The 55,194-nt window shown below is 70.9% G+C and carries 51 protein-coding genes (1 of these 51 running past the window's edge); 30 read left to right on the forward strand and 21 right to left on the reverse strand.

All coding sequences use genetic code 11. From position 1 onward, the window contains the following. The 5 genes from ABT294_RS43360 to ABT294_RS43380 all read left to right on the forward strand — a co-directional run. A protein-coding gene (locus ABT294_RS43360; protein WP_350812314.1) for an ABC transporter substrate-binding protein crosses the window boundary here: on the forward strand, positions 1-628 show its 3' portion. The gene continues 263 nt to the left of window position 1, outside the view; the window shows 628 of its 891 coding nt (coding positions 264-891); its start codon lies beyond the left edge, outside the window; the stop codon is at positions 626-628. Further along, entirely contained in the window at positions 625-1,503 is an 879-nt protein-coding gene (locus tag ABT294_RS43365) for an amino acid ABC transporter permease (protein WP_350812315.1), read from the forward strand. The genes ABT294_RS43360 and ABT294_RS43365 overlap by 4 nt, the downstream gene beginning before the upstream one ends. Further along, positions 1,500-2,261 carry an amino acid ABC transporter ATP-binding protein gene (locus tag ABT294_RS43370; protein WP_350812316.1) on the forward strand — a complete coding sequence of 254 codons (762 nt, stop codon included), beginning with the start codon at positions 1,500-1,502 and terminating at the stop codon, positions 2,259-2,261. The genes ABT294_RS43365 and ABT294_RS43370 overlap by 4 nt, the downstream gene beginning before the upstream one ends. A gap of 19 nt (positions 2,262-2,280) precedes the next feature. After that, positions 2,281-3,429, forward strand: a complete 1,149-nt coding sequence (locus ABT294_RS43375) for an NAD(P)/FAD-dependent oxidoreductase (RefSeq protein ID WP_350812317.1) — start codon at positions 2,281-2,283, stop codon at positions 3,427-3,429. A gap of 180 nt (positions 3,430-3,609) precedes the next feature. Beyond that, positions 3,610-3,936, forward strand: coding sequence for a rhodanese-like domain-containing protein (locus tag ABT294_RS43380; RefSeq protein ID WP_350812318.1), 327 nt, complete (start codon positions 3,610-3,612; stop codon positions 3,934-3,936). A 92-nt stretch (positions 3,937-4,028) separates the two neighbouring features. Here the strand turns inward: ABT294_RS43380 and ABT294_RS43385 are convergent, their stop codons facing one another. Together ABT294_RS43385 and ABT294_RS43390 are read right to left on the reverse strand one after the other, a co-directional pair. Then, a complete protein-coding gene (locus tag ABT294_RS43385) occupies positions 4,029-5,510 on the reverse strand; it encodes a sugar ABC transporter ATP-binding protein (protein WP_350812319.1) in 1,482 nt (493 codons plus the stop codon). Between the two features lie 74 nt (positions 5,511-5,584). Further along, the gene (locus tag ABT294_RS43390) at positions 5,585-6,385 is read right to left on the reverse strand and encodes a DeoR/GlpR family DNA-binding transcription regulator (RefSeq protein ID WP_350812320.1); all 801 of its coding nucleotides are present in this window, start codon (positions 6,383-6,385) and stop codon (positions 5,585-5,587) included. A gap of 151 nt (positions 6,386-6,536) precedes the next feature. Between ABT294_RS43390 and ABT294_RS43395 the strand changes: the two genes are divergently transcribed. The 6 genes from ABT294_RS43395 to ABT294_RS43420 are packed head-to-tail and all read left to right on the forward strand — an operon-like array spanning position 6,537 to position 16,410. After that, positions 6,537-9,359 (forward strand): MGH1-like glycoside hydrolase domain-containing protein, encoded by a 2,823-nt coding sequence (locus ABT294_RS43395; protein ID WP_350812321.1) that lies wholly within the window; start codon positions 6,537-6,539, stop codon positions 9,357-9,359. An 11-nt stretch (positions 9,360-9,370) separates the two neighbouring features. Beyond that, positions 9,371-11,902 (forward strand): PA14 domain-containing protein, encoded by a 2,532-nt coding sequence (locus ABT294_RS43400; RefSeq protein WP_350812322.1) that lies wholly within the window; start codon positions 9,371-9,373, stop codon positions 11,900-11,902. Between the two features lie 16 nt (positions 11,903-11,918). Next, on the forward strand, positions 11,919-12,986 hold the full coding sequence (locus ABT294_RS43405) for an ABC transporter substrate-binding protein (protein WP_350812323.1): 1,068 nt from the start codon (positions 11,919-11,921) through the stop codon (positions 12,984-12,986). Further along, on the forward strand, positions 12,973-14,532 hold the full coding sequence (locus ABT294_RS43410) for a sugar ABC transporter ATP-binding protein (protein ID WP_350812324.1): 1,560 nt from the start codon (positions 12,973-12,975) through the stop codon (positions 14,530-14,532). The genes ABT294_RS43405 and ABT294_RS43410 overlap by 14 nt, the downstream gene beginning before the upstream one ends. Next, positions 14,525-15,454: an ABC transporter permease gene (locus tag ABT294_RS43415; protein ID WP_350812325.1), complete on the forward strand. Its 930-nt coding sequence runs from the start codon at positions 14,525-14,527 to the stop codon at positions 15,452-15,454. Before ABT294_RS43410 ends, ABT294_RS43415 begins: the two co-directional genes overlap by 8 nt. Then, positions 15,451-16,410, forward strand: coding sequence for an ABC transporter permease (locus tag ABT294_RS43420; RefSeq protein ID WP_350812326.1), 960 nt, complete (start codon positions 15,451-15,453; stop codon positions 16,408-16,410). The genes ABT294_RS43415 and ABT294_RS43420 overlap by 4 nt, the downstream gene beginning before the upstream one ends. 113 nt (positions 16,411-16,523) lie before the next feature. On the opposite strand, the gene ABT294_RS43425 is transcribed toward ABT294_RS43420, so the two are convergent. Further along, positions 16,524-17,240: a hypothetical protein gene (locus ABT294_RS43425; protein ID WP_350812327.1), complete on the reverse strand. Its 717-nt coding sequence runs from the start codon at positions 17,238-17,240 to the stop codon at positions 16,524-16,526. Between the two features lie 290 nt (positions 17,241-17,530). Here ABT294_RS43425 and ABT294_RS43430 point away from each other — a divergent pair, with 290 nt between their 5' ends. After that, positions 17,531-19,273, forward strand: a complete 1,743-nt coding sequence (locus tag ABT294_RS43430; RefSeq protein ID WP_350812328.1) for a pyruvate dehydrogenase — start codon at positions 17,531-17,533, stop codon at positions 19,271-19,273. A gap of 75 nt (positions 19,274-19,348) precedes the next feature. On the opposite strand, the gene ABT294_RS43435 is transcribed toward ABT294_RS43430, so the two are convergent. The 7 genes from ABT294_RS43435 to ABT294_RS43465 all read right to left on the reverse strand — a co-directional run bounded on the left by ABT294_RS43435 (position 19,349) and on the right by ABT294_RS43465 (position 28,371). Further along, positions 19,349-20,179: an alpha/beta hydrolase gene (locus tag ABT294_RS43435; RefSeq protein ID WP_350812329.1), complete on the reverse strand. Its 831-nt coding sequence runs from the start codon at positions 20,177-20,179 to the stop codon at positions 19,349-19,351. A 77-nt stretch (positions 20,180-20,256) separates the two neighbouring features. Then, a complete protein-coding gene (locus ABT294_RS43440; RefSeq protein ID WP_350812330.1) occupies positions 20,257-20,703 on the reverse strand; it encodes a MarR family transcriptional regulator in 447 nt (148 codons plus the stop codon). 26 nt (positions 20,704-20,729) lie between these two features. Continuing rightward, a complete protein-coding gene (locus ABT294_RS43445; RefSeq protein ID WP_350812331.1) occupies positions 20,730-22,037 on the reverse strand; it encodes a PP2C family protein-serine/threonine phosphatase in 1,308 nt (435 codons plus the stop codon). Positions 22,038-22,276: 239 nt separating this feature from the next. Continuing rightward, positions 22,277-25,291, reverse strand: coding sequence for an alpha-mannosidase (locus ABT294_RS43450; RefSeq protein ID WP_350812332.1), 3,015 nt, complete (start codon positions 25,289-25,291; stop codon positions 22,277-22,279). A gap of 33 nt (positions 25,292-25,324) precedes the next feature. Beyond that, the gene (locus ABT294_RS43455; protein WP_350812333.1) at positions 25,325-26,191 is read right to left on the reverse strand and encodes a carbohydrate ABC transporter permease; all 867 of its coding nucleotides are present in this window, start codon (positions 26,189-26,191) and stop codon (positions 25,325-25,327) included. A gap of 1 nt (position 26,192) precedes the next feature. Next, positions 26,193-27,089, reverse strand: a complete 897-nt coding sequence (locus ABT294_RS43460) for a carbohydrate ABC transporter permease (RefSeq protein ID WP_350812334.1) — start codon at positions 27,087-27,089, stop codon at positions 26,193-26,195. 4 nt (positions 27,090-27,093) lie between these two features. Beyond that, the gene (locus ABT294_RS43465) at positions 27,094-28,371 is read right to left on the reverse strand and encodes an ABC transporter substrate-binding protein (RefSeq protein ID WP_350812335.1); all 1,278 of its coding nucleotides are present in this window, start codon (positions 28,369-28,371) and stop codon (positions 27,094-27,096) included. Between the two features lie 100 nt (positions 28,372-28,471). Between ABT294_RS43465 and ABT294_RS43470 the strand changes: the two genes are divergently transcribed. Together ABT294_RS43470 and ABT294_RS43475 are read left to right on the forward strand one after the other, a co-directional pair. Further along, on the forward strand, positions 28,472-29,503 hold the full coding sequence (locus tag ABT294_RS43470) for a LacI family DNA-binding transcriptional regulator (RefSeq protein ID WP_350812336.1): 1,032 nt from the start codon (positions 28,472-28,474) through the stop codon (positions 29,501-29,503). Between the two features lie 45 nt (positions 29,504-29,548). After that, positions 29,549-30,775, forward strand: coding sequence for a glycoside hydrolase 5 family protein (locus ABT294_RS43475; RefSeq protein WP_350812337.1), 1,227 nt, complete (start codon positions 29,549-29,551; stop codon positions 30,773-30,775). On the opposite strand, the gene ABT294_RS43480 is transcribed toward ABT294_RS43475, so the two are convergent. Further along, positions 30,762-32,174 (reverse strand): amino acid permease, encoded by a 1,413-nt coding sequence (locus ABT294_RS43480; protein WP_350812338.1) that lies wholly within the window; start codon positions 32,172-32,174, stop codon positions 30,762-30,764. The genes ABT294_RS43475 and ABT294_RS43480 overlap by 14 nt on opposite strands. A gap of 175 nt (positions 32,175-32,349) precedes the next feature. Here ABT294_RS43480 and ABT294_RS43485 point away from each other — a divergent pair, with 175 nt between their 5' ends. Continuing rightward, positions 32,350-33,627 carry a ferric iron reductase gene (locus ABT294_RS43485; RefSeq protein WP_350812339.1) on the forward strand — a complete coding sequence of 426 codons (1,278 nt, stop codon included), beginning with the start codon at positions 32,350-32,352 and terminating at the stop codon, positions 33,625-33,627. Between the two features lie 59 nt (positions 33,628-33,686). Here ABT294_RS43485 and ABT294_RS43490 read toward each other — a convergent pair whose 3' ends face one another. Beyond that, positions 33,687-33,971 (reverse strand): hypothetical protein, encoded by a 285-nt coding sequence (locus ABT294_RS43490; RefSeq protein ID WP_350812340.1) that lies wholly within the window; start codon positions 33,969-33,971, stop codon positions 33,687-33,689. Positions 33,972-34,669: 698 nt separating this feature from the next. On the opposite strand from ABT294_RS43490, the gene ABT294_RS43495 reads away from it, so the two are divergent. Next, on the forward strand, positions 34,670-35,473 hold the full coding sequence (locus ABT294_RS43495) for an SAM-dependent methyltransferase (protein WP_350812341.1): 804 nt from the start codon (positions 34,670-34,672) through the stop codon (positions 35,471-35,473). A 22-nt stretch (positions 35,474-35,495) separates the two neighbouring features. Here ABT294_RS43495 and ABT294_RS43500 read toward each other — a convergent pair whose 3' ends face one another. Both ABT294_RS43500 and ABT294_RS43505 read right to left on the reverse strand, forming a co-directional pair. Further along, entirely contained in the window at positions 35,496-35,867 is a 372-nt protein-coding gene (locus tag ABT294_RS43500) for a VOC family protein (protein ID WP_350812342.1), read from the reverse strand. Positions 35,868-35,890: 23 nt separating this feature from the next. Further along, positions 35,891-36,268, reverse strand: coding sequence for a VOC family protein (locus ABT294_RS43505; protein ID WP_350812343.1), 378 nt, complete (start codon positions 36,266-36,268; stop codon positions 35,891-35,893). Positions 36,269-36,413: 145 nt separating this feature from the next. Between ABT294_RS43505 and ABT294_RS43510 the strand changes: the two genes are divergently transcribed. Next, positions 36,414-37,706 carry an MFS transporter gene (locus ABT294_RS43510; protein WP_350812344.1) on the forward strand — a complete coding sequence of 431 codons (1,293 nt, stop codon included), beginning with the start codon at positions 36,414-36,416 and terminating at the stop codon, positions 37,704-37,706. Positions 37,707-37,805: 99 nt separating this feature from the next. On the opposite strand, the gene ABT294_RS43515 is transcribed toward ABT294_RS43510, so the two are convergent. Continuing rightward, positions 37,806-38,423 (reverse strand): ATP-dependent Clp protease proteolytic subunit, encoded by a 618-nt coding sequence (locus ABT294_RS43515; protein ID WP_350812345.1) that lies wholly within the window; start codon positions 38,421-38,423, stop codon positions 37,806-37,808. 1 nt (position 38,424) lies between these two features. Further along, positions 38,425-38,988: a ClpP family protease gene (locus ABT294_RS43520; protein ID WP_350812346.1), complete on the reverse strand. Its 564-nt coding sequence runs from the start codon at positions 38,986-38,988 to the stop codon at positions 38,425-38,427. 139 nt (positions 38,989-39,127) lie between these two features. On the opposite strand from ABT294_RS43520, the gene ABT294_RS43525 reads away from it, so the two are divergent. Together ABT294_RS43525 and ABT294_RS43530 are read left to right on the forward strand one after the other, a co-directional pair. Continuing rightward, positions 39,128-40,324 (forward strand): sensor histidine kinase, encoded by a 1,197-nt coding sequence (locus ABT294_RS43525; protein WP_350812347.1) that lies wholly within the window; start codon positions 39,128-39,130, stop codon positions 40,322-40,324. Next, positions 40,321-40,959: a response regulator gene (locus tag ABT294_RS43530; RefSeq protein ID WP_350812348.1), complete on the forward strand. Its 639-nt coding sequence runs from the start codon at positions 40,321-40,323 to the stop codon at positions 40,957-40,959. The genes ABT294_RS43525 and ABT294_RS43530 overlap by 4 nt, the downstream gene beginning before the upstream one ends. A gap of 29 nt (positions 40,960-40,988) precedes the next feature. On the opposite strand, the gene ABT294_RS43535 is transcribed toward ABT294_RS43530, so the two are convergent. Continuing rightward, positions 40,989-41,756 carry a hypothetical protein gene (locus ABT294_RS43535; protein WP_350812349.1) on the reverse strand — a complete coding sequence of 256 codons (768 nt, stop codon included), beginning with the start codon at positions 41,754-41,756 and terminating at the stop codon, positions 40,989-40,991. Between the two features lie 55 nt (positions 41,757-41,811). Here ABT294_RS43535 and ABT294_RS43540 point away from each other — a divergent pair, with 55 nt between their 5' ends. Genes ABT294_RS43540 through ABT294_RS43570 form a run of 7 tightly spaced genes read left to right on the forward strand, consistent with a single transcriptional unit; the run spans position 41,812 to position 48,111 of the window. After that, positions 41,812-42,813 (forward strand): AAA family ATPase, encoded by a 1,002-nt coding sequence (locus ABT294_RS43540; protein ID WP_350812350.1) that lies wholly within the window; start codon positions 41,812-41,814, stop codon positions 42,811-42,813. Continuing rightward, complete coding sequence (locus tag ABT294_RS43545; protein WP_350812351.1) at positions 42,810-43,745, forward strand: DUF58 domain-containing protein; 936 nt, start codon at positions 42,810-42,812, stop codon at positions 43,743-43,745. The genes ABT294_RS43540 and ABT294_RS43545 overlap by 4 nt, the downstream gene beginning before the upstream one ends. Then, entirely contained in the window at positions 43,742-44,689 is a 948-nt protein-coding gene (locus ABT294_RS43550; RefSeq protein ID WP_350812352.1) for a VWA domain-containing protein, read from the forward strand. The genes ABT294_RS43545 and ABT294_RS43550 overlap by 4 nt, the downstream gene beginning before the upstream one ends. A gap of 11 nt (positions 44,690-44,700) precedes the next feature. Beyond that, positions 44,701-45,291: a class I SAM-dependent methyltransferase gene (locus ABT294_RS43555; protein ID WP_350812353.1), complete on the forward strand. Its 591-nt coding sequence runs from the start codon at positions 44,701-44,703 to the stop codon at positions 45,289-45,291. Next, positions 45,288-45,827 (forward strand): TrmH family RNA methyltransferase, encoded by a 540-nt coding sequence (locus ABT294_RS43560; RefSeq protein ID WP_350812354.1) that lies wholly within the window; start codon positions 45,288-45,290, stop codon positions 45,825-45,827. The genes ABT294_RS43555 and ABT294_RS43560 overlap by 4 nt, the downstream gene beginning before the upstream one ends. 38 nt (positions 45,828-45,865) lie before the next feature. Then, the gene (locus tag ABT294_RS43565; RefSeq protein WP_350812367.1) at positions 45,866-46,663 is read left to right on the forward strand and encodes a glycerophosphodiester phosphodiesterase family protein; all 798 of its coding nucleotides are present in this window, start codon (positions 45,866-45,868) and stop codon (positions 46,661-46,663) included. A gap of 14 nt (positions 46,664-46,677) precedes the next feature. After that, positions 46,678-48,111, forward strand: coding sequence for an MFS transporter (locus ABT294_RS43570; RefSeq protein ID WP_350812355.1), 1,434 nt, complete (start codon positions 46,678-46,680; stop codon positions 48,109-48,111). Here ABT294_RS43570 and ABT294_RS43575 read toward each other — a convergent pair. The 4 genes from ABT294_RS43575 to gad are packed head-to-tail and all read right to left on the reverse strand — an operon-like array spanning position 48,010 to position 51,652. Beyond that, positions 48,010-48,597 (reverse strand): winged helix-turn-helix transcriptional regulator, encoded by a 588-nt coding sequence (locus ABT294_RS43575; RefSeq protein WP_350812356.1) that lies wholly within the window; start codon positions 48,595-48,597, stop codon positions 48,010-48,012. The genes ABT294_RS43570 and ABT294_RS43575 overlap by 102 nt on opposite strands. Before the next feature lie 47 nt (positions 48,598-48,644). After that, positions 48,645-49,037, reverse strand: a complete 393-nt coding sequence (locus ABT294_RS43580) for a carboxymuconolactone decarboxylase family protein (RefSeq protein WP_350812357.1) — start codon at positions 49,035-49,037, stop codon at positions 48,645-48,647. 5 nt (positions 49,038-49,042) lie between these two features. Beyond that, entirely contained in the window at positions 49,043-50,218 is a 1,176-nt protein-coding gene (locus ABT294_RS43585; protein ID WP_350812358.1) for a cytochrome P450, read from the reverse strand. A gap of 30 nt (positions 50,219-50,248) precedes the next feature. Further along, positions 50,249-51,652: a glutamate decarboxylase gene (gene gad, locus ABT294_RS43590; RefSeq protein ID WP_350812359.1), complete on the reverse strand. Its 1,404-nt coding sequence runs from the start codon at positions 51,650-51,652 to the stop codon at positions 50,249-50,251. Positions 51,653-52,420: 768 nt separating this feature from the next. On the opposite strand from gad, the gene ABT294_RS43595 reads away from it, so the two are divergent. From ABT294_RS43595 to ABT294_RS43610, 4 genes are all read left to right on the forward strand, one after another. Next, positions 52,421-53,254, forward strand: coding sequence for an alpha/beta fold hydrolase (locus ABT294_RS43595; RefSeq protein WP_350812360.1), 834 nt, complete (start codon positions 52,421-52,423; stop codon positions 53,252-53,254). Continuing rightward, positions 53,247-53,801, forward strand: coding sequence for a TetR/AcrR family transcriptional regulator (locus ABT294_RS43600; protein ID WP_350812362.1), 555 nt, complete (start codon positions 53,247-53,249; stop codon positions 53,799-53,801). Before ABT294_RS43595 ends, ABT294_RS43600 begins: the two co-directional genes overlap by 8 nt. Positions 53,802-54,001: 200 nt before the next feature. Then, on the forward strand, positions 54,002-54,598 hold the full coding sequence (locus ABT294_RS43605) for a hypothetical protein (RefSeq protein WP_350812363.1): 597 nt from the start codon (positions 54,002-54,004) through the stop codon (positions 54,596-54,598). A 121-nt stretch (positions 54,599-54,719) separates the two neighbouring features. Then, positions 54,720-55,064 carry an RNA polymerase-binding protein RbpA gene (locus ABT294_RS43610; protein ID WP_350812364.1) on the forward strand — a complete coding sequence of 115 codons (345 nt, stop codon included), beginning with the start codon at positions 54,720-54,722 and terminating at the stop codon, positions 55,062-55,064. Positions 55,065-55,194: the final 130 nt, after the last annotated feature.

Raw genomic sequence — 55,194 nt, forward strand, 5'->3', positions numbered from 1 at the left:
CCAGATGCTGGGCGTCGAGGTGAAGTTCAGCCAGGCCAGCTTCGACAGCCTCATCGCCGGTGTCCAGGCGCGCCGCTACGACCTGGCCGTCCAGGCGATGCTGGACAAGCCGGAGCGCCGCCAGAACGTCACCTTCGTCGACTACTTCAAGACGAGCAGTTCGCTGCTCGTCCAGGAGAAGGACGCCGGCGGGATCGCCTCGCTGGACGACCTGTGCGGCAAGGTGACCGCCGTCGAGCAGGGCACCGCCCAGGCCGACGACGCCGAGCAGCAGGCCAAGAAGTGCACGGCGGCCGGCAAGCCGGCGGTCCAGGTGCTGGTCTTCCCCGACACCGTCGGCTGCCTCCAGGCGGTCTCCACCGGACGCGCCAACGTCTTCATCGGCGGCACGCCCACCATCACCTACCAGGCCGGGCAGTCCGGCGGGCGGATGAAGCAGGTCGGGCAGCCCTACCGCTTCCTGCCCTACGGAATCCTGGTCAACAAGGAGGACCAGACCCTGGTGCAGGCCGTCCAGGGGGCGCTGCAGAAGCTGATGGACAACGGCTCGTACGCGAAGATCCTGGCGAAGTGGAAGATGTCCTCCGGCGCCCTCGACAAGGCCATGGTCAACGGCGGCTCGTCGTGACCACGTCGCCCAAGGCGTTCTCCAAGGTCTTCCCCAAGACGGCGCAGCGGGGGGACGGGGCGGTCGCGATCGAGGCCGTCCCGCTCCGGCACCCGGGCCGCTGGGTGGGGTCGGCGGTGCTCGCCTTCCTGGTGATCTTCCTCCTGCAAGGGTGGGCGGCCAACCCGCGCATGCAGTGGGACGTCGTCGGTGAGTACCTCTTCTCCCCCGCCGTGCTGCAGGGGCTCGGCACCACGCTGCTGCTGACCGTGCTCGCCATGGCCGTCGGCATCGCGGGCGGAGCCGTGCTCGCCATCCTGCGGATGTCGAGCAACCCGCTGCTGTCAGGGCTGAGCGGGTTCTACATCTGGGTCTTCCGCGGCACGCCGCTGCTGGTGCAGCTGCTGTTCTGGTACTTCCTGTCGGCCGTCGTCCCGAAGATCGGGCTGGGGGTGCCGTGGGGGCCGACGTTCTTCGAGTTCGACACCAACCAGATCATCACCCAGATGACGGCCGCGGTGCTCGGGCTCGGGCTGCACGAGGCCGCCTACATGGGGGAGATCGTCCGCGCGGGCATCACCTCCGTCGACGTCGGGCAGACCGAGGCGGCGCACGCCCTGGGCATGACCCGCTTCCAGACCCTGCGGAAGATCGTCCTGCCGCAGGCCATGCGCCTCATCATCCCGCCGACGGGCAACCAGGCGGTCTCGATGCTCAAGACCACCTCGCTCGTGTTCGCGATCGCGGTGCCAGAGCTGCTCACCTCGATCCAGGGCATCTACTCCCGCAACTTCCAGCAGGTGCCGCTGCTGACGGTGGCCTGCATCTGGTACCTCGTGGCGACGACCGTACTCAACGCGGGCCAGTACTACATCGAACGCAGGTTCAACAGATGATGACAGTCGTCAGGGCCGAAGGCGTGTGCAAGCGGTACGGCACGCTCGACGTGCTCAAAGGCATCGATCTCGAGGTGCGGCAGGGAGAGGTGCTGGCCATGATCGGCCCCTCCGGGTCGGGCAAGTCCACCTTCCTGCGCTGCGTCAACCACCTGGAACGCGTCGACGCGGGCCGTCTCTACGTCCATGACCGGCTGGTCGGCTACGAGGAGCGCGGCGGGAAGATCTACGAGCTGGCCGACCACGCGGTCGCCCGGCAGCGCCGCGGCATCGGCATGGTCTTCCAGCGCTTCAACCTCTTCCCGCACATGACCGCGCTGGAGAACGTCATGGCGGCGCCGGTCCTGGTCAAGAAGGAGCCGAAGGCCGCGGTTCGCGAGCGCGCCCAGGACCTGCTCGCCCGGGTGGGGCTCGCCGACAAGGCCGGCAGCTACCCCGCGCAGCTGTCCGGCGGGCAGCAGCAACGGGTGGCCATCGCCCGCGCGCTGGCGATGCGGCCCGACCTCATGCTCTTCGACGAGCCCACCTCGGCCCTCGACCCCGAGCTCGTGGGCGAGGTGCTCGACGTCATGCGCGCGCTCGTCGAGGACGGCATGACCATGATCATTGTTACCCACGAGATGGGGTTCGCCCGCGAGGTGTGCGACACGCTGGTCTTCATGGACGGCGGCGTCGTCATCGAGTCCGGGCCGCCCGGCGACCTGCTCAACGCGCCCCAGCACGAGCGCACCCAGGCGTTCCTGAGCAAGGTCCTCTGACTCCCTAAGGAAGATCCACGTGTCCCGCGTAATCGTTCTCGGCGCCGGAGTCCTCGGCGCCTCCGTCGCCTACCACCTGGTCGAAGCCGGGGTCCAGGTCGTCGTCGTCGAAGCGGGCGGACCCGCCGCCGGCACGTCCAGCGCCACGTTCGCCATGGACGTCACCCACCTGAAGACCCCCCGCTCCTACTTCGAGCTGAACCGTCGCAGCGCCGCGCTGCACGCCACCCTGGCCGAACGGCTGGGAGGCCCGTCCTGGCGGCATCCGATGCCGGCGATCCAGTGGGGCGACGGGGAGCAGGGCCAGCGGGCGATCAGGGAGCGGGCGATCCGCCTGCAGTCCTGGGGGCACCCGTGCCGCATCGCCGACCCGTCCGAGCTGCGCGAGCTCGCGCCGGCCGTCGATCCGCGTTCCTGCACCGCCGGCGAGCTGGTCGTCCACGATCACAGCGCCTGGTACGACGCCCCGCTGTTCGTGCGGCGGCTGCTCGACAGGGCGGCCCTGCTCGGCGCCGACGTCCTGTACGGCCAGCGGGTCACCGCCCTGCTGCGCGACGGTGACCGCGTGGTGGGCGCCGAGACCGCGACCCGCCGGTGGACGGCCGACTGGGTGGTGAACTGCACCGGCCCGGACGCCGACCGCATCGCCGCCCTCGCCGGCACCGGGCTGCCCATGACCCGCATCCCGGGCCTGGTCGGAGAGAGCACCCCCGTGCCCGACGCGCGGCTGGGCGCCATCCTCGCCACTCCTGAGGTGGACCTGCGGCCCTCGCCCGGCGACCGGATCTGCTCGATCTCCTGGCCCGTGGACGCGCTGCTGCCCGCCGAAGGCGCGGCCGAAGCGGACAGCGGCCTGGAGGAGCGTCTGCACGCCAGCGGGCAGCGGGTCATCCCCGCGCTGCGCGAGGCCCGGATGGCGGGGGTCCGCCTCGGCATCCGGCCGGTGCCGGTCGACGGGCTGCCGCTGGTCGGCGTCGACCCGCGGGCGCCGGGTCTCTACAGCGTCGTGACCCATAGCGGAGTGAACCTCGCGCCCGAGCTCGGCCGCCTGGCCGCCGAGGAGATCACCACGGGTGGCGAGAGCGCCGACCTCGGCGGGTACCGCGTGACGCGGGACACGGCGGCGGCGGTGCAGGACGAGAGCCTGTCGGTGATGACGTCCCGCTGACCCGCCTGTAGGCCCCGCACCCTCTCGGCGCGGCCTTCCGCCCCTCGCGCATCCGGCGCGGCATGCCGGGCGACCCACGGAACCGGGTCGCCCGGCATCGGCATTTGAGTTTCGGCGCCTCGCACCGCTAGTGTTCCCAGCCACAACCGGACTATAGTCCGATTAGCGAGAGGCTGCCACATGACCATGCTCATTTCCAGGGACGAGTTGAAGCAGGCGATCGACGCCAGGACCGTGACCGTCGTCGACGCCCTCGGCGGCACGTACCACGCCGAGCAGCACCTGCCGGGCGCGGTCGCGCTCACCCCGTCCGACGTCGACGCCCTGGCCTCGACCGTGCTGCCGGACCGGGACGCCGCCATCGTCACCTACTGCTCCAACCCCGCCTGCCCCAACAGCGGGCAGGTCGCCGACCGGCTCACCGCGCTCGGGTACTCGAACGTCCGCAAGTACCGGGAGGGCATCGAGGACTGGACGCAGGCCGGGCTGCCGGTCGAGTCCGCCTGAGCCGGCGGGCGCGGGGAGGGCGCACCGTCGCCCTCCCCCTCGCCTCACGAAAAGTTCATCCAGCACAAAGGACGCACCAAGGGGCGAGGACCTCAGTCCTTCGCCAGCGCTGCGAGGATGCGGTCCTCGGTCACCTCGGGGCCGGTGAGCTGGTCACTGATCGCGCCGTCACGCAGCACGACCACGCTGTCGCAGTTCTCCACCAGCTCGCCCACATCGGACGAGATCAGCAGGATCGCCAGCCCGTCGACGGCCAGCTCGTCCAGCAGCGACTGCATCTCGATCTTGGTGGCCACGTCGACGCCCCGGGTCGGCTCGTCGAGGAGCAGCACCTTGGGGTGCATGGCCAGCCAGCGGGCCAGCAGCACCTTCTGCTGGTTGCCTCCCGACAGTTCACCGGCGGGCTGCCGGGGGGAGACGGCCTTGATGCCGAGCCGCTTCATGAAGGTGGCGACGATGCCGTCCACCTGCGCGTCGGACACGATGCCCGCCCGCGACAGACGCGGGAGCGCGGCCAGCGCGATGTTGTCGCGTACCGAAAGCGTCGGCACGATCCCCTCGGTCTTCCTGTTCTCCGGCACCAGCCCGACCCCGGCGCGGATCGCGCTCCTGATCGACCACTTGCGTGCCGCCGCGCCCGACACCATCACCTGGCCCGCGTCGACCGGCAGGACGCCCGCGATCGCCCGCGCCGTCTCGCTACGGCCCGCGCCGAGCAGCCCGCCGAGACCGACCACCTCACCCGCGCGCATCGCCAGCGACACCCCGTCGAGCACGTGGTGGCGGGTCAGCCCCTTCGCCTCCAGCACCGGCAGGTCCGCGGGCTCGTCGGGCTCCCCGGCCTCGACCGGCGCCTCGACGGGGTGGAAGGTCCTGCCCAGCATCAGCGAGACCAGCCTGAGCCGGTCGAGCCCCGCCAGCGGTCCCGTGTGGACGACGCGGCCGTCACGCAGCACCGTGACCCGGTCGCAGACCTCGTAGAGCTCCTCCAGCCGGTGGGTGACGTAGACGACCGCCCGGCCCTCGTCGCGAAGCCGAGCCACGGCCCCGAACAGCGTCTCCAGCTCGGCGTGCTCCAGCGCCGACGTGGGCTCGTCCATGATCACGAGTTTGGCGTCGGCGGAGGCGGCCCTGGCGAGCGCCACGAGCTGCCGCGCGCCCTCACCCAGCGAGCCCAACGGCCGGCGGACGTCGGCGCGCAGGCCGTACGCCGAGAGCGTCTGCTCGGCGCGGGCGTTGACGGCCCCGAAGTCGATCAGCCCGAGCCTGCCGCGCGGCTCCCTGCCGAGCAGCAGGTTGCGGGCGATGCTCATGGTCGGGACGAGGTTCGTCTCCTGGTGGATCGTGGCGACACCCGTGCGCCTGGCGTCGGCGGGCGTGCCGAACCTGACGGGCTCGCCCAGGAAGCGCAGCTCACCCGCGTCCGGCTGGTAGACGCCGGAGAGCACCTTCACCAGCGTCGACTTGCCCGCGCCGTTGCCGCCGACCAGGGCGTGCACCTCGCCCGGACGCACGGACAGGGTGACGTGGTCGAGCGCGGTCACGCCCTGGAAGGTCTTGAGAACTCCTGCCACCTGTAGCACCGTTGCCTCCGCCTCGATCGTGGTCGCGACAGGAAACAATTCAGTAACAGAAATGTCACATTCGATCAGATCTGAGCGACGTGCAGCCGGACGCCCCGGGCGCCGAGATCGTCGAGCACGTCGCGGGGCGCGGCGTCGTCGGTGACGAGGTGGGCGATCTGCTCGGCCGCGACCGTCTGCACCATCGTGTCGATGCCGATCTTGGTGTGGTCGGCCAGCACCACGACCTCCTCCGCGGCGGCGGCCAGTGCTCGATCCACGCCCGCCACCTGCATGTTCGGCGTCGACAGGCCACGCTCGGCGCTGAGCCCGTTGCCCGAGACGAACGCCCTGCGGACCCGCAGCCCCGCCAGCGAACGCTCGGCCGCGCTGCCGACCAGGGCCAGGATCGGCCCGCGCAGCGTGCCTCCGGTCAGCATCACCTCGACCCGCGGCGAACCCGCGAGCACCTGCGCCACCAGCAGCGAGTTGGTCACGACGGCCAGCTCGGAGTACCTGGTCAGGCGGCGGGCGAACTCCATGGTGGTGGTGCCGGGGCCGACCACGATCGCGTCGCCGTCCTCGACCAGGACCGCGGCCAGATCGGCGATCGCGGCCTTCTCCGCCGACTCCAGCGACACCTTGTGGGTGTATCCGGCCTCGCGGGACAGCTCGCCCGGCAGCGTGGCGCCGCCGTGGTGGCGGTTGAGCAGCCCCTCCGACTCCAGCGCGCGCAGGTCGCGGCGGACGGTCACCTCGGAGGAGTGGACGGCCTGGGCGAGCTCGCGCAGCGACACCGCGCCGTTGGCGCGCACCAGCTCGAGGATGCGCTGCCTGCGTTCCGCGGCGAACACGGGCCTGCGGCCGTCGCTCTGCGTGTCGCTCACGTCCCGATCATAGACGAGCGGCCAAGTTCGGTTCACCTCTGACCGAATCAGAACGAATCTGATCGGAAGTCTTGACCGCCTCGGTCCGCAGGTGCTTTTTTTGGACACGGACGGGGTCAATTTTTGTCCGATCCTGATCGAAGGGCCTGCCATGCGCATTCCCGCCGCCGCCTGCGCGATCGCCGTCGTCTTATCCCTGCTCGTCGCCCCGGCCCGCCCGAGCTCGGCCGAGGAGAAGCCGGCGAGCGTCCTGGACCACGGCTCGTACCTCGCGGGGTTCAACGACCCCGGCTGGTACGAGGCCAACATCCCGTTCGTGGACCTGCCGGACCGGCAGATCCAGGAGGTGTACTACTACCGCTGGCGGGTGTGGAAGGAGCACCTGCGCTACACCAACCCGGCTGACGGGTGGGTGCTGACCGAGTTCCTCGACTGCTGCGGCTACGCCGCGCCGTACCAGGCCATCAACGCGGCGGCCGGGCACCACATCTACGAGGGACGGTGGGTGCGGGACCGGCGCTACCTCGACGACTACGTCCGGTTCTGGCTGACCGGCCCCGGCCAGGGCAGGCAGCAGGTCAACCCGAACGCCCCCGACTGGGCGCACGAGTACAGCTTCTGGGCCGCCGACGCCGTCCACGCCAGGGCCGAGATCACCGGTGACTGGGCCTCCGCCAAGCGGCTGCTGCCCGCGCTGATCAGGCAGTACGACGGGTGGCAGGGCCAGTTCGACGCCCAGAGCGGGCTGTACTGGCAGCTGCCCGTGTGGGACGCCAAGGAGCTGTCACCGGCGTCCTACCAGAGCAGCGACACCTTCGGCGGCGTCAGGACGCTCCGCCCGTCGATCAACGCCTACCAGTACGGTGACGCGGTGGCGATCAGCCGCATCGCCGCGATGACAGGCGACGGCACCACGGCCCGCCGGTTCGCCGAACGCGCGGCCACGCTGAAGCGGAACACGATCGACCGGCTCTGGGACGCCCGCAGGACGTTCTTCTACGACGTCGTCCAGGAGGACAACCCCGGCCTGGACAAGCTCGACACCCGGGAGGACGTCGGATTCGTGCCGTGGCAGTTCCACCTGCCCGACCCGGCCCAGTCGGCCGCCTGGCAGCAGCTCCTCGACCCGCAGGGATTCGCCGCGCCCTACGGGCCGACGACCGTGGAGCGCCGCAGCCGGTGGTTCATGCACGAGGCGTCGCAGGGCTGCTGCCGGTGGACCGGGCCGAGCTGGCCGTACACCACCGCCCAGGTGCTCACGGGGATGGGCAACCTGCTGACCGACTACCCGGCCCAGCCGTACGTGTCGAAGGACGACTACTACCGGCAGCTGCGCACCTACGCGCTGACCCAGTACCGCGACGGCAAGCCGTACGTGGCCGAGGCGCACCACCCGGACGAGGACCGGTGGCTCTACGACGGCCGCGACCACAGCGAGGACTACCTGCACTCCACCTACACCGACCTGGTCCTGTCGGGTCTGCTCGGGCTGCGCGGCGAGGAGGGCGCCACGCTCCGGCTGGCGCCGCTGGTGCCGGCGGCCTGGGACCACTTCGCCGTCGAGAACGTCCCCTACCACGGGCATGACCTGACCGTGCTGTGGGACCGCGACGGCTCTCACTACGGCAGGGGCGCCGGCCTGCGCGTCTACGTGGACGGCTCGCTGGTGCGGCGGGCCGACTCGGTGCGCCCGATGACGATTCCGGTCGGCCCGGCGCGCGAGCATGCCACCGGGCAGGCCACCGGGCGGCTGGTCAACGACGCCGCCAACCCGCTGCGCACCGGCTTCCCGAAGCCCATCGCCTCCTTCACCTCCCGCTACGACAACGAGTGGAACGGCATCGACGGCAAGGTCTGGTTCGACGAGGTGCCGCAGAACACCCGCTGGACCAACTACACCTCGCCCAACACCGAGGACTACTACGGCGTCGACTTCGGCGACCCCACCCGGGTCGGCGACATCAGCTGGTACGGCTACGACGACGGCGGTGGAGTGCGGACCGCCACCGCCTACCGGCTGCAGCACTGGACCGGCACCGCCTGGCAGGACGTCCCCGGCCAGGTCCGCTCGCCGGACAAGCCCGTCGGCAACGGACTGAACCGGATCACCTTCCCCGAGATCACCACCAGCCGGGTGCGGTTGCTGTTCGGTGACGAGCCGGTCGGCGTGGTCGAGCTGCAGGCGTGGAGCCGCTCCAGCGACGCCATGACGCTGACGGCCACTCCGGGGAAGGTCGTCGCAGGCGGCACCGGAACCGTGACGACCACGCTGGTGAACCAGGGGCATCCGGCGAGAGACGTGGCGGTCCGGCTCACCCTGCCCGCCGGATGGACGGCCAGGCCGCTGACCAGTGCGTCCCTGGACCGGCTCAAGCCGGGCGGCGAGCTGGTCACGCGCTGGTCGGTGACGCCGCCGGCCGACGCGAGCCCTTGCCAACAGGCGGCTCTGACCGCCGAGGCGGACTACACGGCCGGAACCAGGCAGACGACCCGGACGCGGGCCTCCCTCGACGTGACCACGGCCGAGCCGCGCGGGCTGCGCGGCGAGTACTACCTCGCCTCCGCACCGGGGAGGTTCGACTTCGCCGAACTCAAGGCCACCGTCGTGGATCCGGCCATCGACTTCGCCGACCTGAACCCGGTGTTCGACAGGCTCACAGGCAGGCAGGACGACGTCACCGTCAGGTGGACCGGGCAGCTTGCCGCTGACCGCACCGGCGACCACACCTTCTCCATGATCGGCGACAACGGCTTCCGCCTGTGGGTGGACGGCAGGCTCGTCATCGACCACTGGGTGGACGACTGGGACGTCGAGCAGACCGGCTCCCCCGTCCGCCTCGAAGCCGGCAGGAACTACGACATCAAGATCGAATACTTCGAGCACTACGGCGGCGCCCACCTGCGGCTGCGCTGGCAGCCTCCGGGCTCCGCCAAGGAGACCGTCCCGGCTTGTTCCTTCCATCCCCCAGCGTGAAAGGACCCTTCGTGCGCAAGACGCTCGCGGTGCTGATCACCGTGCTCCTGACCGCCTTATGGCAGGCGCCCGCCCAGTCCGATGCGCAGTCCGATGCGCAGTCCGCCGTCGAGCGGCACGGGCTGCGTGGCGACTACTACCTCGCCTCGGCTCCCGGCAGGTTCGACTTCGGCGAGCTGAAGGCCAGCGTCGTCGACCCGAGCCTCGACCTGCCCGACCTGAACCCCGCGCTCAAACTGCTGACCGGACGGGACGACGACGTCACCGTGCGATGGACGGGGCAGATCCAGCCCAGGTACTCCGAGACGTACACGTTCTCGATCATCGGCGACAACGGGTTCCGGCTCTGGGTGGACGGCCGGCCTGTGATCGACCACTGGGTCGACGACTGGGACAGGGAGCAGGTCGGCACCCCGATCTCCCTCGAAGCCGGGAAGAAGTACGACATCAAGGTGGAGTACTTCGAGCACTTCGGCGGGGCGAACCTGAGGCTGCGGTGGCAGAGCACGAGCCAGCCGAAGGAGATCGTTCCTGGCGAGGCGTTCACGGTGCCCGACGGCTTCGACCCGCCCGGTCCGGCGGACGCGCGGGTGAACGCCGCCGGCGACGTCGCCACGCTGACGTTCGGCAAGCCGCTGGGCGCGCTGCCCGCCAACCTGACCGAGCACCTGGCCCTCACCGTCGCCGGAACGAAGTGGCCCGTAACCTCCGCAGTCCTGAAAAATCAGGACAAGGTGGAGTTGAGGCTGGGGTATGCGGTTCCCGCCAAGGCCGGTAGCACGCTGAGGGCGGCCTACGACGGGCAGGGCGGGTTCAGCCACGCCGACGGCACGCCGGTCGAGGCCTTCCCCTACGCGTTCGTGCTGAACGAGTCCACCTACGTCCTGCAGACCCGCTGGTCCAAGGAGGTGGACCCGGCCAACCCGCTGCCCGAGTATCCCCGTCCGCAACTCGTCAGAGAGCAGTGGCGCAGCCTCAACGGCACCTGGCAGTTCGCCGCGGCCAAGCCGGACGAGGCCGCCCCGATCGGCCGCGACCTGGCCGAGCGCATCGTCGTGCCGTACCCGGTCGAGTCGCAGCTCTCCGGGATCGGCAGGCACGAGGAGCGCATGTGGTACCGCCGGACGTTCGAGGTGCCACGCTCGTGGCGCGGCGAGCGCGTCCTGCTGCACCTGGACGCCGTGGACTGGCAGTCCACGATCTACGTGAACGGCCGGCAGGTCGGCACGCACAAGGGCGGCTACGGCCGGATCAGCGTGGACGTGACCGACACGCTCAAGCGGGGCGGCCGGCAGGAGCTCGTCGTCGGCGTCACCGACCCGACCGACAGCGGCAGCCAGCCCATCGGCAAGCAGCGGCTCAGCCCCAACGGCATCTGGTACACCGCGAACTCCGGCATCTGGCAGAGCGTCTGGATGGAGCCCGTCGCGAAGGAGCACATCGACCGCGTCGACACCGTGCCGGACGTCGCCGGCCAGGCCCTGCGGGTCACCGTCAGGGGCTCCTCCGGCACCGCGACCGTGACCGCCCGCGACGGCCGCCGCGTCGTCGGCACGGTCACCGGCGCCGTGGGCGCCGAGCTCAGGCTGCCGGTGCCGAACCCCAAGCTGTGGTCGCCGGACAAGCCGTTCCTCTACGACCTGACAGTCAAGCTGAAGAAGGACGAAATCTCGTCCTATTTCGGGATGCGCAGCGTCTCTGTGCAGAACAACCGGATGCTGTTGAACGGGCAGCCCGTCTTCCAGCTCGGCCCGCTCGACCAGGGCTTCTGGCCGGACGGCATCTACACCGCCCCGACCGACGAGGCCCAGCGCTACGACCTGGAGCAGACCAGGAAGCTCGGCTTCAACACCGTGCGCAAGCACGTCAAGGTCGAGAACGACCGCTGGTACTACCACGCCGACCGCCTCGGCCTGCTCGTCTGGCAGGACATGCCCGCCGCGTTCAGCACCGCCGACAGGCCCCAGTTCGAGGCCGAGCTGCGCGAGCTGGTCGACCAGCACCGCAGCAGCCCGTCGATCATCATGTGGGTGCCCTTCAACGAGGGCTGGGGGCAGTACGACCAGGCCCGCATCGCCGACCTGGTCAAGAGCTGGGACCCGTCGCGGCTGGTCGACAACATGAGCGGGGTCAACTGTTGCGGAGCCGTGGACGGCGGCAACGGCGACGTCCAGGACTTCCACATCTACCCGGGCCCCGGCACCCCCGGCAAACCCACCGGCACCAGGGCGGTCGTCCTCGGCGAGTACGGCGGCCTGGGCCTGCCGCTCATCGGCCACACCTGGTCGGGCGGCGGCTGGGGGTACGCGGTCGAACCCGACCCCGCGGCCCTCACCAACCGCTACGTCGACATGGCCAAGGCCCTGGAGCGGCTGCGCTCCTGCGATGGGCTCAGCGCCGCCATCTACACCCAGACCACCGACGTCGAGACCGAGCTCAACGGCCTGATGACCTACGACAGAGCCGTCACCAAGCCCGACGTGCAGCGGGTGCGCGACGCGAACCAGGCGCTCACCGGCAAGCCTGCCTCGCCCTGCGCCTGATAGGAAAGGAACAGCTATGCCCCCCTCCATCCGGACGGCGTCGTTAGCGCTGGCCGTCCTCCTCACCGCCTCCGCGTGCGCCAAGTCGGAGGAGCCGCAGAGCGCGCCCGCCGCCACCAGCACGGCCGGGAAGCAGGTCGTGCAGACGCCCAGCGGCTCGGCCGGGCCCACCTGCACCCTGCAGCAGTTCGGCGGCACCACGTTCGACCTCAAGACGGCCACCGTCGGCTTCTCCCAGTCGGAGAAGGAGGCCAACCCGTTCCGCATCGCCGAGACCAAGTCGATCAAGGACGAGGCCGCCAAGCTCGGCATCGCCGACCTCAAGGTCACCAACGCCCAGTCGCAGTTCTCCAAGCAGATCACCGACGTGCAGCAGCTCATCGCCCAAGGCGTGAAGCTGCTGGTCATCGCGCCGCTGAACTCCGACGGCTGGGAGCCGGTGCTCCAGCAGGCGGCGGCCAAGAAGATCCCGATCATCACGGTGGACAGGAAGATCAACGCCAAGCCGTGCGGCGACTACCTGACGTTCATCGGCTCCGACTTCTACGAGCAGGGCAAGCGAGCCGCCGACCGCATGATCGACGCCCTGTCGAGCAAGGGCAAGGTCGCCATCCTGCTCGGCGCGCCCGGCAACAACGTCACCACCGAGCGGACGAACGGCTTCAAGGACCGGATCAAGGAGAAGGCACCGGATATCCAGATCTCCTTCGAGCAGACCGGCGAATTCGCCCGCGAGAAGGGGCAGCAGGTCACCGAGCAGCTCATCCAGTCCAACCCCGACATCAACGGCATCTACGCCGAGAACGACGAGATGGCGCTCGGCGCCGTCACGGCGCTGAAGGGCGCGGGCAAGGAGCCCGGCACCATCAAGATCGTGTCGGTGGACGGCACCCGCAGCGCCGTCCAGGGCATCGCCGACGGCTGGCTGCACGCGGTCATCGAGTCGAACCCCCGCTTCGGCCCGCTGGCCTTCGAGACCGCCCAGAAGTTCCTCGACGGCCAGCCCATCCCCGACAAGGTCGTCATCTCCGACCGCGACTACGACACCGGCAACGCCAAGGACTCCCTCGGTGAGGCGTACTGACTTGGCCGGCTCGGAACCGGTTCTCGAGGCCGACGGGATCAGCAAGCGCTTCCCCGGCGTGCTCGCTCTCGACGGCGTGTCCCTCGCCCTTCACCCGGGCGAGGTGCACGCCCTCGTGGGGGAGAACGGCGCGGGCAAGTCGACGCTGATCAAGGTCTTCACCGGCGTGTACCAACCGGACGGCGGCGAGCTGCGCTATCAGGGCCGGCCCGCCGCCTTCGGCACTCCGATGGAGGCACAGCGCGCCGGGATCTCCACCATCTACCAGGAGGTCAACCTCGTCCCGATGATGAGCGTGGCGCGCAACCTGCTGCTCGGGCGCGAGCCGCGGGGCCGCTTCGGCGTCATCGACGCCGCGCGGATGTACGGCGAGGCGGAACGCGTCCTCGCCGGGTACGGGGTCGAGACCGACGTCAGACGGCCACTGCGGAGCCTCGGCGTCGGGGCCCAGCAGATGGTCGCCCTGGCCAGGGCCGTGTCGACCGACGCGCGGGCGGTCATCATGGACGAGCCCACCTCGTCCCTCGAACCGCGCGAGGTCGAGACGCTCTTCGGGGTGATCAGACGGCTGCGTGACGGCGGGATCGCGGTCATGTACGTCAGCCACCGGCTCGACGAGCTGTACCAGGTGTGCGACCGGGTCACGGTGCTGCGGGACGGCCGGGTCGCGCACACCGGGCCGCTCGCCCCGCTGGAGAGGCTGAAGCTCATCTCGCTCATGCTGGGACGCGACCTGAGCGAGGTGCGCTCGGAGGGGATGACCCGGTTCTCGCGCGAGCGCCACCGCGCCGTCGGCTCCGCGGACGGGCTCGTCCCGCCGGTGGTCGAGGCCCGCGGGCTGACCCGGCAGCACGTCCTCGACGGGGTGGACGTCTCGGTCAGGCCGGGCGAGGTCGTCGGGCTCGGCGGGCTGCTCGGCGCGGGCCGTACCGAGACGGCCAAGGCGATCGTCGGAGCGATGCCGCTGGACGGCGGGCAGGTGCTGGTGGCCGGGCTGCCGCTGCGCAGCGGCTCCACGACGGCGGCGATCCGGGCGGGCGTCAGCCTGCTGCCCGAGGACCGCAAGGCGGAGGGGATCATCCCGACGTTGTCCGTGCGGGAGAACATCGCGCTGGCCGCGCTGCCGTCCCTGGGCACGGCGGGCGTGGTGTCCGACGCGAAGATCGACCGGGTCGTCGAGATCTTCATGCGGAGGCTGAGGATCAAGGCGGCCTCGCCGCACCAGCTCGTCTCGGAGCTGTCCGGCGGCAACCAGCAGAAGGTGCTGCTGGCCCGCTGGCTCGCCGTCCGGCCCAAGGTGCTGCTGCTCGACGAGCCCACGCGCGGCATCGACGTCGGCGCCAAGGCCGAGGTGCAGGCACTGATCGACGAACTGGCCGAGGAGGGGCTCGGCGTGCTGCTGATCTCCTCCGACCTGGAGGAACTGGTCGAGGGCGCCGACCGGATCCTCGTGCTGCGCGAGGGCGCGGTCGCCGGCGAGCTGTCCGGCGACGACGTGACCGAGGAGAGGATCATGGCAACGATCGCGGAGCAGTCCGATGGCTGAACGGGTCTTCCGCTGGGTGCAGGACTATGGCGTGTACGCCGCGGTGCTGGTGCTGCTGCTGTTCAACGTGCTGTTCACGCCGCACTTCATGGACGCGTCCAACTTCCGCACCCAGCTCGTCCAGGTCACGCCCATCGTGATCGTCTCGCTCGGCATGGCACTGGTGATCGGCACACAGGGCATCGACCTGTCCGTCGGCTCCGTCATGGCGCTCGCAGCCGCCCTCGTCGTGCTCTACCTGGGTTACGGCTGGCCGCCCGCGTTGATCGTGGCCGTGATCGGCGGAGGTGTCGTCGGGGCGGCGGGCGGGGCGCTGGTCGCCTATGTCGGGATGCAGCCGATCGTGGCCACGCTGGCGCTGCTGGTCGGGGTGCGCGGCCTGGCGAACATGCTCGTGCCCCAGCTCGTCGAGTTCAGGAACCCGGACCTGATCGCGCTGGGCAGCAGCTCGGTGGCCGGGATCCCGGTCATCGTGGTGATCGCGGCGGCGCTGACGCTGGTGATGCTGTTCGTGGTGCGGCGCACCACCTTCGGCAGGCAGGTCGTCGCGATCGGCGGCAACCGGTCGGCGAGCGAGCTGTCGGGGCTGCCGGTGAAGCGGGTTCTGCTGCTCGTCTACGTCATCTCCGGGCTGCTGGCCGCGCTCGCGGGCGTGCTGGCCACGGCCCGGCTGCAGGCCAGTGACCCGACCTCGCTCGGGCTGTTCATCGAGCTGTCGGCGATCACCGCCGTCGTGGTCGGCGGGACGCCGCTGACCGGGGGACGGATCAGGGTGCTCAGCACCGTCATGGGCGCGCTGCTCATGCAGTTGCTGTCGGCGACGTTGATCAAGCACAACCTGCCGCAGTCGTGGACCCAGATGGTCCAGGCGGTCATCATCCTGGCCGCCGTCTACGCGACGAGGGAGCGTGGCACCCGATGACCGTCACACGTGAGCAGGTGAGTCGCCTGCTGCAGCAGCACGGCGCGCTCATGGTGCTGGCCCTGCTGGTGCTCGTGGGCAGCCTGGCCTTCGACTCGTTCGCCACGGCGGGTAACGCTGCCAGCGTCGTGGTCTCGTCCTCGTTCCTGGCGATCATCGCGATCGGGATGACGTTCGTCATCATCAGCGGCGGGATCGACCTGTCGGTGGGGTCGCTGTTCGTCCTGGGCGGCGTGCTGGCGGCCTACGGCTCGCAGTACGGCCTGCTCGTCGCGCTGGCGCTGCCGCTGGCGGCCTGCGGCGTCGTCGGCCTCGTCCAAGGCTTGATCATCGCCCGCACCGGGATGGCGCCTTTTATCGTGACATTGGCTGGTTTATTGGGTGTCCGAGGTCTGATGCTTGCCCTCTCGGACGAAGGTGCCACCACCTCCTTGGTGAAGAATCCTGCTTTCGCCGCCCTTGGGCAGAGTGGGGTGCTCGGTCTCACCTACCCCGTCTACATCACCGCGTCACTGGCGCTGGCGGCGATGGTGCTGCTGCAACGGACCGGCTTCGGCCAGAACGTCTACGCCATCGGCGGCAACGAGCAGGCGGCGGCCCTCATGGGCGTCCCTGTCGCCCGCACCAAGGTGTCGGTGTACGTCATGTCGGCCCTGCTCGCGGGCCTGGCCGGGGCGCTGAACGCCGCCCGGCTGTCCTCGGGCGTCACCATCCTCGGCATCGGCCTCGAACTGGACGTCATCGCCGCCGTGGTCATCGGCGGCACCCTGCTGACCGGAGGAGCGGGAGGCATCACGGGGACGGTGGCGGGGGTGCTGCTGCTCGGGGTGATCCAGAGCTTGATCAACCAGGTGGGCAACCTGACGTCGGCCTTCCAGCAGGTGGTGAGCGGCGCCTTTCTGGCGCTGGTGGTGCTGGCGCAGCGGCTGCTCAGCAAGGCACAGCGGCTGTCGTGACAGGCGAACGGGCCCCGGGAGACTCCCGGGGCTCGTTCGTGGTGGCTGCCGTCACCGTCCCGCGCTCGGCGAGGTGACGGGCACGGCCGATCCGGCCGGCTGCGGACGCCCGGCTAGTGGCCCATCACCGGCCTGGCGCCGGCGGCGGGGATCGGCAGGTGCTCACGGATGAGCAGCCAGCTCGCGGCCAGCACCCACAGCGCCGTGAGCACTCCGGGGAGCACCCCCACCAGCAGGCTGTCCGGCCCGAACACACCTCCCACGCTTCCCACCGCGAACGCGGCCAGCAGCTGGATCACGGCGACGACGATGGCGCACCACGCCATCCACATCGGGAACACGTGGGTGCGCATGATGGCGGCGGCCGTGGCGCCGAACGTCGCCGCCACGGCGATGCCGGAGATCGCCCCCATCACCGTCACGGCGGTGTACGGCCCGCCCGCGAGGGCCATGAGCGCCCGGTGCGCGGTCACGGTGTAGGTCATGGCCGCGAGCAGCGAGACCCCGATGAACCCCAGCGCGGCGAGCAGCACGTAGCCGGCCAGGACCATCGCGGGCGTGTCGCTGACCTCGTCGGCCCGCCGGAAGGCGGTGGCCATGGCGATGCCGAACCACAGGAACAGCATCGTGGCTATGCCGAGGAGCAACGACCCGAGCAGGATCTGGGCCCGGTACTGGAGCAGGTACCCGGCGATCGTCGTGGACGACTCCATGACCTTCGGAGCGTTTCCCATCACCAGCCGCCCAATGATCGCGACCACGATCGCGGCGATGCCTGCCATGCCGCCCCATCGGAGCTCGTGACTCTCCTTCACCTTCACGAGAATCACCCCCAAAGAGTACGATTCGGACATCTACCATGATCCGTCATGCCTGCAGTCGCTCCTAGGGTCAAACGTCACATTTTGCGAAATTTGTCATTGCTTTCCCACCGGCCCGCCTGGGGCCTGCGAGCGCTCGCGCCACACACGGCGGCACCGGCGTCTCGCGGTGAGAGGAAGCTTTAGCCCTCCTTTGGCGTGCCCTCATCCGTTGCCGGGCACAGCCACGCCGGGCGCGTCCCTCCTGCCCCCGGTCGCGAACGCGCCCGGGATCGCCACAGGACAGGGGGCTTCACCGCATGGCTAGGCAGACCGTCGCGGAGCAGTTCGTCGACACCCTCACGCGGGCCGGGGTCAAGCGGCTGTACGGCGTCGTCGGTGACAGCCTCAACCCCGTCACCGATGCCGTCCGCCGCAGCCCCGCGATCGAGTGGGTCCAGGTGCGGCACGAGGAGACCGCCGCCTTCGCGGCGGGAGCGGAGGCGCAGCTGTCGGGACGCCTCACCGCGTGCGCGGGCAGCTGCGGGCCCGGCCATCTCCACCTGATCAACGGCCTGTACGACGCCCACCGGAGCATGGCGCCCGTGCTGGCCCTGGCCGCGCACATCCCCAGCGCCGAGATCGGCACCGTCTACTTCCAGGAGACCCACCCGGACCGGCTGTTCGCCGAGTGCAGCCACTACTCGGAGCTGATCTCGCATCCGGACCAGATGCCGCGGGTCCTGCAGACGGCGATCCAGCACGCGGTCGGCCGCTCGGGCGTGGCCGTGGTGAGCATGTCGGGCGACACCGCCGGGCAGGACGCGCCGCAGGTGACCACCGAGCTGGCGATGGCCACCCGGCGGCCCGCCGTCCGTCCGGCCGATGACGAGGTCGCCGCGCTGGCCCGCATGATCGACGAGGCCGAGAAGGTCACGCTGTTCTGCGGCAGCGGGACGGCCGGCGCCCACCCGGAGGTCATGGCGCTCGCCGAGCGGATCAAGTCGCCGGTCGGGCACGCGCTGCGCGGCAAGGAGTGGATCCAGTACGACAACCCGTTCGACGTCGGCATGTCGGGGCTGCTCGGGTACGGCGCCGCCTACGACGCGATGCACGAGGCGGACCTGCTCCTCCTGCTGGGCACGGACTTCCCGTACGCCGCCTTCCTGCCCGATGACGTGTCCATCGTCCAGGTGGACGTGCGGGCCGAGCACCTGGGCCGCCGGTCCAAGCTCGACCTGGCCATCTGGGGGGACGTCCGGGAGACGCTGCGCGCGCTCATCCCCCAGGTACGGGAGAAGGGCGAGCGCCGCTTCCTCGACCGGATGCTGAAGAAGCACGCCGACGCGCTGGAGGGGGTCGTCGCGGCGTACACGCGCAACGTCGAGCGGCAGCGGCCGATCCATCCGGAGTACGTCGCCGCGCTCCTCGACGAGGAGGCCGCCGACGACGCGATCTTCACCGTCGACACCGGCATGTGCAACATCTGGGCGGCGCGCTACCTGACCCCGAACGGCCGCCGCCGGGTCATCGGCTCCTTCAACCACGGGTCGATGGCCAACGCGATGCCCCAGGCGATCGGCGCGCAGCTGCTCGACCGTGGCCGTCAGGTCGTCTCCATGTCCGGCGACGGCGGTTTCTCGATGCTGATGGGCGACTTCCTCACCCTGGTGCAGTACGACCTTCCGGTCAAAGTGGTGGTCTTCAACAACTCGTCGCTCGGCATGGTGGAGCTGGAGATGCTGGTGGCGGGGATGCCGCCGCACGCCACGTCCTACCCGCACACCGACTACGCGGCGATCGCCCGCGCGGCCGGGGCGCACGGCGTCCGGGTCGAGGACCCCAGAGACGTGCGGGACGCGCTGCGCGAGACGCTGGACCACCGGGGCCCGGCGCTCCTCGACGTCGTCACCGACCCGAACGCGCTGTCCATGCCGCCCCGCATCACCCGCCAGCAGCTGACCGGCTTCGCCGTGTCGACCAGCAAGATCGTGCTCAACGGCGGAGTCGGACGGATGGTCCAGCTCGCCCGCGCCAACCTGCGCAACATCCCACGCCCCTGACCGTTCCGCCCTCGGCCGTTCCGCCCTCGGCGGGGCACCGCGTCACGCCTAGCGAAGCTCCGACCGCCGAAGGGGCTAGCGCGTGACAGCGCGGAGGGTGGCCGCGTACGCGCGGGGGTGGGTGGTGTTGCCGTTGTGGCCGCCCGGGAACTCCACCAGGTCGGCGCCGACCAGCGCGGCCAGTTCCTCGGCGCAGCGGTGGTCGAAGACGGCGTGCGGGGTGGCGCGTCCCACGGCGGGCACGATACGGGGGCCGCCGTCCTTCAGCGCCGCCACGGCCGCGAGGTCGAGGGCGTCGTCGACGACGGCCGTGAAGTCGTTCCTGACGAAGAAGGCGAAGTTCTCGGCGCGCCGCGGGGTCATCGGCTGCGCGGTCAGGTCCGGCTCGGTGTCCTGGTGGTGCGGATCGATGCCGAGAACCCTGGCGACCTGCGCGAAGGTCGCGGCCAGTCCCTCGCGTTCGTACACGTCCTGGATCTCCACCAGCTCGCGGACGTGCCGCGCGCGCTCGTCGTCGGGCAGCAGCCAGGGCGCGACCGGCTCGTGCGCGACGAGCGTCGTCAGCAGGCCGGGATGGGCCACGGCGAGGTGCAGTCCGATGACGGCGCCGAGGCTGCACCCCAGCATGGTCACGGGCTCGTCGGTGAGGGCGGCCAGCAGGCGGTGCACGTCGTCGGCGTGCTGGGCGACGCTCGCCTTCCCGCCGGGGGTGTCGAGGACGCTGCGCGACAGGCCGCGGCGGTCGTAGGTGATCACCGTGTGGTCGGTGACGAGCTGCGCCACCAGGTCGTCGCTGCGGTTGGCGTCGCCTTCGCCGCTCTGCGAGATCAGCAGGGCCGGGCCGGAGCCGCGGACCTCGTAGTACAGCGTGGCTCCGGGTACGCGGAGGTGGCCGGTCCGCTCCATGGGAGGGCCCCTTTCATGAGGAGGCTCTCACTATAATGCATCTGATTTGATACATCAAGAATGATGCATTTGCGGGATCAGTCACGGGCGAGGGTCTTCGGGATGAGACGGCGGGCGAGCGCCTCCAGGGCCGCCACGGTCTCCCCCACGGCTTGCGGGTCGTCCGTGCCCAGCGCCGCGGCGACCGCGTCGTCGATGGACGCCGCCCTGACCTCCGTCACCCGCTCCGACACCTGCGGAGCCTCGCGGATCAGCAGGCGGCGGCGGTCCGCGGGGTCGGTCATGGTCTCGACGGCCCCGGCGGCGCGCAGCCGGGCGACGGCCGCCGACACGGCGCTCTGCGGCAGCCCCGTCCGCGACACGATCTCCCCCACGGACGTGCCGGGATGCCCCCGCACGTCGCTCACCACGATCAGGACGGTCCGCACGCTGGTGGACTGCTCGCCGATGCCCTCGGTCGGCATGGCCTCCTCGCCGATCTTCATCAGCGTCCGGCCGAGCAGGAACAGTTCGACGCCATTCACATCCGGGACGATACAGCGGCCCCGCGTCAGGACGGCGAGCGCGCCATGCCCCCCTCGGGCAGGGCCGAGCACGACCGGTTGGGGATCGCGTACTGCCCGAGCAGCTCCTGCCGCAGCTCGGGCTCGGCGCGGCCGTGCCATTCGGTGAGCAGGACGGTCGCGTCGTCCTGGAGCCGGCCTTCGTGGTGGGCGAGGACGTCCTTGATCAGACGGCGCAGCGTCTCAGGGACCGGCAGGCGCGAGGCGCTGTGCCGCAGGATGAACTCGACGAACCGGGACAGGCCGAACTCCTTGCCCTCGTGGCTGCCCGCTTCGATGATGCCGTCCGTGTAGAGGAGCAGGCGGTCGCCGGGTTCGAGCTGCTCGCTGCAGACCGTGACGGGCATGTCCAGGCCGAGCCCGAGAGGGTGGGCCGGCGGGCAGTCCAGCGTGCTGATCCAGCGTCCGCCCCGGATGAGCACCGGCGGGTGGTGGCCGCGGTTCACCCAGGTGAGGACGCCGGTGCGCAGGTCGAAGTCGGCCAGGATGGCGGTGACGAAGCGGGTGGCGTGCCCGAACTCCTCCAGCAGCAGCGCTTCGATGCCCTTGCTGTTGCCCGCCAGGTCCAGGCCCTGGCGGCGCAGGTTGCGGCAGGCGGCCAGGGTGAGGTTGGCGGTGAGCCCGGCGGCCAGGTCGTGGCCCATCGCGTCGAAGATCGACAGGTGGACGGCGTCGTGGTCCACCGCGTAGTCGAAGGCGTCCCCGCCGATCTCGTAGGCGGGCTCCAGCACTCCGCTGATCGTCACTTCGCGGTTGGAGAACGTCAGCGGCGGCATGAGCCGCCAGAGCATCTCGGCCGCGACGTTCATCGGCCGCGACCTGACCAGACGCGGATAGCAGTCGCTGTAGGAGCGCTTGCTGACCACCAGCAGCGCGACCAGCGACGCGAGCTGGCGGATCGCCCCGCCGTGCTCCTCCCCGTCGCCGTCGGCGCGGACGCGCAGGACGCCCAGCCGTTCGGTGCCGTTCAGCAGGGGCACCCACCAGCACCCCATGCCCGACTCATCCGGCTTGTGGAGGATGCGAACCTCCTGGAAGGCCCGGCCGGCGTACGTCGAGTCGATGCGCAGCTCCGCGGGGGCCGCGCCGTCCGCGCGCCGCGGCGCGCCACACCTGTGGCCGGTGAGCATGCGCAGCGTGTTCTGCTGCAGGTCGGCGAGGTAGATCAGCACCTCTTCGATGCCCGCCTGGGTGGCGTGCCTGGCGACCAGAGCGGGCAGTTGCTCCAAGGTCGCCTGCTGGCCGGACTCCAGCAATCCGGTCAGCATCCGCTCCACCCCGCGAGGGCCGTCCATGCCTTGCTTGCCCCATCTCGCCGCGTTATTTCTGTCGATTATCGGCAGCTGGTGTCGCCCGTGTGAACCAAGGGGCAAGCAAGAACGGTTTACTCCGGAAGGGGCCTGACGCCGGCCGGGCGGCTCTCCAGGGCGACTGCGCCGGGCCACCGGCGCCCGGCGCGCCAGTTTAAGGTCGGGTGGCGCGACATCGCCTCCAAGACGTCGCCCAGCGCCACACCACCCGGCCGGAAGGGGTTTCAGGCACGCTTCACGCGCAGCGTGACCAGCTCGAAGGGCCGCAGCGGCAGCGTCACCGTGCCGCCCTCGCGCCGCGGTTCGGCCGCCCCGGCGAGCGGGCGTTCCAGCAGGTCGGTCACCGTGACGTCCGCGACCTCGAACCCGGCCGTCACGCGGGCGAGGGCGCGCCCGCCGCGCGCCTCGTGGAAGCGGACGACGACGTCGCCGCTCTCGTCGTCGGCCAGCTTGACGGCCGTCACGACGACCGCGTCGTCCTCGACCGTCACCAGCGGCGCCACCTCGGCGCCGCCGGGAACCCGGCGTTCCGGAAGGTTGATGAAGTACCCCTCGCGGACCGCGTCACCGATCGTGGCGCCGGGCACCAGCGCGTGGCGGAAGCGGTGCACGCCCTGGTCGGTCTCGGGGTCGGGGAAGCGCGGCGCGCGCAGCAGGGAGGCCCGGACCGTGGTCGTCGTCCCCGAGTCGGACGCGCGGACCGTGCGGGTCACGTCGTGGCCGTAGGTCGCGTCGTTGACCAGCGCGACCCCCCAGCCCGGCTCCTCCAGGTGGACGAAACGGTGGTTGCACGCCTCGAACTTGGCCGCCTCCCAGCTGGTGTTGGTGTGGGTGGCGCGGTAGGAGTGGCCGTACTGGGTCTCGGAGGCGTACCGCTCGGCCCGCACGTCCAGCGGGAAGGCCAGCTTGAGGAACTTCTCGGTCTCGTGCCAGTCGACCTCGGTGCTGATGTCGAGCCGCTTGACGCCGGCCGGGAGGGCGAGCACCTGGGTGACCTTCGACGAGCCGAAGGAGCGGACGACGCGGACCGAGCCCGGGTCGTCGCCGGGCGTCACCTCGTCGGCGTCGACCAGGTCGGTGACGGTGTTGCGGTAGAACTCGTCGACGTCCCAGGCGTCCCACATGTTGGGGAAGTCCGGGTGGAGCTGCAGGAGGTTGGCGGCCCGGCCGGGCGCGATCGCCTCCCGCCCGTCGAACACCGAGACGACCAGGCCGCGCCCGTCGATCTCCACTCTGAGCAGGCCGTTGTCGAGCACGTAGCCGCCCCCTTCGCGGGGGCTCGCGGTGGTGGCGTCCGCACCGCGGGCGGGCGCGGCGGCGCCCGCCGCGACGCCGTGGCGGGCGTGCGGCGCCCCGTTGAAGACCAGCTCGACGCCGGTGGACGGGTCTCCGGCGAGGGCGCGCTGGGCGGCGTCGATGACGCCGTCGAGCTCGGCGGCCACGGCGGCGTACGTCTTCTCGGCCTCGCGGTGCACCCAGGCGATGGACGAGCCGGGCAGGATGTCGTGGAACTGGTGCAGCAGCACCGTCTTCCAGACCCGGTCGAGCTGCGCGTACGGGTACGGGTGCCCGGCCCGCACGGCGGCGGTCGCGGCCCACAGCTCGGCCTCGCGCAGCAGCGACTCGCTGCGCCGGTTGCCGCGCTTCGTCCTGGCCTGGCTGGTGAGGGTGGCGCGGTGCAGCTCGAGGTAGAGCTCGCCGACCCACACCGGCGGGTCGGGGTACTCGGCCTCGGCCTTGGCGAAGAAGGCCGAGGGCGTCTCCCAGGTGACGGTGGCCGAGCCTTCCAGGTCGCGGAGCCTGGCCGCCTTGGCGACCATCTCGCGCGTGGTGCCGCCGCCTCCGTCGCCCCAGCCGGTGGGGGCGAGCGAGTGCCGGGCGACGCCCTTGTCCTTGAAGTTGCGCGCCGCGTGGGCGATCTCGCTGCCCTTCATCGAGCAGTTGTAGGTGTCGACGGGCGGGAAGTGGGTGAAGATCCGCGTGCCGTCGATGCCCTCCCACAGGAAGGTGTGGTGCGGGAAGGTGTTGGTCCTGCTCCACGAGATCTTCTGGGTGAGCAGCCGCCTGGAGCCCGCTGCCTTGATGATCTGCGGCAGCCCGGCCGCGAAGCCGAACGTGTCGGGCAGCCACGCCTCGTCGTTCTCGATGCCGAACTCGTCCAGGAAGAACCGCTTGCCGTGCACGAACTGCCTGGCCATCGCCTCGGAGCCGGGCATGTTCGTGTCGGACTCCACCCACATGCCGCCCGCCGGGACGAACCGGCCGGTGGCCACCGCCTTGGTCACCTTCGCCCACACCTCGGGCCGGTGCTCCTTGACCCAGGCCCACTGCTGCGCCTGCGACATGGCGAAGACGAAGTCGGGCTCGTCCTCCAGCAGCGCGGTCATGTTGGACGTCGTGCGGGCGACCTTCCTGACGGTCTCGCGCAGCGGCCACAGCCAGGCCGAGTCGATGTGCGCGTGCCCGACCGCGCTGATGCGGTGCGCCGACGGCGCGGCGGGCGCCGCCAGGACGCCGGCGAGCCGCTCACGCCCGGCGGCGGCGGTGCCGTTGACGTCCTGTAGGTCGACGGCGTCGAGCGCGCGTTCGACGGCGCGCACGATCTCCCAGCGCCTGGCGCCGTCGGCGGGCAGCTCCCGCATCAGCTCGCCGAGCACCTCCAGGTCCAGGACGAGCTGCCAGACGGTCTCGTCGAAGACGGCGAGGTCCATGCGGGCCAGCCGGTACTGGGGTTCGCTGCCGGCCGTCTCCCTGTCGCCGAGCGGCGTCGGCTGGAAGGGGTGGTAGCCGAGGATGACCGGGTTGGACGCGGCCTCGATGTGCAGTCGGACCTGCTCGCCGCCCTCGACGGGCGAGCCGACACGCACCCACTGGTTGCGCGGGTTGAGCCCCTTCACCGGCGTGCCGTCGGGGCGGTAGACCAGGCCCTCGCACTGGAAGCCGGGCATGTTCTCGTCGAAGCCGAGGTCGAGGAGCGCCTCGACGGTCCGGCCCGCCCAGGCGGCGGGCACCGTGCCGGTGACGGTGAACCAGCTCGTCCCCCACGGCGCGCCCCACCTGTCGCCGACCGCGATCGGCTCGGGCGCGGCGGCCAGCCCTTCGGCGACGGGCACCGGCTCGCCGGGCGCGTGCCAGACGGCCACCTCCAGCGGGACGGACTCCGGGTACACGGCGGGACGGATCCGCTCGTCCAGGACACGCTTGAGACGGGCTTCGACCAGTTCGCGGTCGTCATGCATGAAGGAGCTCCCTAGTGATGGACGGTTGGCCGGTCAGCCCTTGATCGCGCCTTCCTCGACGCCGCGGAAGAAGAACCGCTGCAGCGCCGCGAACACGATCACGATCGGCAGGAAGGAGATCATGGTGCCGGCCGCGATCAGGCGAGGGTTGGCGGTGAACGTGCCGTTGAGGTACTGCAGGCCGACCGTGAGCGTGTAGTTCTCCGGGTCGGTCAGGACGATGAGCGGCCACAGGAAATCGTCCCACGCCCCGATGAACGCGAAAATGGTGACGACGCTGAGCATGCCGCGCACGTTCGGCAGGCCGATGTGGAGCAGCCGCTGCCAGGCGTTCGCGCCGTCGATGACGGCGGCCTCGTCCATCTCCTGGGGGATCGCCCGGAAGGCGGTGCGCATCAGCAGCACGTTGAGCATGCCGATCGCGCCGGGCAGCGCGACGCCGAGGAGGGTGTCGGCCAGGCCGAGGCCGCGGATCATGACGTACTGCGACACGATCGTCACCTCGCCGGGCAGCACGAGGGTCGCCAGGAACACCCCGAGCAGCGCCTTGGCGCCGCGGAAGCGCAGCCTGGCCAGGGCGTACCCGGCGAGGGTCGCGCCGACGGCGTTGCCCGCGACCACGATGGCGGCCACGACGAGCGAGTTGGCGGCGTAGGACCAGACGGGGATGGTGTCGGCGACCTGGGCGTAGTTGTCGAGGGTCGGGTGGCGCGGCAGGAAGCTCGGGGTGCGGGTGAAGACGTCCTCTTCCAGGTCTTTGAGCGAGGTCGACAGCTGCCACAGGAACGGCGAGACCGTCAGCGCCAGCACGAGGAGCAGCAGCGCGTAGCGCAGCGCCTTCTCCCCGGCGGAGACCGTGTTGAAGCCGCTGGGACGCGCGGTCTTGGCGTGCGCCGGCATGTCAGGCCGCCTTCCTGTCGAGCCGCAACAGCAGCAGCATCGGCCCGATCGTGACGGCCAGCAGCACGAGGCTGAGCGCGGAGGCGTAGCCGAGGTGCCCGGTGAACCCCCTGCTGTAGAGCTGGATGAGCATCACGACCGACATGTCGCGCCCGCCGGGGCCGCCGGAGCCGTTGGACAGCACGTACAGCTCGGAGAACACGCGCAGCGCGGAGACCGCGACGAGCACGGAGACCAGCAGCATCGTGGTGCGCACGCCGGGCACGGTGACGCTCAGGAAGCGGCGCACGGGGCCCGCGCCGTCGACGGCGGCGGCCTCGTGCAGCTCCCGCCGGACGTTGCCGAGGGCCGACAGGTAGATGATCATGTAGTAGCCGAGCCCCTTCCAGACGGTCAGGCTGATGGCGCTGAACAGCAGCAGCCACCGGTCCGTCAGGAACGGCACGGGCTCGGTGACGACGCCGAGCCACTGCGCGAAGCCGTTGACCAGGCCCTGGTCGTCGAGCACCCAGCCCCAGATCAGCGCGACCACCACGGCGGAGGCGACCACCGGGGTGTAGAAGGCGGTGCGGAAGAACATGATGCCGGGCAGCCGCTTCTCCACCAGGACGGCGATCAGCAGCGGCAGCACCGTGAGCAGCGGCAGGCACACCAGCATGTACACGACGCTGTTGAGCAGCGCGTCGGCGAGCTGCTCGTCGTCGAGCACCCGGGCGAAGTTCTCCAGCCCGGTGAAGTGCCCGCCGCCGAGCGGTTTGGCGTTGCTGAACGCCAGGACCACCGTGTTGATCGACGGCCAGACGTTGAACGCGAACAGCCAGACGGCGGCGGGGGCCACCAGCAGCCACGGCGTGAACCAGCGCCGATGCGTCAGCCGATGCGTCACCCGATGCGTCATCGTCTCAGCCCTTGAGCAGCTCGTCGCACTTGGCCACGGCCGCGTCCAGGGCCTCCTTGGAGGTGGTCTCGCCGCTCATGGCCAGCGCGAACTGCTGCCTGACGAACTTCTTCATCGCCTCGGTGACCTGCACCGGCTCCAGCACCTCGGCCTTGGCGAGCGAGGTGAACGCGATGACCTTGGCGTCGCCGGAGCGGGTGCCGTCGCTCTTGCTGAAGAACGGGTCGCCGGCCGACGCCTTGGTGCTGGGGAAGATGTTCACCAGGTGGGCGAAGGCGGCCTGGTTCTCGGCGCTGGTCACCCAGCGGGCCAGCGCGATGGCGGCGGGCGCGTTCGCGGTGCGCTTGCTGACCGACAGGCCCTGGACGTACAGGGGCGGGGTGCCGATCGCGACCGACGGCACCACCTTGGGCGCGAGCGAGGGGTTGTCGGTCGCCAGGCTGGTGATGAAGTTGCCGCCGGCCGTCGTCCAGGCCACGGTGCCTTGGGTGAACAGCTTGGCGTTGCCCGCGTAGGTGTCGGTCAGCACGTCGCGGGGCAGCAGGCCCTGCTTGAAGGCGTCGCGGTACCTGTCGAGCAGCGCGGCGGCCTCGGGGGTGTTGAAGGTGAACCTGCTGCCGTCGTCCGACATGATCTGCACGCCGATGTTGGTGAGGTCGGCGAGCTCGGGCCTGCGGCTCATCAGGTAGACCTTGCCGCGGGACTTCTCCTTCACGGTCTTCGCCTGGGCGATCAGCTCGTCGAGGTCGGCGGGCGGCTTGTCCGGGTCCAGACCGTTGGCGGTGAGCAGCTCGGAGTTCCAGTAGTTGACGTCGGTGTTGAGGTACCAGGGGTAGCCGTAGACGCCGTTGACGCCGGCGTACCTGTAGGCGTCGACGCCGCCGGGGACGTACTCGTCGGCCAGCTTCTGGTCCGCCTGGGAGACGTCGAGCAGCATGCCCTGCTTGACCAGCGGAAGCGCGAAGTCGGGCGGCAGGTTGGTGACGTCGGGCAGGGTGCCGCCGGCCGCCTGGCTCAGCACCTTGTCGGAGTAGCCGTCGGCGGGCTGGTCGAGCCATTCGACCTGGACACCGGGGTACTTCTTCTGGAAGGCGTCGATGACGCCCTGCATGTAGCCGGTGAACTTGGGCTTGAGCGCCCACGTCTGCAGGCTGACCTTGCCCTTGACCTCGCCGGTGGCGCTCGGCCCCGGCTTGGCGGCCTCCTGCTCCGTGCCGCCCAGCCCGCAGCCGGAGACGACCAGCGTGGCCGCCATGGCCAGTCCTGCCCAGTACATTCGCATGACACACTCCTCCGGCGTACTAAACCGCTCTAGTTGCCGGACTATCCACCGAGCTAGACTCCCCTGTCAATAGGGGAGATCAGCTTGTGAAGGAGCCAGCGTGGCCAGACCGACGATCGCCGACATCGCGCAGCGGGTCGGGGTGTCCAAGGGCGCGGTGTCGTTCGCGCTCAACGGCCGCCCCGGCGTGAGCGAGGCGACCAGGGCCCGCATCCTGCAGGTCGCCAAGGAGATGAACTGGCGCCCGCACAGCGCGGCGCGGGCCCTGGGAGGCGCCAGGGCCGAGGCGGTCGGGCTGGTGATCGCCAGGCCGGCGAGCACGCTCGGGGTGGAGCCGTTCTTCGCGCAGCTGCTGTCGGGGCTGCAGGCGGGCCTGTCCGCGCAGTCGGTGGCGCTGCACCTGCTGGTCGTGGAGGACGTCGAGGCCGAGATCGAGGTCTACCGCGGCTGGGCGTCCGAGCATCGGGTGGACGGCTTCGTCCTGGTGGACCTGAAGGCCCGCGACCCGCGGATCGAGGCGCTGGAGGAGCTGGGCGTGCCGACCGTGGTGCTCGGCGGCCCCGGGCGGCACGGCTCGCTGTCGAGCGTCTGGGCCGACGACCGCGAGGCGATGCTGTCGGTCGTCGACTACCTGGCCGCGCTCGGCCACCGCCGCCTGGCGCACGTCGCCGGGCTGCCCGCCTTCCACCACACCCAGCGGCGGATGCGGGCGCTGCGCGACTCCGTCCGGCGGCTCGGCCTGGCCGACGCGGTGTCGCTGCCGACCGACTTCAGCGACGCGGAGGGCGCGGCGGCGACCCGCGCGCTGCTGTCACGCGCCCGGCGGCCCACCGCGATCGTCTACGACAGCGACGTGATGGCGCTGGCCGGGCTGGGCGTGGCGGGCGAGATGGGGGTGCGGGTGCCCGACGAGCTGTCGATCGTCTCCTTCGACGACTCGGTGCTGACCCGCATCACGCACCCGGCCGTCACGGCGCTCACCCGCGACACCTTCGCGCTGGGCCGGCAGGTGGCCGAGGTGCTGCTCGCGGTGATCGCCGATCCGGGGCGGCGCCAGGACGTCAGGACGGCCACCCCGCGGCTGGTCGTCAGGGAGAGCACCGCGCCACCCGGCCTTGATAAGGACAACTAAAGCGGTTTATTTTTCAGGGAGATCGACCCGACCCCCGGAGGACGCGTGACCCTGCCGTGCACCAGCCCAGCCCCGCTCCGTTTCGGCGCGAACTACGTGCCCTCGGCCGGCTGGTTCTACAGCTGGCTCGACCCCTCGGCCGACGCCTTCCGCCGCGACTTCGAGGACCTCGCAGGGATCGGGCTGGACCACGTCCGGGTGTTCCCGATCTGGCCGTGGATCCAGCCCAACCGGACCCTGATCAGGCAGCGCGGGATCGACGACCTGCTCGGCCTGATCGACGTCGCCGCCGAGTTCGGCCTGTCCGTGGCCGTGGACCTGCTGCAGGGGCACCTGTCGAGCTTCGACTTCCTGCCGTCCTGGGTGCTGACCTGGCACCGGCGCAGCGTCTTCACCGACCCGGCCGTGCGCGACGGCGTCGCCGCCTACGTCGACGCGCTCGCCAGGGCCGTGGCCGGCCGCGACAACGTGTTCGCGGTGACGCTCGGCAACGAGGTCGACAACCTCTGGCCGGCCAACCCGACCGACGCCGAGGAGTCGGCCCGCTGGGCCGCCGAACTGGTCGGCGTGGCCCGCGCCGCCGCGCCCGGCCTGCTCAGCCTGCACTCGCTGTACGACGCCGCCTGGTACGACCCCGGCCACCCCTTCCACCCCGCCGACAGCGTCGATCTGGGCGACCTGACGACGGTGCACTCGTGGGTGTTCAACGGCGTCTCCGCCCTCGACGGCCCGCTCGGCCCCGCGACCGTCTCGCACGCCGACTACCTGGTCGAGCTCGCGGCGGCGACCTCGCTCGACCCCGCCAGGCCGGTCTGGCTGCAGGAGGTCGGGGCGCCCCGTCCCGACGTCCCGGAGGCCGACGCCGCCGAGTTCGTCCGGCGGACGCTCGCCACCGTCACCGCGAACCCGGCCCTGTGGGGCGTCACCTGGTGGTGCTCCCACGACCTCGACCGCGCGCTGGCCGACTTCCCCGAGCGGGAGTACGACCTCGGCCTGTTCACCGTGGACCACCGGGCCAAGCCCGCGGCCAGGGAGCTGGCGGCGGCCGTCCGCGAGCGCCCCGCGGCCGGCGGGCGGCCCGCGCTGGTGTGCGGCGTGGACCTCAGGTCCGAGCCGGATCGCCGCGCGGACGTCGCACCCGGCAGCGCCTTCCACGCCGAGTGGGTGCGGCTGCGCCAGGCCGGGCCGCTCGCCGTCGTCAGCGCCTCCCGCGCCGCCGACTCGGCCTACCTCGCCGCCCGCGGCATCGACGCCGTGCTCACCCAGGCATGACGTCCGGCGGCCCGCCTTCCGCCAGCACCGAGTGGCGGCGGCTGTAGGCGAAGTAGACGATCAGGCCGATGAGGAACCAGATGGCGAAGCGGAGCCAGGTCAGCGGCGTCAGGAAGGTGATCAGCCAGATGGAGAAGGCGACCCCGAGGGCCGGGACGAACGGCATGCCGGGCGTCCGGAACGATCTGGGCAGGTCGGGACGGCGGTAGCGCAGCACGATCACCGCCACGCAGACCACGACGAACGCCAGCAGGATCCCGATGTTGGTCAGCTCGGCCGCCTCCCTGATCGGCAGGAACCCGGCGATCAGCCCCGAGGCGACGCCGACGATCCAGGTCACCCGCGAGGGCACCCGGCGGACGGGGTGCAGCTTGGCGAACCAGCCCGGCAGCAGCCCGTCCCTGCTCATGGCGAACCAGACGCGGGTGACGCCGAGCATGAAGGTGAACATGACGGTGAGGATGCCGATGATGGCCCCGACGGCGATCAGGGACGCCAGGCCCGACAGGCCGACCGAGGCGAACGCCGAGGAGAAGCCGCTTTCCGGGTCGATCTGCTTGTAGTTCTGCATGCCGGTCAGCACCAGCGTGGCCAGCACGTACAGCACCATCGAGACGGCCAGCGAGTAGATGATGGCCTTGGGCATGTGCCGCTGGGCGTCCTTCGACTCTTCGGCGGCCGTGCTCATGGCGTCGTAGCCGAAGACGGCGAAGAAGACGGTGGCCGCGCCGGTGATGGCCCCGCTCACGCCGAACGGGAAGAACGGCGTGTAGTTGGCGGTGTTGATGTAGAAGAAGCCGACGATGATCACCAGCAGTACCACGGCGACCTTGAGGCCGACCACGAACGTCTCGAACCGGGCCGCCGAGCTGATGCCGAGGTTCAGCAGGTACGCGATGAGCAGGCAGAGCACCATCGCGAACAGGTCCACGACGTGCCCGGGGCCGGTGCCGGGCGCGCCGAGCATCCAGGCGGGCACGTTGACCCCCAGCTGGCCGACGAGGAAGCCGAAGTAGCCGGAGATGCCGATGGCCACGACGGCGACGATGGCGGTGTACTCCAGCAACAGGTCCCAGCCGATGAACCAGCCGACGATCTCGCCCAGGACGGCGTACCCGTAGGTGTAGGCCGACCCGGCTTTCGGGATCATGCCGGCGAACTCGGCGTAGGAGAAGGCGGCCGCGGCGCTGGCGATGCCGGCGATGAGGAACGAGACGAGCACGGCGGGCCCCGCCGTCTCGTGGGCGACGGCGCCGGCCAGGGCGAAGATGCCCGCGCCGATGATGCCGCCGATCCCGATGGCGGTGAGCTGCCAGAGTCCGAGCGACCTGGACAGCTCACCCTCGTGCTCTGTGGCGATCTGTTCCACCGGCTTGCGCCGGAAGATGCCCTGGGACATCGGCTCTCCTCCTGACCCGGCGTTGGTCACCGCAGTCTGGTCCTCCCCGTGTCCCGGTCTCCTATGCCAGAATCCGCAGGTCGGCGGGTTCGGTGGGACATGGGACGGTGGTCCGCGGGTATCGGGGAAGGGCCTTATATGGTGTGTCCGCGAAGCAAGGGGTGGGATAGGTGCGGTGATCCTTGACGACACGTGGGACCGTTTCCGGACCTGGCAGTACGCCGAGCGCTACCTGGGATCGGGGACCCGCAGCTACAGCCAGTTCTCGGAGTTTCTGGACATCTCCGACGCCTATCATCCGCAGCGCGGCGACCGGCGTTTCACCGTGCCGACCTTCCGGGTGCCTGCCTCCCGCGGCGAGTTCCTGCGCAACCGGGTGAAGTCCGCGCTCCTCGACCTCTACCGCGACGGCGACGGCTTCCTGTTGCCTGTCCACCCCGAGACGCTGACGGCCCCGCACCTGCCGGGACGCGACGAGCTGCTCGCCTCCGAGCGCGGCCCCGACCTCCAGGTGGTGCCCTCGGCCAACGCCCGCACGGTCTTCGTCGAGGAGGTCGGCGGCGAGCCGGTCGAGCCACACTTCGTCAAGCTGCACTACCCCAAACGCCTGTCGCGCTTCACCCGCCGTCTGCGGCGGCCGATCATCTCGCTGCAGCTCTGGGTGGCCGAGGAGCTCATGGACCTCGGGCTTCCGGTCCTGCCGGAGGTCGCGGGCGGCGTCCTGGGCGACGACCCGGAGGAGGCGTGGGGCTTCCTGATCCGCGAGGCGCACGCCCGCGCGGGCGTGATCGTCGGCCACGACGGCGCCCCTCCCGACGACCTCGGGGCCGACCCGCTGCACCGCACCGTGCCGCTGTTCGCGCTCTACGGCGGCGACGTCCGCCGCCCCGGCGACCCGCCGCTGGTCGAGCAGCTCGTGGCCCGCAGCGGCGAGGACCCGGCGGAGTGGCTGGCCAGGCGGGTCGTGACGCCGATGGTCGAGCTGTGGCTGCGGGCCGCGCTGCGCACCGGCTGCACGCTGGAGCTGCACGGCCAGAACACGCTGTTCTCCTTCGACATCGACGGGCGGCGCAGCGCCGTGCTGTACCGCGACTGCGCCCTCTACGTCGATCCGGAGACGCGCCGCCGGCAGGGGCTCGACGGGGAGTTGCCGCCGGTCAACGTGATCTCCCGCGACATCCACCTGCCGCGCGAGCACGTGTTCAGCCTGACCTACGACAGTTTCATGGGCCACCACGCGCTGGAGCGGCTCGCCCAGGTGGCGTCCGAGCGGCTGGGGGTCGCGCCCGAGCGGCTGCGCCGGGCGGCGCGCGACGCCTTCGCCGCGCACGGCGGCGCGGCTGCCCCCTTGCCCGGCAGCGTCTTCTACTACGAGGACCGGCTGCGCCCCGGTGGCCGGTGGCACCTGGTCGACACCGGCCGGCCCCCCGCCTGGCGCACCACGGCGAGCTGAGCAGGGTCCAAGCGTCACACCGGGCGGCGCTGTGCGGGCGGCTCGGAACTCGCCGGCGATCAGCTGACGCGGACGAGCGCGGTGCGTTCCGGGCCGACCAAGAGGAGGCAGGAATCCCCTTCCCCCCACAGGACCCCTTCGAGGGGGAACTTCTTGGCGAAGGCGAGCAGGGTTCCGGACGCACCGGTGATCTCGGTGGCGATCGTCTCGTAGAGGTCACGGGCCAGCCAGGAGACGAGCTCGTCGCCGGGAATCTCGGGTGTCGTGTCGTCGAACTCCCAGAGCGTGGTCGCGGCCCGAGCCGCATGTGCTCCGCCGCCCGCGCACCAGGAGGTGCAGCTCATCATCGAGCGTGGGGCCGCCCGATTCGGCCGCGACCGCGATCCGCAGCAGGTCCGTGGCGTCTGCGGCGAGGTAACCGGCGGCGTAGCCGGCCAGTGCCCGGCCTCGCCGGTTCAGGCCGCCACCGGACGCCAATGCTCCGATGAGGAGCTCGTACGCCTGTTCCGCGCCCTCGGCAGGTCGCCCCCAGGACGCGCACAGGGGGCTGTCGGACGTCTCGTCCGGGTCATGGATGTCGAACCGTTCGACGGCCACCGGGTGGCGCTGCCCGCCGGGGCCGTCGAACGTTCCCTGGAACGCCCCGTACTCCGCCACCTCAGTCAGGGAAGGCGTGGACGTCCACTCCGGTCCAGGAGCCTCGCCTGCGGCGAGTGCGAGCCGCCATCCCGGTAACCACAACCTGAACAGGCACGCTACGGCTTCGAATGGGCCGACCTGGCGGTGCTCAGTAGCCGTCAACGCTCATCTCCGAGGTCCAGTTCAGGGTCAAGATCAAGAATAACCACCGGATCGTTCGGCGACCCGCGTTCTGCCGTCGCGTCCTCACCGAGGGGCGCGTGGGAGCGGGCCCGACCTCGGCGCGGCTGATCCGAGCCCGCGCGGGCGGTGGTTTCGGTAAGATCACGAACGGCGATATCGTCACTTCGTCACCCTTGCCGCGTTTGAGGCCCTGCTGGGCCACGACCGAATCGAGCTCGCGATGACAGACGACGAGAGGGCGGGCCTGATGGACCGCGTCGACACGTCCGTGGCGCACCCTGCCCGGGTCTACGACTACTGGCTGGGCGGCAAGGACAACTACGCCGCCGACCGCGAGATGGGCGAGCAGATCCTCGCGGTGATGCCGGAACTGGCCGTCATCGCCCGCGCCGAGCGCGAGTTCCTGGCGCGCGTGGTGCGGCACCTGGTCACCGACGCGGGCGTGCGGCAGTTCCTGGACATCGGCACCGGCATCCCCACGGCCGACAACACCCACGAGGTGGCCCAGCGGGGCGCTCCCGAGTCGCGCGTCGTCTACGTCGACAACGACCCGATCGTGCTGGCCCACGCCCGCGCGCTGCTGCGCGGCACCGAGGAGGGCGTGACGACCTACCTCGACGCCGACCTGCGCGATCCGGCGACGATCCTGCGCGGCGCTGCCGGGACGCTGGACTTCGACCGGCCGGTCGCCCTCATGCTGCTGGGCGTGCTGGAGTTCGTGCCCGACGACGAGCAGGCGTACGCGATCGTCGCCGACCTGGTCGGGGCGCTGCCGCCGGGCAGCTTCCTGGCGGCGGCGTCCAGCGTGGCCAGCCCGGCCATGGAGCGGGCGGCCGCCATCTGGAACGACAGCGGCGCCACGCCCATCACGATCCGCACCCCCGAGCAGCTGGCGCGCTTCTTCGACGGGCTCGACCTGCTGGAGCCGGGCATGGTGTCACTGCCCCGATGGCGGCCGGAACCGGCGACGCAGTACGCGGGCCAGGAGGTCCCGCAGTACGGCGCCGTCGGTCGCAAGCCCTGACCGCAACGGGTGTGGCCGGGCGCTAATTCTCCTGCAGCACCGACAGCACGTTCCCTGCCGGGTCGGTGAACCAGGCGATCAGCGGGCCGCCGCCGCGGAAGATGCCTCTCTCGTCCGCCTCCAGCTGCGGGTAGCGCTCGAACCGCACTCCCCGCGCGACCAGCTCGTCCACGGTCTTCTCGATGTCGTCCACCGGGAAGTTGAGCACCGTGTACGTGGCCGGCGCGTGGTCGGGCTTCGGGTAGACCAGGATGGGCCGGTCTCCGGCGATGTGCAGGGTCAGCAGGCCGTGCTCCTCCGTCACCCTGATGCCGAGCGTCTCACCGTAGAACGCCCTGGCCGCCTCGAGGTCGTTCACCGAGAAGCCGCTGAACGCCTTCGTCGTACCGAACATCGTCGCGTTCCTCCGTCGATGGTTCACATGGCCGCGCGGGCGGCGTCGCTCAGCTGGATGACCTGGACGTAGTTGCCGTCGGGGTCGATCGCGGTGGCGAACAGGCTCCCGTCGCGATCCTCGAGCTCCGCCAGCCACGTCACGCCCAGCGCGTCCATCCGCGTCACCACGGCGCGGGCGTCGTCCACCTCGAAGTTCAGTATCACCCTGCCAGGCTCGGGATTCTTGTCCGAGACGTCCGCTCGCGTGTCGATGAGCACCCAGGTCGCGCCGAACTTCAGCGCCTTGTACGTGCCGACGTCGTTGTTCTCCTCGGGTTCGAGCGCGGCGGCGTACCAGCGGCGGAGCCTGTCCGGATCGGTGCTGGCGAGCAGGATGCCGCCCAGGTTGGGATGGTTCATCTGGGTTTCCTCCTTGTATGCGGTTGCACGAGGTACGACCGGGCGGGAGGCGAAAACTCATCGCTCCTGGCGCGGATTTACCGTTTCCAGGCCGAACCCAGGGAAACGATCTACTCTGAACGGAGGGCGACTCCAAGGAGTGGCGATGCGCGACGGACCAGAGCCGGACCCCGGGCAACTGCGGCGCGTGGCCGTCGCCAGCGCGATCGGGACGACGATCGAGTGGTACGACTACTTCATCTACAGCACCGCCGCCGCGCTGATCTTCGCCTCCCAGTTCTTCTCCACCCTGTCGCCCGCCTCGGGCACGCTGGCGGCGTTCGCCACGCTCGGCGTCGGCTTCCTGGCCAGGCCGGTGGGCGGGATCGTGTGGGGGCACTTCGGCGACCGGCTGGGCCGCAAGGCCATGCTCATCGCGTCCCTGCTGCTGATGGGCGTGGCCACCGTCGGCGTCGGCCTGCTGCCCACCTTCGAGCAGATCGGCGTGTTCGCCCCTGTCCTGCTGCTGGCGCTGCGGCTGCTGCAGGGGCTCAGCGCGGGCGGCGAGTGGGGCGGGGCCGCGCTGATGGCCGTCGAGCACGCCCCTCCGGGCCGCCGGGGCCGTTACGGCCTGTACTCGCAGGTGGGCGTCCCCGCTGGGCTGATCCTGGCGCAGCTCGTGTTCGTCCTGGTCACCGCCGGGCTGACCGAGGACCAGTTCAGGAGCTGGGGGTGGCGGCTGCCGTTCCTGCTCAGCATCGTGCTGGTCGGCGTCGGGCTGTTCATCCGGCTGCGGGTGGCCGAGACACCGGTCTTCCGCACGCTGGCGGCCGAGCAGGCGCAGAGCAGTCGGCCGCTCGTGGACGTCTTCCGGCACCGGCCCCGCGAGCTGCTGCTGGCGTCGGGCAGCTTCGTCGCCAACACCGCGATCGGCTACGTGTTCCTGGCGTACCTGCTCTCCTACGGCACGTCCGTGCTCAAGGTCGGCCGCAACCTGATGCTGGTCGTGGTGATCGTCGGCAGCCTGACCTGGCTGGTGAGCATCGTGGCCGCGGCGATCTGGTCCGACCGGGCCGGGCGCAGGCCCGTCTACCTGGCCGGGTCGGTGCTGCTCGTGCTCTGGGCCGTGCCGTTCTTCCTGCTGGTCGACACCCGCTCGCCCGCCCTGCTGATCGTCGCGGTGGTGGTGCTCAACGTCGGGCTGGGCGCCACGTACGGGCCGCAGTCGGCGCTGTTCGCCGAGCTGTTCGAGGCGCGTTACCGCTACAGCGGGGTGTCGTTCTCGTACGCGATCGGGGCGCTGCTCGGCGGCGGGTTCGCGCCGCTGATCGCGACGGCGCTGCAGAGCTCGACGGGGTCGTCGCTGTCGGTGTCGGCCTACATGATCGCGGTCGGGCTGCTCAGCCTGGTCGCGGTGATCGCCCTGCGCGAGCCCAGCCCCGCCGAGGTGGTCGGCTGACCGGGGATCGGGGTCGCACGGAGGGGCGCGCGCCCTGGAGACGGGCGCGCGCCCACGTGCCGGCGTCGGAGGGCTCGCGGTGGCGGAGATCGCCCGCCGTCAGCGGGCCGCCGTCAACGTTCGCTTCCTCGTCGCGAAGACGTCGTCGATCAGCCGGTACGTGCGCGCCTGCTCGGCCGTGAAGATGCGGTCGCGCTCGATATCCTTCCTGATCTCCAGCGTCGGCCGCCCGGTGTGCCTGGACAGGATCTCCTCCTGCTGGTCACGCATGCGCAGGATCTCGCGGGCGTGGATCTCCAGGTCGCTCGACTGCCCGCGCCCGCCCTCGGTGGCCGGCTGGTGCAGCAGCACGCGCGCGTGCGGCAGCGCCGCCCGCTTGCCGGGCGCGCCCGCCGCCAGCAGCACCGCCGCCGCCGAGGCCGCCTCGCCGATGCAGACCGTGCTGATCTCCGGCCGGACGAACTGCATCGTGTCGTAGATGGCCGCCATCGCCGTGACCGACCCGCCCGGCGAGTTGATGTAGAGGCTGATGTCGCGGTCGGGGTCGATCGACTCCAGTGTGAGCAACTGCGCCATCACGTCGTTGGCGGACGTGTCGTCGATCTGCGTGCCAAGGAAGATGATCCGGTCCTCGAACAGCTTGTTGTACGGGTTCAGCTCCCTGATCCCGTACGAGGTGCGTTCGGTGAAGGACGGCAGCACATAACGTCCGCTCAACTCAGTTCATCCCCTCGGCGATGTGGTCGACGAAGCCGTACTCCAGCGCCTCCTGGGCGGTGAACCAGCGGTCGCGGTCGGAGTCGGCCTGGATGCGCTCCAGCGGCTGCCCGGTGTGGTGGGCGATGATCTCGGCCATCCGGCGCTTGGTGTAGAGCATGTTCTCGGCCTGGATCTGGATGTCGGCGGCCGACCCGCCGATGCCGCCGAGCGGCTGGTGCATGACGACCCGGGCGTTGGGCAGCGCGTACCGCTTGCCGGGTGCTCCGGCGCACAGCAGGAGCTGCCCCATCGACGCGGCGAAGCCCATCGCCACCGTCGCGACGTCACACGGGACGAACTGCATCATGTCGTATAGCGCCATCCCGGCGTGCACGGAACCGCCGGGAGAATTGATGTAAAGAGTTATGTCGCGCCCCGGATCCTCGGCCGCCAGCAATAGCAGCTCGCCACAGAGCCGGTTGCAAATGTCGTCGTCGACCTCCTGGCCGAGAACGACGATGCGCTCCTTCAACAGACGTTGACTGAGCTGGTCAGGCCACTGCGAGCGCAGCGTCTCCGTCATGGGTCCGCCTTTCTCGTCGAACTATTCCACCGACGCTAGACCCGACTCCGCTAAATGCGTTTGCCTTTTCGCCGGTGGCGGATTTCTCTTAGGGTGCATTCCACCGTGAGCGAATATTCATGGACATACAATCGCTGATGTGAGATGGAACCTGCTCCGCCGCTGGGCGTGCCTCATCCTGGGTGGGGCGCTGCTGATGCCGTACATGATGGCGGGGGTACTGGTGGCGGGCCTGACCCGCAACGAGACCCCCGATCTGGTGTTCCTCCCCGCCCAGCTCGGGGTGTTCGTCGCGGTCCTGCCCGTCGTGGCGGTCACCGGGCTGTTCCTGCCGGTGCGAGGGCTGGAGGTGAACGCGGCGCAGGGGCTGCTCGGCGCGCACGTCGAGACGCCCGTCCGGCAGGCCCGCCGGTCGTGGCAGGAGCGGCGGCGCACGGCCACCTGGTTCACCCTGCACCTGGCCGTCGGCGGCGTCCTCAGCGGGTTCACCCTCGCCGTGGTGCCGTTCACCCTGTTCACGCTGGCGCTGCCGCTGGCCGGCGGCGCCCAGCACCGCCTGCTCGGCTACGAGGTCGAACCCGGCTGGCCGTACGTCACCTGGGGGCTGGCCGGCCTCGCCGCGCTGGTGGCACTGGTCCTGCTGGTGGCGGGGGGTGGCGCGCTGCTGGCCAGGCTCGCGCCCGTGCTGCTCGGCCCCACCCCCGCCGAGCGGCTGGCCGCCGCCGAGGAGCACGCGCGCACACTGGCCGAACGCAACCGGCTGGCCCGCGAGCTGCACGACTCGGTCGGCCACGCGCTGAGCGTCGTCACCCTCCAGGCCGCCGCCGCCGGACGCGTCCTCGACCGCGACCCCGAGACGGCCAGGACGGCGCTGGCCGCGATCGAGCAGTCGGCCCGCGCCGCCCTCGACGACCTCGACCACGTCCTCGGCGTCCTGCGGGAGGCCGGGCCCCGCGACGCGAAGCCGCTCGCCACGCTGGCCGACCTCGACGAGCTGGTGGCCACCTCCGGCGCGCAGGTGCGGCGCGAGGTGGGCGACCTGTCCGCGGTGCCCGCCGTGGTGTCGAGGGAGGCCTACCGGATCGTCCAGGAGGCGCTCACCAACGCCATCAAGCACGGCCAGGGCCCCGTGCGGCTGGCCGCCGCCGTCCAGGACGACGAGCTGCGGCTGGAGGTCAGCAACGCGCGCGCCCACGGCCCAGGGAACAGGACCGGCGGCAGAGGCGTCACCGGCATGCGCGAACGCGTCCGGCTGCTGCGCGGCGAGCTGGAGGCGGGCCCCGCCGAGGGCGGGTGGACGGTGTCGGTGCGGCTGCCGCTACGGTCGAGCCCATGACACTCAGGGTCGTGATCGCCGACGACGAGGACCTCATCCGGGCCGGGCTCCGGATCATCATCGACTCGGAACCGGAGCTGACCGTGGTCGGCGAGGCTGCCGACGGCGCCGCCGTGCTGCCGGTGGTGCGCCGGGAACGTCCCGACGTGGTGCTCATGGACGTGCGCATGCCCGCCGTCGACGGCATCCAGGCCACCCGCACCCTGATGGCGCTGGACGACCCGCCGAAGGTGCTGGTGGTCACCACCTTCGAGAACGACGACTACGTCTACGACGCGTTGCGCGCCGGCGCCGACGGGTTCCTGCTCAAGCGCACCAGGCCCGAGGAGCTGGTCCGCGCGATCAAGCTGGTCGCCACGGGCGAGTCACTGCTGTTCCCCGCGGCGATCCGCTCGCTCGCGGCGGGCAGGCCCACGACGGACGTGCCCGGCATCGCCCGGCTGACCAGCCGCGAGGGCGACGTGCTGCGGCTGATGACCAGGGGCCTGTCGAACGGCGAGATCGCCGCCGAGCTGGTCGTCGGCCAGGAGACGGTCAAGACGCACGTCGGTAACGTCCTGACCAAGCTCGGCGCCAGAGACCGCACCCAGGCGGTGATCGCCGCCTACGAGTCGGGCTTCGTCTCGCCGCGCTGAACGATCCGCGACACCGGTAGAGGCTCACGTCACAGTGGCGACCCATCGCCCGACTCGTCCCCCGGTGACGGGCCTGGCGTGCCGTCCCCGGTCCGGCTCGGCGACGGCGACGGGCTCGGAGAGGGCTGCTGCGGCTCAGGCGAGACGGGCGACGGCGGCGGCGTCGGCACGAACACCGTCGGCGGCAACGGCCTGGGCATCGGCTCGCTGTCCTGCCTGCCCACGAACAGCATCAGCATGATCACCAGCACCAGCAGCAACAGCAGGGACAGCGCCAGCAACGCCATCAGCACCCGCCTGCGCGTCTCGGTCAACGGCCGGCGTCCGCGCGGCGGCCCCGGCAGCGCCGGAGCCCGGTCGGTCAACCAGTACGGCACGAAGTCAGGGCCGTGCGCCTGTCCGATCAGCGTCCCGCCGACCATCACCGGCTCCAGGAACCACTCGGCCCCCGTCCCGCCGGCCGCGTACGGCACCGCCACCCACGGGGCCGGCCCCAGCTCCGTTGCCAGCACCTCGGGCGCGCCCTGCAGCACCGCGGTCCTGCCCCTGGCGGCACGGCCGAGCCAGCCCCGCACCCCGGACGGCGCCGCCTCCCTGATCGCGGTGACGAACCGGTCCCGCGCGGCCGCGTCGAGCGCGGCCCCGCGGGTCAGCACCGCCAGCGAGACCGCGCGCCCGTTGGACGCCTGACCGAGGTACACGAAACCGGCCGGAGCCGAGTGCAGGCGGGCCTGCACCAAGAACGGCCCCAGCCGGGGCGGATCGCCGTACTGCAGCGGACTTGCCACGTTTGCCATGAAAGCACAGACGTGGCGTGGTGCAGGTTTGCGGCACGTTTGGTGGAATGGCGTCATGAGCGTCGCCGAAGAGTTGCCAGGCGGAACCGACGTGGCCGTGCTGCGTCAGACCCTCGACGAGGTCCGGCGGGTCATCGTCGGGCAGGAGCACATGGTCGAGAGACTGGTCGTCGCGCTGCTCGCGCGCGGCCACTGCCTGCTGGAAGGGGTACCAGGCGTCGCCAAGACCCTCGCCGCGTCCACCCTGGCCACCGTCGTGGGCGGCACGTTCGCCCGCATCCAGTTCACCCCCGACCTGGTGCCGAGCGACATCACCGGCACCCGCGTGTACCACCCGTCCAACGAGAAGTTCGACGTCGAGCTGGGCCCGGTCTTCGTCAACTTCCTGCTGGCCGACGAGATCAACCGCGCGCCCGCCAAGGTCCAGTCGGCCCTGCTGGAGGTGATGGCCGAGCGCCAGGTCACCCTGGCCGGGGTCACGCACCCGCTGCCCAAGCCGTTCATCGTCCTGGCCACCCAGAACCCGATCGAGTCCGAGGGCGTCTACCCGCTGCCCGAGGTGCAGCGCGACCGGTTCCTGTTCCGCGTCCGGGTGCCGCACCCCAGCGCGCACGAGGAGCTGGAGATCCTGCACCGGATGAGCGTCACCCCGCCCTCCCCCGACCGGATCCTCGACCCGCAGCGGCTCATCGCCCTGCAGGACGCCGCCGAGCAGGTCTCGGTCCACCAGCTCGTCGCCGACTACGTGGTACGCCTGGTCATGACCACCCGCTCCCCCGCCGACTACGGCCTGCCCGACCTCACCGAGACCATCGAGATCGGCGTCAGCCCGCGCGCCACCCTCGGCCTGGTCGCCGCCGGGCGGGCGCTGGCCCTGCTGCGCGGACGTGACTACCTGCTGCCCGACGACGTCCGCGACGTGGCCGTGGACGTGATGGCGCACCGGCTGATGCTCACCTTCGACGCCCTCGCCGACGGCGTCGATCCCGAGCACGTGGTCAAACAGATCCTGCACGCCGTCCCGCCGCCCCTCGTCGTCTGGAACCAGAACCGGTGACCAGCACGGCGGAGCAGGCGCTCAGACGACTGGAACTGGTCGTCACCAGGCGGCTGGACGGGCTGCTGCACGGCGCGCACCAGGGCCTGCTGCCCGGCACCGGCAGTGAGGCCGGCGACAGCCGCGTCTACGTCCCCGGCGAGGACGACGTGCGCCGGATGGACTGGGCCGTCACCGCCCGTACCACCGTCCCGCACGTCCGCGACCTGATCGCCGACCACGAGCTGGAGACCTGGGCGCTGGCCGACCTGTCGCCCAGCATGGACTTCGGCACCGCCGACACCGACAAGCGCGACCTCGTGGTGTCGGCCGTCGGCGCGATCGGGTTCCTGTCGAGCCGCATGGGCGACCGCTTCGGCGCGCTGGTGCTGCACGACGAGTCCCTGCATCGCATGCCGGCCCGCTCCGGCCGTCCCGCCCTGTACGGGCTGCTGCACTCGCTCATGGACGCCCCGCGCGGCAGGCCGGTGCCCGACGCCCCCGACCTGGCCGAGGGCGTCGACGTGCTGGCCGCCATGCGCCGGCGGCGCGGCATGCGCGTCATCGTGTCGGACTTCCTCGACGCCCACCCCGTCCTGGATCCCGACGCGGAACGGTCGTGGGAGCGGCCGATCAGGCGGCTCGCGGCCCGCCACGAGGTGCTGGCCGTGGAGGTGATCGACCCGCGCGAGCTGGAGCTCCCCGACGTCGGCCGGGTCGCGTTCGCCGACCCCGAGACCGGGAAAGTACGCGAAGTGCACCTTTCGCCCAAGCTTCGCCGCGACTACGCCGAGGCCGCCGCGCTCCAGCGTGAGGGCACCCGGGTGGCCCTGCGCCGCGCCGGTGTCGCCCACCTGGTGCTGCGCACCGACCGCGACTGGGTCTTCGACATCGCGCAGTTCGTCCTGCGCCGGCGCCGCACGGGCCACCTCGCGCAGCGGAGGGCCCAGTGACCTTCCTCGCGCCCTCCTGGCTCTGGCTGTTCACGCTGGTGGCGCTGCTGGTGGCCGGATACGTGGCCGCGCAGTTCGCCCGCCGCCGCTACACCGTGCGCTTCACCAACCTGGCCCTGCTCGACCTCGTCGCCCCGGCCGGGCCCGGCTGGCGGCGGCACGTCGCGCCGCTGCTGTTCCTCGCCATGATGTCGCTGCTGGTGATCGGCGCCGCCAAACCCGCCGACCAGGTGCGGGTGCCGCGCGACCGCGCCACCATCATGATCGCCCTGGACGTGTCCCTGTCGATGGAGGCCGACGACGTCCAGCCCAGCAGGATCGCCGCCGCCAAGAGCGCGGCCCAGACCTTCGTCAAGGACCTGCCTGAGCGGTTCAACGTCGGGGTCGTCTCCTTCGCCCGCTCCGCCAACGTCGTCATCTCCCCCACGACCGACCACCAGGCCGTGATGACGTCCATCGGCAACCTGTCGACCAGGCCGGGCACCGCGATCGGCGAGGCCGTGTTCAACTCGCTCGACTCGGTCCGCTCCTTCGACCAGCAGGCCGCCACCGACCCGCCGCCCGCGGCGATCGTGCTGCTGTCCGACGGCGACAACACCTCGGGCCGCTCGATCAACCAGGCCGTCGAGGCCGCGCAGCAGGCCCGCGTCCCGGTTTCCACGATCGCGTACGGCACGCAGGAGGGCACGGTCTCCATCGACGGCAGGCCGGTGAACGTGCCGGTCAACAAGCAGGCCCTGCAGTCGCTGTCCGACGGCACCAGCGGCAGGGCCTACACCGCCGAGTCCGGGAGCGAGTTGCGCGACGTCTACGAGCAGATCGGCACCTCGCTCGGGTTCAAGCTGGTCAACCAGGAGATCTCCCAGTGGTTCATCGTGGCCGCGATCGTGGCGGGGCTGCTGGTGGCGGGCGCCGCGGTCCTGTTCGGTGCCCGGATCCCGTAACGTTTTGCCACGTGGCCCACTATTTCTCCGAGCAGCCAGGCGCGCCGAGCAAACCGAGCTCGGTCGACCTGGTCCTGCCCGACCTGCACCTGCGGCTGGAGACCGACAGGGGCGTGTTCTCCCCCGACCGGGTGGATCTCGGCACCCGCGTCCTGCTGGAGACCGTCCCGCCGCCACCGCAGGAGGGCGACCTGCTCGACCTGGGCTGCGGCTACGGTCCGATCGCGCTGACCATGGCCTCGCGAGCGCCCGAGGCGACGGTGTGGGCCGTCGACGTCAACCGGCGCAGCCTGGAGCTGACCGAGCGGAACGCCCAGGCCGCGCACCTTTACAAAGTAAGACCCGTGCACGCGGACGAGATGCCGCCGGACGTGACGTTCGACGCCATCTGGTCCAACCCCGCGATCCGCATCGGCAAGGCCGCCCTGCACGAGATGCTCACCAGGTGGCTGTCCCGGCTGACGCCCGGCGGCGCGGCGTACCTGGTCGTGCAGAAACACCTCGGCTCCGACTCCCTGCAGCGCTGGCTCGGCGAGCAGGGCTGGCAGGCCTCCCGCGAGGCCTCCCGAGCCGCCTACCGCATCCTGAAGGTGACCCGATGAGAAGGCAGCTGCGCCCCACCGACGTCAAGCGGCTCAACCGCACCTGGCGCCGCAACACCACGAACAGGCTCTCACTGATCCTGGAGTCGGTCACGGGCCCGTTCAACGTGGGCTCGATCTTCCGCAGCGCCGCCGCGTTCGGCGTCGACCAGATCTGGCTCGCCGGCAACGCCACCCCGCCGACCAACCCCAAGGCCGGCAAGACCGCGCTCGGCACCGAACGCCTGGTCACCTGGCACGACGCGGTGCCCGCCGGCGAGGCGGTCAAGGCCGCCAAGGCCGACGGCTACACGGTGCTGGCCATCGAGCTGACCGCCGAGGCCGTCCCGCTGCACCGGGCCGACCTCGGGCGCGACGTGTGCCTGGTGGTCGGCAGCGAGGACCACGGCTGCTCCCCCGCCCTGCTCGACGCCGTCGACGGCGTCTGCTACATCCCGCAGGTCGGGCGGGTCGGCTCGTTCAACGTCTCGGTGGCCGCGGCCATCGCGCTGGCCGAGGCACGCCGTCAGGAATGGGAAGATCTCCCTGATTCGTAACCGTAACGTTCACGAGCGGAAGGCATACTCAGGACGTGCTGAGCCGTCGCTTCGCCTTTCTCGACCATCCGGGCCCGCTGGCCTTCGCGCACCGCGGAGGCGCCGCGGAGGGCGCGGAGAACTCCGCGCAGGCCTTCGAGCGTGCGGTGCGGCTGGGCTACGACTACCTCGAGACCGACGCCCACGCGACCGCTGACGGGGTGCTCCTCGCCTTCCACGACCACACGCTCGACCGGGTGACCGACCGGCGCGGGCGCATCTCCGAGCTGCCCTACCGGGCGGTCCGCCAGGCCCGCATCGGCGGCGTGCACGAGATCCCGCTGCTGGAGGACCTGATCGGCGGCTTCCCCGGGGTCCGTTTCAACATCGACGTGAAGGAGACGGGCGCGATCATCCCGCTGGCCGAGGCGATCAGGCGCACCGGCGCCTACGACCGCATCTGCCTGACCTCCTTCTCCGACGAGCGCCTGGCCGCCGCCAAGGCCGCGCTCGGCCGCGAGGTGTGCTCGGCGCTCGGCCCGCGCGGGGTCGCCGCGCTGCGCGCCGCCGCCGCCACCTCCGGCTACGGCCGCCTGCTCACCCGCCTGTCGCGGGCGGGCATCCCGTGCGCGCAGGTGCCCGTGGGCCTGCGCGGCCTGCGTGTGACCACCCGCAACCTGGTCCGGACGGCGCACGCCATCGGCATGCAGGTGCACGTGTGGACCGTCAACGACCCCACCCGCATGGAACACCTGCTGGACCTCGGGGTCGACGGCATCATGACCGACAACGTCACCGGCCTGCGCGACGTCCTCGAACGTCGTGGCCTGTGGCATCCAGGCGGCGTGGCCGCATAGGAGCGCTCGACGACATGCCCGTTTCGGCACCCCCCGCCGCCCTCGACGACTCTCCTGCCGCGCGCAGGCGCGAACAGCGCGGCTGGTACTTCTACGACTGGGCCAACTCCGCCTTCTACACCACGATCATCTCGGTGTTCCTCGGCCCGTACCTCATCCCGGTCGCCAAGACCGCGGCCTGTGCCAAGGACTTCCCCACCGTCGCGCCCGCCACCTGCTCGGCCGAGTTCGACAGGCTGGCCGCCACCAACCCGGGCCTCGGCTACGTGGACGTCCTCGGCGCCGACATCAGGCCCGCCGCCTTCTTCGGGCTCACGCTGACCGTGGCGGTGCTGCTCCAGATCGTCTTCCTGCCGATCGTGGGCGCGCTGGCCGACCACACGGGGCGCAAGCGGGAGCTGCTCGGCGCGTTCGCCTACGTCGGCGCGCTGGCCACGATGGGCCTGTACTTCGTCGAGGGCGACCGGTACCTGCTCGGCGGCGTGCTGTTCGTCCTCGCCAACCTGGCGTACGGGTCGTCCGTCGTGGTCTACGACTCGTTCCTGCCGCAGATCTCCACCCCCGACGAGCGCGACGGCGTCTCCTCGCGCGGCTGGGCGATCGGCTACCTGGGCGGCGGCCTGCTGCTCGCGCTCAACCTGGTGCTCTACCTCCGGCACGAGAGCCTGGGCCTGAGCGAGGGCATGTCGGTGCGCATCAGCATGATGTCGGCCGGGCTGTGGTGGGCCACGTTCACGGTGATCCCGCTGCTGAGGCTGCGCAACCGTCCGGTGCCCGCGCACGAGACGACCGCGTTGCGCTCGGTCGGCGGCAGCTTCCGCCAGCTCGGCCGTACCATCTCGGAGCTGTTCCACTACCCGCTGACGCTGCTGTTCCTGGTGGCGTACCTGATCTACAACGACGGCGTGCAGACGGTCATCGGCAACAGCGCCGCCTTCGCCTCCGAGGCGCTCAAGCTGGACAAGTCCGTGCAGATCAGCGCCATCCTGATGGTGCAGTTCGTGGCGTTCTTCGGCGCGCTGCTGCTCGGCTGGCTGGCCCGCCGGTTCGGCACCAAGCGGACGGTGCTGGCCAGCCTGGTGCTCTGGACGGCGATCGTCGTCGTCGCGATGTTCCTCCAGGAGGGCGCGGCCCTGCAGTTCTACCTGCTGGCGTTCGCGATCTCGATCGTGCTGGGCGGCACCCAGGCGCTGTCGCGCTCGCTGTTCTCCCAGGTGATCCCGAAGGGCAGGGAGGCCGAGTACTTCAGCCTGCTGCAGATCAGCGACAAGGGCTCGGCCTTCATCGGCGCGCTGACCGTCACGATCGCGCTCCAGTTCACCAACAGCTACCGCATCGCCATCGTCTCAATGATCATCTTCTTCGTGATCGGCTTCGTGCTGCTGGCCCTGGTCAACCTCCCCAAGGCGATCAGGGCGGCCGGCAACGAGGTGCCCGAGACGATCTAGCGCCCGCCTGCCCGGCGCGGCGAGGACCATCGTGCCCGGCCCCTGGGCCGCGCCGGGGCCGCCGACGGCCACGGTGTTCTCCGCGGTGGCGGGGCCGCCGCAGTGCGGGCAGGTGACGACCGGGACGAACCGCTCGCCGCAGGAGTGCACGAGCAGGGCGGGCGGCCCGCCGGGCGGGGTCGCCCAGCGGTCGCCCCAGGCCATCAGGGTGAGCAGGGCCGGGACGATGTCGCGCCCGGCCTCGGTCAGCACGTACTCGTAGCGCACCGGGCGCTCCTGGTAGGGCTGCTTCTCCACCACCCCGGCGACCACCAGGCCGTCGAGCCGCTGGGTGAGCAGGTTGCGCGAGACGCCCAGGTCCTCGGCCAGGTCGTCGAACCTGCGCAGGCCCAGGAACAGGTCGCGCAGGATCAGCGGGGTCCAGGGCTCGGCCACGACGCCGACGGCGTGCGCGATGGAGCAGTGCATCTCCCCGAACCTGTTCATGCGCCCAGCATAGTGGGTTGCGAAAGTGAACCCATTGCCGGTTCACGTCAAGGACTGACGGGGAGCAGGCCGCGCTCGGCGAAGACCTGCCTGGCGACCGAGGTCGCGACGAGCGAGCGCGGCATCCCGCAGTACACGGCCGCCTGGAGCAGCGCCTCGGTGATCTCGGCCGGCGTCAGGCCCACGTTGAGCGCGATCCTGAGGTGCATGCCGAGCTGGGGCTCGCAGCCGCCGAGGCTGGTGAGGATGCCCAGGATGACCAGCTGGCGGTCTCGTGGCGGCAGCGCGGGCCTGTCGTACATCTCGCCGAAGGCCCAGGAGACCACCTGGTCGGCCAGGGCCGGGGAGACGTCGCCGAGGGAGTCGGTGATCCGCTGCCTGGCGGCGCCGTCAAGGGAGTCCAGCACCTTCGCGCCGTGCTCGTACCGGTCGGAGGTCATGCGCGTCACCAGCGGACGTGCAGGGTGTCGGGGCCGCGGTAGCGCCAGCCGCGGAAGCGTGGCGGCCGCTCCTCGTCGGGGCGCAGGCCGGGGAAGCGCTCCAGCAGCACCTCCAGGCTGATGCGGACGATCTCGGGGACGAAGTCGATGGCCAGGCAGCGATGCCTGGCGTAGCCGAGCGAGACGTGCGGCTGGAGCGGCCGGTAGAGGTCGAAGCGGTCGGGGTCGTGGAACATGGTCTCGTCCCTGTTGGCGGAGGCGACGATGGCCGCCACCTGGGCGCCCTCCGGCAGCGTGACCCCGGCCAGGGTCACCTCCCTGGGAGCCGACCGCATCAGCGCCCCCACCGGCGAGTGCCAGCGCAGCCCCTCGTGCACGGCCTGCGGCAGCAGTCCCGGGTCGGACCGGACGGCGTCGAACTGCTTGGGGTCCTTGAACAGCCCCCACAGCGTGTAGCTGCCGGCGACCGACGGCTCCTCGATCGCGCTCATGACCAGCCTCAGCGTCGGCAGCACCTCGGCCACGCCGCGTGGCCGGCCCGGCGGGCGTCCGGCGTGGATGAGGTTCGACAGGGTCGACTGGTTCGGCTGGGCCGTCAGCCGCTCGACGGTCGGGGTGAGGGTCGCGGTGATCTCCGCGGCCGTCTCCTCGCCGAGCCGCTGCTTGCCCGGATCGCCCTCGAAGTTGGTGATGCCGGTGTTCAGGCCGTGCGACCAGCGCAGGAAGATCTCCGGGTCCACCTGGTCGAGGCCGAGGACCTTCGCCTCCGACAGCACGGCGATGGGGCCGAGGTACTGCTTCTTCAGGTCCGCCCGGTCGCCCTCGGCGAGGGCGTCGGCGTACTTCTCCGCCAGCGTCCTGACGTCCGCGGCGAAGAAGCGGTGCACGGTCTCGGTGGAGTAGTCGGCGTCGACGCAGGCGCGCAGCTCGGCGTGCGCGTCCCCCTCGGAGCCGAGCATGTTGTCGCGCCCGCACACGCGCGTGACCAGCGACTGCGGGAAGTGCGTGGTGAAGGACTCGGGACGGCTCACCACGGTGAGGACGTCGTCCCAGCGGGTGACCAGCCACTGGTTGATCGCCGGGAGCCAGGCGACGGGCTCCTCCTTGCGCAGCCGGGCGTAGATCGGATACGGGTCCTCGTTCAGCTGGTCGATGGTGATGCTGTCGGCGAAACTGCTCATGTCCTGTCCTTCCGGTTCGCTCGATGGTGATCAGTGGGCGAGGGCGGTCCGCATCCGCGGAAGCGGGCGGCGTGCGGCCCTGAGTGCGTGGAGTGCCTCCCGCAGGTCCGCCAGCAGCTTGTCGGCGGTGTCGCCGCTGAACCCGTTGCGGACGACGAAACGCAGGACCGAGACGTCCTCCATGGCCGGCGGCAGGCTGTAGGCGGGCACCTGCCAGCCGCGACGGCGCAGCCGGTCGGAGAGGTCGTGGACGGTGAAACCCTCGACGCCGTCCGAGAGCCTGACCGTGAACACCGGCAGGTCGCCGCCGTCGGTGAGCAGTTCGAGCCCGTCGAGCTCGGCGATCCGGCCCGACAGGCGCAGCGCGACGTCCTGGCAGGTCTGCTGGACCTGGCGGTACCCCTCGAAGCCCAGCCGCAGGAAGTTGTAGTACTGGGCCGCGACCGGCGCCCCCGACCTGGAGAAGTTCAGGGTGAAGGTCTCCTGCGGGCCGCCCAGCACGTTCGTCTTCAGGACGAGCTCGGCGGGCAGGTCGGCCGCGTCCTGCCAGACGACCCAGCCGACGCCCGGATAGACCAGCCCGTACTTGTGACCCGAGGCGTTGATGGACCTCACCCTCGGCAGCCGGAAGTCCCAGACCAGGTCCGGCTGGAGGAAGGGCGCGACGAACCCGCCGCCCGCCGCGTCCACGTGGATCGGGACCGCGATGCCCCGCTCCGCCTCGAGCCGGTCGAGCGCGGCGGCGATCTCGGCGACGGGGTCGTAGGAGCCGGTCTGGGTGGAGCCGAGCACCGTGACCACGCCGATGGTGTTCTCGTCGCAGTGCCTCAGCACCTCGCCGGGGTCGAGCCGCGGGCCGGAGCCTCCCGGCCGGCCGCTGATCGGCACCGACCGCTGCTCGACGTCCCAGTAGCGGCAGAACTTCGGCCAGCACACGTGCGTGTTGGTGCCCATCACCAGGTTGGGACGGTCGGCCGGCTCGCCCGCCGCGCGCCTGCGCTCGCGCCAGGCGAACTTCATCGCCAGGCCGCCGAGCATGGCGGCCTCGCTCGATCCCGCCGTCGAGCAGCCGATCCCGGCGTGGCCGGGGTCGTTCCACAGCTCGGTGAGCATGTTGACGCAGCGGCCCTCCAGCTCCGCGATCTGCGGGTACTCCTCACGGTCGATCATGTTCCGGTCGAGGCACTCGCCGATCAGCTCCCTGGCCTGCGGCTCCATCCAGGTGGTGCAGAACGTGGCCAGGTTGAGCCGGGCGTTGCCGTCCAGCATGAGCTCGTCGCGGATGATCGCGAGCGCGGCGTCCGGAGCCATCGGGCCGTCGGGGAGCCGGTAGCGGGGCACCCCGCCGTCGGCGATGAGACCGCTGTAGAGCGGGTTCACGTACAGGGCCTCGTCGGTGCGATCGGCGCCGGCCCTTCTGTGCAGGTTCGACATGATCGAATCTCCCCTTCCCGGGCGGTACGGCGCGGGCTCGCGCCCGGTCGTACTGAGATCGCCGCCGCCTCCCATGAGCTTTCGCCCGAAGGCATCCGGCGACAATGTCGGGCCGGGACGGAGGGCGTACTTCGTGATGTTCTCCCCCGTCTTCGTGCTTTTCGCGGACGGCGAACTCCGGCTCCTCTTTTTCGGGCTACTCGCTCGTTTTGCAGGGCCGGGCAATCGGTCATGGTGATCGCCGCAGTCGGCGCGGCAGGCGGCGCCCAGGGCGCCCTCTGGCGTCCCCGACCAGCGGCTCACCCCTCCCGCATGCTGGGCGAACACCCACGATCGCCACTTCGCGGGGACGCGTCCAGCCTTCGCACGCCCCCGGCTCAACCGAGCGGTTCAAGGAGGATTTGCCGAATCAGATTTCCGAATTCGATGCGACATATCGCCATATCGGCCACTTGAGTATCCGGCAGCTGAATGCCGCAGGCGCGGACCCGGGACGCATTTTCGGGCGGGCCCGCCAATCGCGCTCCGGTACTTTCCGGAGAAATTCGGAAGCGGGGAAATACGGCCCACGCGCGACCCCAGGCCGGACACAGGCCGCACCTGCGGAGTCCCCCGACGACCAGGAGATGACGGGCCGCGACCCCCAACCGGCCGAGGAGGTCACGGACCGCAAGCCCACCCTCCCCCTCCGACCGTCATGCGCGGGTTGACACCACCAGGCTAATGGCATTAGCTTCAGCGCTACATTACTTAGCCCTGGAGGTAGCCGTGACCGAGTTCCTGACCGTCGAAGGCGGCCGCATCGCCTACGACGTCACCGGCGAGGGGCCGCTGATCGTGCTGGCCCACGGCATGGGAGACGGCAGGGGCGCCTACCGTTTCCTGCTTCCCCTGCTGGCGGCCGGCGGGTTCCGGGTGGCGAACATGGACCTGCGCGGGCACGGCGAGTCCAGCACCGGCTGGGCCTCGTACACCCGCACCGACGTGGCGGGCGACATCCTCGCCCTGATCAGCCACCTGGGCGGACCGGCGGTCGTCGTGGGCCACTCCTTCGCCGGCGGGGCCGCCACCATCGCCGCCGCCCGGCAGCCCGAGCTGGTCAGCGCCCTGGTGGAGATCTGCCCGTTCACCCGGCCGCAGCGGCTCGACCCGGCCGGGCTGCGCGTCGCCCGCCACCGCACCGGCCTGGCACTGCTCCTGGGCGCCGCTCTGATGCGCAGCGTCGCGCTGTGGAAGCGCTACCTCGACCACGCCATGCCGGGCGTCAAGCCGGCCGACCACGCCCGCTACCTGGCCGCCCTGGAGGCCGATCTGCGCAGGCCCGGCCGGATGGCCGTGGTCGGCAGGATGGGCGGCGCCGCGCCGAAGGACGCCGGCGCCGAGCTTGCGGGCATCCGGTGCGACGCCCTGGTGGTCATGGGCACCCTCGACCCCGACTGGGCGGACCCGAGAGCCGAGGCCGACGGCATCGTCGCCGCCATGCCCGCCGGGCGCGGCACGGTCGCGATGATCGAGGGCGCCGGACACTACCCGCACGCCCAGTACCCCGACGAGGTCGCCGCGGCGACGCTCGCGTTCGTGAAGGAGCACGCCCATGGCTAGAGCGACCCTGTCACCCGAGGCGGTCGTCGACCACGCTCTGCGGATCATCGACGAGCAGGGGGTCGCCGCGCTGACCCTGTCGGCGGTGGCCGCGCAGGCGGGGGTGGCGACGCCGTCGCTGTACAAGCACGTGCGCAACCTCGCCGAACTGCGCGAGCTGCTGTCCGTCCGGGTTATGAACGAGATGTCCGACCAGCTGAGCGAGGCGGCCCTGGGCCGCTCCGGCGACCAGGCGCTGCGGGCGCTCATGGACGCCTGGCGCGCCTACGTCCTGCGCCACCCGCACCGCTACTTCGCGATGATCCAGACTCCCGACGCGGGCACGGCCGAGGCCGGGGAGCGCCTGATCGGCATCCTGCTGGCGGTGCTGCGCGGCTACGGGCTGGAGGACTCCGACGCCATCCACGCCGCCCGCTGCCTGCGCGCGGCCGGGCACGGCTTCGTCGTCCTGGAGGCCGGGGGCGCCTTCGGCCTTCCCGAGAAGCTCGACGAGAGCTACGACCTGCTCATCCACATGATCTCCTCCGGCCTGCGCACCCCCCGCTGACCGGCGCCCCGGCCGAGGACGGCACGTGAGATCCCCGCGGCCCCCGGCAGACGCCACAGCGAGAGCGAGGCACAGAAAAGAGAGCACCGCTCTTGACCGTTCGCGGCCATTGCGAGAGCATTGCTCTCATAAGAGATCGGCGCACATTTCGAGAGCGCCTCCCCCACTCAGAGAGCACCACCCCCACCCTTGGAGTCGTCGTGAGATCCTTCACCGCGCTGAACTTCGCCGCCGCCGGCGTTCTCTTCCTGATCTACCCGGCCATCCGCCCCTCAGGGGACGACGCCACCGCCATTGCCTCCCCCGAGTGGGTCGCCGGGCACCTGGCGGCCATGATCGGCTTCGTGCTGCTCGGCCTGGCCGTGCTCGGGCTGCACCAGCTGCTGGGCGACCGGCTGTCGCTGCAGGCCGCCCTGGTGACCTGGGTCGGGGCCGGGCTCACGCTGCCCTACTACGGAGCCGAGGACTTCGGGCTCAACGTGATCGCCAAGCGGGCCCTGCGCGACAACACCCCGGCCCTGATGGAGCTGGCCGAGGAGTTCCGTTACGGCCCGGTGGCCGTCGCCATGTTCGCCATCGGTCTGGCGTTGCTCGCCGTCGGCGCCATCATGGCGGCCGTCTCCGTCTGGCGGTCGGGGGTGCTGCAGAAGTGGAGCGCGGTGCCGCTCGCGGCCGGGTTCGCCCTGTTCATCCCGCAGTTCTTCGGCCCGTACTCGCTGCGCATCGCCCACGGCGCGCTGATCGCGGTCGGCGGTGTGTGGCTCGCGATCGCGGCCTGGCGCGGGCGGACAGCCTAACTCCTCGCGGTGATCGCGATTGGATCACCCCGCAGAGGGGAATCCCATCACGGTACCAAGCGTTAACACCGTGGGAGACAGACCCCCTCCACGATGGGGGCCCTGTAGGAGGCATTTAGACATGGGCGAGCGCGCGCTTCGTGGCACCCGGCTCGGGGCAACCAGCTACGAGAACGACCGTAACACGGATCTGGCTCCGCGCCAGGAGGTGTCGTACACCTGTCCTAAGGGCCATCGTTTCGACGTCCCGCTTGCCGCCGAGGCCGAGATTCCCGCGACGTGGGAGTGCCGCATGTGCGGCGCGACAGCGCTGCGGGCCGACGGCGAGCAGCCGGAGTCCAAGAAGACGAAGCCCCCGCGGACACACTGGGACATGCTCTTGGAGCGCAGGTCCATCGAGGATCTGGAGGAGGTGCTCAACGAGAGGCTGGCAGTCCTTCGGGCCCAGCGTCGCAAGAGCGCCTGACGCATCTCCTCACGGTGAAGACCCCCGGGCAGGACCGCGGATTCGAGGGGTCGTCGCAACACAGTGATCAATTACTGGCTGCGAGCAGCATAGTGAGACGCTCGGCTGGGGTATCCCAGTCGAGCGTCTT

The organism is Nonomuraea sp. NPDC000554 (genome assembly GCF_040300065.1).
Taxonomy (GTDB): Bacteria; Actinomycetota; Actinomycetes; order Streptosporangiales; family Streptosporangiaceae; genus Nonomuraea.

Excerpts from the sequence above, each read along its gene's own strand:
- ABT294_RS43370 (WP_350812316.1), top strand. The coding sequence starts at position 1,500 with ATGATGACAGTCGTCAGGGCCGAAGGCGTGTGCAAGCGGTACGGCACG.
- ABT294_RS43380 (WP_350812318.1), top strand. The coding sequence starts at position 3,610 with ATGACCATGCTCATTTCCAGGGACGAGTTGAAGCAGGCGATCGACGCC.
- ABT294_RS43395 (WP_350812321.1), top strand. The coding sequence starts at position 6,537 with ATGCGCATTCCCGCCGCCGCCTGCGCGATCGCCGTCGTCTTATCCCTG.
- ABT294_RS43405 (WP_350812323.1), top strand. The coding sequence starts at position 11,919 with ATGCCCCCCTCCATCCGGACGGCGTCGTTAGCGCTGGCCGTCCTCCTC.
- ABT294_RS43415 (WP_350812325.1), top strand. The coding sequence starts at position 14,525 with ATGGCTGAACGGGTCTTCCGCTGGGTGCAGGACTATGGCGTGTACGCC.
- ABT294_RS43420 (WP_350812326.1), top strand. The coding sequence starts at position 15,451 with ATGACCGTCACACGTGAGCAGGTGAGTCGCCTGCTGCAGCAGCACGGC.
- ABT294_RS43430 (WP_350812328.1), top strand. The coding sequence starts at position 17,531 with ATGGCTAGGCAGACCGTCGCGGAGCAGTTCGTCGACACCCTCACGCGG.
- ABT294_RS43435 (WP_350812329.1), bottom strand. The coding sequence starts at position 20,179 with ATGGAGCGGACCGGCCACCTCCGCGTACCCGGAGCCACGCTGTACTAC.
- ABT294_RS43445 (WP_350812331.1), bottom strand. The coding sequence starts at position 22,037 with ATGGACGGCCCTCGCGGGGTGGAGCGGATGCTGACCGGATTGCTGGAG.
- ABT294_RS43450 (WP_350812332.1), bottom strand. The coding sequence starts at position 25,291 with ATGCATGACGACCGCGAACTGGTCGAAGCCCGTCTCAAGCGTGTCCTG.
- ABT294_RS43455 (WP_350812333.1), bottom strand. The coding sequence starts at position 26,191 with ATGCCGGCGCACGCCAAGACCGCGCGTCCCAGCGGCTTCAACACGGTC.
- ABT294_RS43460 (WP_350812334.1), bottom strand. The coding sequence starts at position 27,089 with ATGACGCATCGGGTGACGCATCGGCTGACGCATCGGCGCTGGTTCACG.
- ABT294_RS43465 (WP_350812335.1), bottom strand. The coding sequence starts at position 28,371 with ATGCGAATGTACTGGGCAGGACTGGCCATGGCGGCCACGCTGGTCGTC.
- ABT294_RS43480 (WP_350812338.1), bottom strand. The coding sequence starts at position 32,174 with ATGTCCCAGGGCATCTTCCGGCGCAAGCCGGTGGAACAGATCGCCACA.
- ABT294_RS43490 (WP_350812340.1), bottom strand. The coding sequence starts at position 33,971 with ATGAGCTGCACCTCCTGGTGCGCGGGCGGCGGAGCACATGCGGCTCGG.
- ABT294_RS43495 (WP_350812341.1), top strand. The coding sequence starts at position 34,670 with ATGACAGACGACGAGAGGGCGGGCCTGATGGACCGCGTCGACACGTCC.
- ABT294_RS43500 (WP_350812342.1), bottom strand. The coding sequence starts at position 35,867 with ATGTTCGGTACGACGAAGGCGTTCAGCGGCTTCTCGGTGAACGACCTC.
- ABT294_RS43505 (WP_350812343.1), bottom strand. The coding sequence starts at position 36,268 with ATGAACCATCCCAACCTGGGCGGCATCCTGCTCGCCAGCACCGATCCG.
- ABT294_RS43510 (WP_350812344.1), top strand. The coding sequence starts at position 36,414 with ATGCGCGACGGACCAGAGCCGGACCCCGGGCAACTGCGGCGCGTGGCC.
- ABT294_RS43520 (WP_350812346.1), bottom strand. The coding sequence starts at position 38,988 with ATGACGGAGACGCTGCGCTCGCAGTGGCCTGACCAGCTCAGTCAACGT.
- ABT294_RS43530 (WP_350812348.1), top strand. The coding sequence starts at position 40,321 with ATGACACTCAGGGTCGTGATCGCCGACGACGAGGACCTCATCCGGGCC.
- ABT294_RS43535 (WP_350812349.1), bottom strand. The coding sequence starts at position 41,756 with ATGGCAAACGTGGCAAGTCCGCTGCAGTACGGCGATCCGCCCCGGCTG.
- ABT294_RS43540 (WP_350812350.1), top strand. The coding sequence starts at position 41,812 with ATGAGCGTCGCCGAAGAGTTGCCAGGCGGAACCGACGTGGCCGTGCTG.
- ABT294_RS43560 (WP_350812354.1), top strand. The coding sequence starts at position 45,288 with ATGAGAAGGCAGCTGCGCCCCACCGACGTCAAGCGGCTCAACCGCACC.
- ABT294_RS43570 (WP_350812355.1), top strand. The coding sequence starts at position 46,678 with ATGCCCGTTTCGGCACCCCCCGCCGCCCTCGACGACTCTCCTGCCGCG.
- ABT294_RS43575 (WP_350812356.1), bottom strand. The coding sequence starts at position 48,597 with ATGAACAGGTTCGGGGAGATGCACTGCTCCATCGCGCACGCCGTCGGC.
- ABT294_RS43580 (WP_350812357.1), bottom strand. The coding sequence starts at position 49,037 with ATGACCTCCGACCGGTACGAGCACGGCGCGAAGGTGCTGGACTCCCTT.
- ABT294_RS43585 (WP_350812358.1), bottom strand. The coding sequence starts at position 50,218 with ATGAGCAGTTTCGCCGACAGCATCACCATCGACCAGCTGAACGAGGAC.
- gad (WP_350812359.1), bottom strand. The coding sequence starts at position 51,652 with ATGTCGAACCTGCACAGAAGGGCCGGCGCCGATCGCACCGACGAGGCC.
- ABT294_RS43600 (WP_350812362.1), top strand. The coding sequence starts at position 53,247 with ATGGCTAGAGCGACCCTGTCACCCGAGGCGGTCGTCGACCACGCTCTG.
- ABT294_RS43610 (WP_350812364.1), top strand. The coding sequence starts at position 54,720 with ATGGGCGAGCGCGCGCTTCGTGGCACCCGGCTCGGGGCAACCAGCTAC.